The organism is Cupriavidus yeoncheonensis (assembly GCF_905397275.1).
Taxonomy (GTDB): domain Bacteria; phylum Pseudomonadota; class Gammaproteobacteria; order Burkholderiales; family Burkholderiaceae; genus Cupriavidus; species Cupriavidus yeoncheonensis.
Genome location: NZ_CAJPUY010000028.1, coordinates 1 through 55610 on the forward strand (window position 1 = coordinate 1; position 55610 = coordinate 55610).

Genomic DNA, 55610 nt, shown 5'->3' on the forward strand with positions numbered 1-55610 from the left:
GCGCTCCCAAACGAAAAACGACCCGCACGCACATGCGCACGGGTCGTTAAGTCTCGACCTTCTCGTTACACCGTTCGGTTCCTGAGAAAGGACCTTAACTGAACGGCATTAGGGCCCGCCGGGCCCTTTTTTCATGGGGTTTCGGATCGCCCGGGTTGGACGGACCTTGCATGCGGGAGACGCATTACCGCCGGCACGGGCGCATGCGGTAGGCGCTGGCGGGCGGGAACGAAGATTGCTCGCAATGATGTCGACAAGGACACCACCGATTCCCACGGAGCGCAGCCATGCCCGAATACAAGTCCAGGCTCACCGACTATCACTATGGCGGCCACAGCGCGGTGAGCGATGACCGCGGCCAGCTCGCGGCCGCGGATGTGCGCCCCGCCAGCCACGACAATCATCCGGTTCAGCAGTATGTCCCATCCGGCGCCAACGAGCCCGTGGGCGTCGAACGCTATGGCATGTATGGGGTGGCACCGGGGCCGGTGGCGACGGGCCCGGCAAACCGGGTCTTTGCCGAGCCCGTACCCCGGCTCTATGACGGGGACGGCGTGCGCACCGACGCCCGCGCAAGTGAAGCCAGGCTGCTCGAACGGTTCGAGATGGAGATTGCCGACGTGGTCGACCCCGGCATTGTCAAAGCCGAAATCGTAACGGGGATCTGCACGCTGCGCGGCACGGTGCGCGATGCCGTGGCCAGAAGGCGCATCGAAGCGATTGCCGGCCGGTGCCTTCCGGAGTGCGCGATACAAAGCGAACTGCTTACCTCGACGTCGCAAGCGCCGCAAGCGCCTGGGGAGCCGGCCATGTCCTCCGCAGGGCTACGGTTTGATTCGCCATGAAGCCACCTATCCGGAAATCCCAGGCAGTCCGCTAATCGCGTCTCCGACTTCCCGGGGCCCTGCTACGGCAGCGGCACCCGCGGCCTCCATGACCGCTCGCGGCATGGACGACGCCTCCGCATCGCGCGGGTTCCGGATCAGCGTGCGTCCGCCGAGCGCGCACGAACGCCAGGCCTGCAGCCCCGTCCAGATCGCCGCTAAGGATCACGCCGACCACGCGCGATCCGAACGCAAGCGCCGGAGCGGAACAACGGATCGATCGCGGGACGGCTGAAGTTCTCCCTGGCCGCGTGCGAAAGGCGGGACCGCGCGCGCCGGCGACGAGCCTTCAGCCCCGGATCTGGCGCGGATCATGGCCGAACGAGCTGCGGCTGCGAATCTGGCCGTCCCTGCCGTGGATGAACAGCTCGCTGCGACGCTGCCGGGCCATCTCGGTGGCAACCTCGATCGCATCTTCCTGGGTCGCGAACAGTTTCCGGCTGGCCGGGTTGCTTGCTTCCTCGACGGCCCAGCCTTCCTGCGCCGGTACGACATGCACGTCCATGGACTTCATTCCGGTACCTCCGGTTGTCCCGTTCCCCTCGATTTATTCATCGGAAGGCCCGCCACGCCAATCGGCGCGCGTCTGACAAGGACGTAGGCCGACCTCGGACAGAAGCCGCTGACAACGGAAGTCCGATGTGCGTTTCGACGCATCCGCATGGATGGCCACGGACGACATGCGCGGCCGGCTTGGGGGCTGTCGAGAGAGAGCCGGCCGCGGCTCTCGTGCGCGCTATCGTGCGCCGTACGGAAAGCCGTGCTGCGCGCTCAGACGGTCGAGCCGTGCGCGCATGCGGGCCAGGTCGGCGGCGAGCTGCCGCGCCATGAACGGGAGCGGGCCGGGCAGCGCGTTCGCTGGGGAGGCGGCCATTGACGCGGTCGGCGATGGCGCGTGCCCTGTTTCGAGCAACTCGGCCATCGACAGCAGCGCAGGCTCGATGCCGGGGTCTTCGCCCTCGCGCATGCCGGTCTCCTGTTCGATCGCCGCCATGAGTTCAAGCGCGCTGATGCAGACGCGCGCTGCGTGCTGGATCTCTTCGAACTCTGCCGCCGGCACGCCGGTCTCCTTGGCCACGGAGGGAATCAGCCCGCGCAACGGGATCAGCCGCGTGCCGAGGTCGAGCATGGCCGTGCGCTGTTCCGCGGCATCGGTGAAGCCGCTCTGCATCTTGCGGTGGACCGCGGCGCTGGCACGCAGCAACTCTGCCAGCCGGATGCGCCAGGCATAGGAGGCATAGGCCGGCAGCGCAAAAGAAAACACGAGCGCGATCGCCGTGCCGATGAAGACATCGACCGTCCGCCACAGCGCGTCATAGACATTCTGGTTGCCATGGCCGGCCGTGATCACCACGGTGATCGCCGCGAGCAGCGCGATATATCCGCCCTTGCCGATCGCGTGGTACGCACAGTAGCCGCAGATCACGGCCATCAGCGCATAGGTGAGCAGTGGCAGGCCGACATACGATTGCTGCACGATCAGCGCCAGTCCGGCCAGCGCGCCGATCAGCGTGCCGAGTCCGCGCTCGGCCGCGCGGCGCCGGATATTGCCGTGGTGCTGCAGTCCGCCGATCACCACCAGCACGGTAATGGTGGCCCACTCGCCGTGCGGGATGTCGATGCCGGTGGTCAGCGCGATCGATACCAGCAGCGCGAGCGCGACGCGAATCGCATGGAACTGCCTGGCCTGACGGAATCGACGGTTCGTGTCGAACAGCACATCGGTGGTCTTGCGCAGGAGATCGAGCATGGTCGCGTGGCGGCAGGGGGCGAATGCCCAGTGTACGTCACGCCGCGCGGCTGGAAGCGGTGCATAGGCGTTGCACTGCCAGTGACGGCGCGATGCCGCGGCGTTACCGCGGCGGCCGCGGGCTTCTTACGCTTTCACCCACGCCTGATTGCGCCACGACACGATTTCAGTGGGCGGCGCGGCACCCTCCGGCGCAACGCCCTTGTGGTAGGCGAGCGTGAACAGGACCAGCGAGGTCCGCCGCGACGAATACCGGTCGCGCAGCGGCATGCCGGACCTTGCTGGCCAGCAATGCGGCGGCAGCCGCCCTGCGCTTGCGTAGGCCAGGCCGCAGTGTCCCCATCCGGCCGAAGACAACTGCCACAGCCAGCGGAATCCCTCGTTGGGAGGGCGGAGGCGTGCGCGCATGCAATGTCCTCCCTGTTGCAGCGGGCGCGAATGTGCGGTCCGCGCAGGTCGCTTCGCGCGAGCGGCACGACCTGCCTCGGATCCGTACCTGCCAACATAGCATCTGGTGCCGGCCCAGGGAAAGTTTCCGTGCCGCGTGCGCCTCACGCAAGCGACGAATCGTCGTCGAAGAAGCCACCGTCGTCGAGTCCGCCGGATAGCCCGCCATCGTCCAGGAAGCCGTTTGCCGTGGCCGTATTGCCGTTGCCCGACAAGGCGGAGTCGTCGTTGCCGTAGTAGTTGTTGACGATGGTCGTGTCGGACGCTGCCTGGCCCGTGCCCGACTGGCCGAGGAAGCCGCTGCCGCTGTTGTGGTGGAACAGGTTCTCGATGCCCTGGAACAGGAACGCTCCGCCCGCCACGCCGGCGGCGGTGGTGGCAATGCTGCCCAGCGTGCCGCCGAGCCCGCCGCTGAGGAAGCCCGGGCGCGGTGCCTGGGCTGGCACGGCCTGCGGCATCGCTTGTGGCAGCGATTGTGGCATCGGCTGCGGCACCGGCTGTTGCATGACTTGCGGCGCGGGCGCCGTCTGCACAGGTGTGTTGCCCCATGCGTTCTGCGCGCTGATGAAGCTGCCATTGCCGGCTCCATTGCCGGCGTTGGCCTGCGCGGCGGCGAGCTGCCCTTGCAGCGACGCAACCTGCGCCTGCGCCGAGGCGAGCGCGTGGTCGAGCAGCATGGCGCGCTGGACCAGCAGGTAGGCCGCGTCAGGCTGGCGGGCCACGGCTTCGGCAATGAGCTGTTGCGCCTGCGGGTCCTTGGCGTTGGCACGGGCCTGCGTGAGCTGGGTCAGAAAGGCTTCGAGTGCCTGCAATTCCTGGGGGGCCATGGGATATCTCTCCTGTCCGGACTGTCCGGTGAGCTTCGGGTACGGAAGCAGTCTATGGGCTGAGACTTAAGCGAAACTTAAAGCTGGTCGTCCGATCATCACTCTTCAGCCGCCATTGGCCCCAGGGCGGCCGGCCCTCAGGCCGCGCCCGTGAAAACGCGCCACGGCATCAGCACGGCTGCGGCCATGCTCACCAGCGCGAACAGGCGCTGCAGCCGTGCCGGCGGCGCCGCCGCCACGAAGCGCCTGCCCGCCAGCATCGCCGCCACCGCGCCGAGCGCGAAGGGCAGGGCCATGCCCCAGTCCACGCGGCCCCGCGAGGCAGCCGCGGCGATGGCCCCCGCCGAAACCAGCGCGATCACCGCCAGCGACGTGGCCAGGATGCTGCGCGCGGGCAGGTCGGTATAGCGTCGCAGCGCCGGCACGATGACAAAGCCCCCGCCTACGCCAAGCAGCCCGCTCAGCAAGCCGGACAATGCGCCAATGGCGGCGAGCGCGCGTGCGCACGGCCGCGTCCAGAGCAGGCGGCCACGCTGCGGGTGCAGCACGCAGGGCGGAGGCTCGGCGCATGGGGCGACGGTGCCGGCCTTGCGCAAGGTGCGCCACGCATTCAGCGCGAGCACCAGCGCGAACGCCGCCATCAGCGGCGGATTTGGCAGCCAACCGGCGAGCGCCACGCCGAACGGCGCCATGGCCATGCCGAGCACGCCGATCAGCGCCGCCGCGCGATAGCGCACGATGCCGTCGCGCAGCCCCAGTCCGGCGCCCACCACGGCGGACATCCCCACCGCGATCAGTCCCATGGGGGCAGCTTGCGCGACGTCCAGGTGCAGGCCGAACACCAGCATCGGCACGGCCAGGATGCCGCCGCCGGCGCCCGTAGCGGCCAGGATGGCGCCAATGACAGCGCCAAGCGCGGCGGTCAGGATAGCGGCTTCCATCGCGGGTTACCCGATCACTTCCGGCCGCGCCAGCCACTCCCGCCCTTTGAGCATGCCCTCCCAGTACAGCGCGGGCAGGACGTTGGCCTTGAGCATCCAGGCCGCGCGCGAAGGGCGCGTGCCGTCGATGAACCAGTCGGGGAAGGTCGGCTTGACCTTGCCGCCATAAACGAACTCGGCCAGCACGATCTTGCCGCGCTCGACCGTGAGCGGGCACGAGCCATAGCCGTCGTAGTGCGCCAGGCCCCGCGCGCGGCCCAGGCTGGCCAGCACATTGTGGGCGACGATCGGGGCCTGCTTGCGCGCGGCGGCCGCGGTCTTGGCATTGCCGGTGTTGGTCACATCGCCGAGCGCCCAGATATTGTCAAAGGCCGGATGGCGCAGCGTGGCCGGGTCCACGCTGACCCAGCCGGCCGCGTCCGCGAGCGGACTGGCCCTGATGAAGCCGGGCGCGCTTTGCGGCGGCACGACGTGGATCATGTCGAAGTCTTCTTCCACGGTCTGCGTGCTGCCGTCCGCCAGGGTGCGCACGAAGCGCGCACGCCGGCGCGCACCGTCGACGGCGGTCAGCCGGTGTTGCAGGCGCAGGTCGATGCCGTAGGCCTGCACATAGGACATCAGCGCCGGCACGTAGTCGGCCACGCCGAACAGCGCCGCACCGGCGTTGAGAAAGCTGACGCGCGTGGCGCCGAGCGTGCCCCGGCGCCGCCAGGCGTCGCAGGCCAGGTACATGGCCTTCTGCGGTGCGCCGGCGCACTTGATCGGCATGGGTGGCTGGGTGAAGAGCGCCTTGCCGCCGCGCAGCGCGCTGACGAGCTGCCACGTGTAGGGCGCGAGGTCGAAGCGGTAGTTCGAGGTCACGCCGTTGCGGCCCAGCGTCTGCGTGAGCCCCTCGATGCCGTCCCAGTCAAGTTGCAGGCCCGGGCATACGACGAGCCGCTCATAGCGAACGATGCGCCCGTCGTCGAGCCGTACTTCGTTGCGCTCCGGATCGAATGCCGCCACCGCGGCGCTGATCCAGCGCGCCTGCCGCGGAATGCAGTCCGCCATCTCGCGCACGGTGGTGGCGGCCTTGAACACGCCGCCGCCCACCATGGTCCAGCCGGGCTGGTAGTAGTGGCGCTGCGCGGGGTCGATCAGTGCGATGTCCAGCCCGGGCTCGCGCGCGAGCAGGCTGGCGGCCACGGCAATGCCGGCGGCACCGGCGCCGACGACGACCACGCGGTGCGTGCTGTCGATGACCTTGCCGGCCGGGGCGTGACCGGTGTGCCCGCCGGGTACGGCGGGGCGGGGATCTTGGGGGCGAGGATCCATGTTGGGGGGCGTTCCTTGGGGGTGAGTGCTGCCCGCCGCCGGCAGGCGGCGGAATCGGTGCGGCCGGGCCGCGGGGGCTTCAGGCCGCGTCGAGCGGAATCTTCAGGTAGCGCACGCCGTTGTCCTCCGGCTCCGGCAGGTGGCCGGCGCGCATATTGACCTGGACGGACGGCAGCATCAGCGCGGGCATGCCCAGCGTGGCATCGCGCTGCGTGCGCATGGCGACGAAGTCGTCCTCGGTCACGCCGTCGTGGACATGCAGGTTGCCGCGGCGCTGGTCGCCCACGGTGGTGCGAAAGCACAGTTCGCGGCCGCCTGGCTGGTAGTCATGGCACAGGTAGAGCTCGGTCTGCGCCGGCATCGACAGGATGCATTGGATCGAGCGGTACAGCGTGCGCGCGTCGCCGCCGGGAAAATCGCAGCGGGCGGTGCCGTAGTCGGGCATGAACAGGGTGTCGCCGACAAAGGCGGCCTGCCGGCTGCCATCGCTGACCAGATAGGTCAGGCAGGCGGGCGTATGTCCCGGCGTGGACAGCACGGTGACCTCCAGTCCGCCGATCTGCAGACGGTCGCCGTCGGCCAGCAGGCGGTTGAACTGGCTGCCGTCGCGCGCAAAGGCGGTGCCGGCGTTGAACATCCGGCCGAACACGTTCTGCACCGTAGTGATGTGGGCGCCGATGGCGGTCATGCCGCCTAGTTGCGCTTGCAGGTAGGGCGCGGCGGAGAGATGGTCGGCATGGACATGGGTCTCGAGAATCCACGCGACGGTGGCGCCTAGCGACCGTACCCGCGCGATCAGGTGGTCGGCACTGGCGGTGCTGGTGCGCCCGGCGCTGGCGTCATAGTCGAGCACGCTGTCGATGACGGCACACTGGCGCGAAGCCTCGTCGAGCACGAGGTAGCTGACGGTGCTGGTGCGAGGGTCGAAGAAGCCTTCTACGGCAAGGCTGGGGGCGGATGGGGTCGGTTGTGCTGCCACGATTGTCTGCCAGTTGATGTTCTGGACAGGGGAAGATCAATTTTCGTGCCTGCTGCGCCGCTTGTTGCGCGGGAAGGGCGGGTTCCTCCAGGGAAATCAACGGGAAAGAGATCTCCAGGACCCGCCTGGAGCGCTGCCTCCACCGTGCCCCTATGGCATACTTCTCTGCCATTTGGCAGTAATTGGCAGTTCATGACAGTGGGCTGCCCACAATGATGGCGCCCCCTAAAACTCTCCCTTCCGAGACCGGCAATACCCCGGTTCAGGCCGACGCCATGCGTCCGCTGATCGCCTTCCTGGAACATGAGGCGCAGCCGATGATCGTGCTCGATCCCGACTACAACATTGTCGCGGCCAATGCCGCCTACCAGCGGCAGTTCGCGCGCAGCGGGACCCAGTACGTGGGCAGGAAGTGCTACCAGGTCTCGCACCAGTACGACGTGCCATGCGACAAGGCCGGCGAACACTGCCCGATGCAGAAGGCGCGCGAAACCCTTGGCAGCGACCGCATCCTGCATGTTCACCACACGCCGCGCGGCCCCGAGCATGTCGATGTCGAGCTTCGGCCCATCGTGGGTGCCGACGGCGGCATCGTCGCCTTTGTCGAACGGCTCAATACCGTCAGGAGCGCGTCCGCGCGCGTCAGCGAGGGCGGACTGGTCGGACGCTCGCCGGCGTTCAACGCGGTGCTCGAACAGCTGCATCGCGTGGCGCCGTCCGCGCTGCCCGTGCTGCTGCAGGGGGAGTCCGGCACCGGCAAGGAGATGTTCGCGCGCGCACTGCATGACGCCAGCGACCGCGCCTCCGGCCCCTTCGTGGTGGTGGACTGCTCGGGCCTGTCCGAGACGCTGTTCGAGAGCGAACTGTTCGGCTACGAGAAAGGCGCGTTCACCGGCGCGCAGTCGCGCAAGCCCGGGCTGGTGGAAACCGCGCAGCACGGCACGCTGTTCCTGGACGAGATCGGCGACGTGCCGCTGGCCATGCAGGTAAAGCTGCTGCGGCTGATCGAGTCGCGCACCTTTCGCCGGGTTGGCGGACTGGAAACGCATGCCACCGACTTCCGTCTGGTAGCGGCAACGCACAAGCCGCTGCAGGAGATGGTGGCGCAGGGCACGTTCCGGCAGGACCTGCTGTATCGCATCAACGCCTTTCCCATCCATCTGCCGGCCTTGCGCGAGCGGTGGCAGGACATCCCGCTGCTGGCGCAGGCGCTGCTGCGGCGCGCGCTGCCGGTGGACCGGACCCTGCGCATCGACGACGAGGCAGCGGCACGGCTGTGCGCGCACGCGTGGCCGGGCAATATCCGCGAACTTCGCAATGTGCTGGAGCGGGCCATGCTGTTCGCCTATGACGGGGTCATCCGTGCCAGGGATCTGCCGCCCGAACTGGTGCAAGGCCCGCTGACGCCGGCACGCACGGACCTGCCGGGCGATGCCGCCGCGTGGCAGGGCCACGGCCGCATGCGCTGGCCCGACGATGCGGTGCTGCGCACGCTGGCGCTGGAATTCCCGGGCACGCGCAAGGCCCTGGCGACCCATCTCGGGTGCAGCGAACGGACGCTGTACCGGCGGCTGCGGGCGCTGGGGCTGGCCTGAACGCTGCCCTGAACATCATGCAGCCATGGTAATGTCCGCGGTTATTCCGTACTGCGGCAACGAGGGCATGCATGCTAAGGTAACCCCGGTGGCGATGCCTTCCTGTGGCTGCATATGAATCGACCCGCCGCTAAAGCCTTCGGCTTGTAGCGGGGGGTTCCGGGTTCACCGACTCCTGCGCCTTGCGGCTGACCGCCTGGCGTCTTACCGATGTCTCCCCCGGCGTGGAAGCCTGTATAGGCTCCGGTTCGGAGCATCCCGCCCCTACCTTGGTTCGCATCCGCATCGTCTTCTTCCGGCCCACGGGCGAGAACTCGCCCGACAGCACCAGCGCGACACCACGATCCCGGATGACCCGGCTCGCGTTGTGGTCGGCGTTCGTTCGGAAGCCGCAGCCTTGGCAGACAAACTCGGCCTGCGTCGGCCGGTTCTCCGGATGAGTATGGCCGCACTGGCTACACTCCTGCGAACTGTAATGCGGTGGCACCGTGACGACGAGCTTGTTGCGTCGCAGTGCCTTGTATTGGGCGAACACCAGGGTCTTGCCCCAGGCGCTCGCCAGTATCTTGCTGTTAAGGCCTGCCTTGGCTCTAGCCTGATTCTTGAGCCACTGGCCCGTTTCGTTTTGCTTTGCCTTCGGCCGAGCGCTCATCGCCTTGACTCGCAGCGCCTCGAACACCAGCAGCCGAACGCCGGCGGATTCCACCAGCCGGTAACTCGTCTGGTGTGCGAAGTCGAGTCTCACGCTACGGGCGTACTGATGACAACGTGCCACCCGGTGTGCCGCCTTGCGTCGGCCCGATGACCCCTTGGGCCGTCGCGCCATGCGACGCTGCCAGCGTTTGCGGGCACGCTCCTTCTTGCGCAGGCGCTGTTGTTGCACCTCGCTGAGGCCGGCACACACCCCGGTGCTTGCGAAGACGGGGACGGTCACGCCACGGTCAATGCCCACTGCCGACGAACGCAATTCCTCTTCCGGCCAGCTTGCCAGTTCGGCGGCGATCTCCTGCGGGGTCGGCTGCGGCAGCGCGTCGTCGACACTGAAGGACACATACCAGCGCTGCGCGTCGACCGTGAGCGTGATGCTTGCGGGGATTTTGTGCGGGCGATGCGCGGTATAGGGAATGGCGCCGACCGGGAACTTGCCCTTGCCTATGCTGAGCCGATAGGAAACCTCGTCCGGCGTGGCACCACCTACGACGGCCTCGAACAAGAACAGCTCGTTGGTCAGCCAAACCGACTGTGGACCGCTCTTGCGCTGGATGGTCGGGCGACCACCAAGCTTCTGGAAGAAGCGGCTGTAGGCCGTCTTCCAGCGCACCGCGCCATTACGTAAGACCTGCGAGGGCACCTCATACAACCAAGGTGTCAGTTCTCGACTCTTGAAGCGCGCGTACTCCTGGTCGATCGGGGCATGCTCTCCGGCCAATGCCAGCGTTTGGCGCTGGAAGGCTCGGTAGTACCGATCCTCACCCACCTTGGCGTTGTAGATGAAGCGCTGACAGCCAATCCAGCGCAGCAGTATCGCCTGTTGCTCAGGTGTCGGATAACAGCGAAATCGGTAGCCTACTTGCATCCGGAAACCTTACCATCACAGCTCAGACATGGGAATCGAAAATCAGACGAGCGCGCATGCGGTCTACAACCTCAAGCTGCATATCGCCTTCGTTACGAAATACCGTCGCAAGACGCTGACGCCAGAACTGCTGGCATATCTTGAGATCGTGTTTGGGCAAGTCCTCGCAGCTTGGCGCTGCGAGCTATTGGAATTTGGTGGCGAGCCCGATCACGTGCATCTCCTGGTCAGCATCCATCCGGCCCTCGACATCTCGGTGCTCATCAATAATCTGAAGACAGCGAGTGCGCGTCGTGCCCGCCGGCAATTTGCAGAACATCTCGCTCATTATTATTGGAAGCCGCTCTTCTGGCATAGAGAGTACTTCGACTCATCGGTGGGCGGGGCATCGCTTGAGACGGTGAAGGCCTATGTCGAGCGACAGGGGAGTGAGGAGCAGGCCCGCCGTAAAGGCAAGGCAGCCTGACGGAGTGCCGCCGACTTGACCCCTCCTGAGCCTGCCGGCCCGAGGAGGGGGAATGCGTCGGCAGAGACTGTTCAACCTGTCGCACAGCGCCTGCGAACGCTGGATGAAAGCCCGGCTGGAGCTGCCGGAAGATTTCTTCGAGTCGCTGCGCCAGGGTTCGCACTCCACGCGCATCGAGCGCCAGGATCCGGCGCTGCTGGCGGTGGTCAACGACGTGATCTACAACTTGGGGTCTCGTCCAACGACATCTCCACGCTGTGGGCGTGAGCCGATCGCTGCCTGCTGGTCACGGCGCGGGCGAAGCCGCTGCGCTCGGTCGACAAGCTGCGTCCCGCGGTGCGCGGTGGCGAGTGCTTCCGTTCGCCGCTGGACATGCTGGCGCACCTGCTGCGCGACCAGGCCGACATGCTGGTGCAGATCGTGCGCGAGACCGGCATCGGCGTGGACCGCATCGAAGACCAGCTGCTCGCGCAGCGCCTGCAGGCCAACCGGGCGACCTCGGCGCCATGCGGCGCGGGCTGGTGCGGGCTGGTGCGGCTGCAGCGCCTGCTGGCGCCCGAGCCAGGCGCGATGTTCCGGCTGCTCAACCGCCCGCCGCCCTGGATCCGCGACGGCGACCTGCAGGAACTGCGCGAGGCGACCGAAGAATTTTCGCTGGTGCTCAACGATCTGGCGGCGCTGGTGGAGCGCATCAAGCTGCTGCAGGAAGAAGCTCAACGAACAGACCAACCGCACGTTGTTCACGCTGACGCTGGTCACCGTGCTGGCGCTGCCGATCAACATCGTGGCGGGCTTCTTCGGCATGAACGTCGGCGGCATTCCGCTGTCCGAGCACCCGCACGGCTTCTGGATACTGGTGGCCCTGGTGGCGACCTTCACGGTACTGGCCGGCCGTTGGGCATTCCGCAAAGAGGGGCCGTAGCGCGTCCTTCACGGGACTGCCATACTGCCGCGCTAGCATCGCCACCCGGAGGGCCTGTGCCAGGCCCAGGCTGAATTGGGACCAAGCATGTGGAGCATGTCATGACCAACCACGAAGAAGCCCTGATCCGGCGCATCCACCGCGAGGTGGCGGATCAATACGACGAAGAACTCGAACTCGAACTCGAGGATCGCGAGTTCGTGCTGTGCCCCGATGGCCAGGCCAGCCTGGCCGAGGATGGACCCGACGAACGGGCGCACCGCCAGCGCTACTTTCACGAGCTGTTCCGCCTGCAGGGCGAACTGGTCAAGCTGCAGAGCTGGGTGGTCAGCAGCGGGCACAAGATGGTGGTGCTGTTCGAAGGCCGCGACGCGGCCGGCAAGGGCGGCGTGATCAAGCGCATTTCGCAGCGCCTGAACCCGCGCGTGTGCCGCGTGGCAGCGCTGCCCGCGCCCAACGATCGCGAACGCACGCAGTGGTATTTCCAGCGCTATGTGTCGCACCTGCCCGCGGCTGGCGAGATCGTGCTGTTCGACCGCAGCTGGTACAACCGCGCCGGCGTGGAACGCGTCATGGGCTTCTGTAGCGACGACCAGTACGAGGAGTTCTTCCGCTCCGTGCCGGAATTCGAGCGCATGCTGGTGCGCTCTGGCATCCAGGTCCTCAAGTACTGGTTCTCGATCTCCGACGACGAGCAGCACCTGCGCTTCCTGAGCCGCATCCACGATCCGCTCAAGCAGTGGAAGCTCAGCCCGATGGATCTGGAGTCGCGCCGCCGCTGGGAGGACTACACACGGGCCAAGGAAATCATGCTTGAGCGCACGCATATCGCGGAAGCGCCGTGGTGGGTGGTGCAGGCCGTGGACAAGAAGAGCGCGCGGCTCAACTGCATCCATCACCTCCTGCAACAGGTGCCTTATGCGGAGGTCGATCAGGAAGCCGTGGTGCTGCCCCAGCGCGAGCGGCGTGCCGACTATGTGCGCATGCCGGTGCCGCAGGACATGATCGTGCCGGAAATCTACTGACCCGGCATGCCGGCTGCTGCCGCGACAGCCACGGTTCAGGCATTTTGAACGAGTCGGACAGTGTGCGTCGCCCCGCCGCCTGCGCTGGCGCGCTAGCATCAACAGGTTTGCTGTCCGCTGTTCGCCCCCCAAGATGACCTTTGTCGTGACGGATGCCTGCATCCAGTGCCGCCATACCGACTGCGTGGAAGTCTGCCCCATGTCGTGCTTCCACGAAGGGCCAAACTTCCTTGCCATTGATCCTGACCAGTGCATCGATTGCTCGATGTGCGTGCCGCTGTGCCCGGTAGGCGCGATCTATTCCGAGCATGACCTGCCTGAAGACCAGCGCCATTTCCTGGCCATCAACGCCGAGCTGGCGCGCCGCGCGGACTGGCCGCCGCTGCTGAAGGCGAAGGGTCCGTTGCCCGATCATGCGGACTGGGACGGCCATCCTGACAGGCTGTCGCTGCTGGTCCGGTAAGCAGTCCGGCAAGCAGTCCGGCAAGCCGCCCGAAGCTCCCGCTCAGCGCTTCTGCGCGCGGTACTCCGGAAAGGCCTCTGCCAGCGTCAGCACCGTGCCGGTCAGGCTGCCGTCATAACCCGGCAGCGCATTGACGCGCTGGCGGAAGCTCTCGCTCGTGAGCGCGCCGACGGCGCCGGCCAGGGCGGGGCTGGCGAGCTTCCTCTTTTCGATGGCGAAGAAATAGCGCTCCTTGAGCACCGGCACGAATTCCAGCCCGAAGCGCCGCGCCGCGGTTTCCACGCCAAAACCCACATCCGCCATGCCGCTGCCGATATACGCCGCGACCGCAGCGTGCGTGAATTCGCCGTTGTTGTAGCCCTCGATGCGGGCGGGGTCGATACCGCGCGCGGCCAGGATCAGGTCCAGCAGCAGCCGCGTGCCGGAGCCGATCTGGCGGTTGACGAAGCGCACTTCGCTGCGCATCAGGTCTTCCAGCGTCTGCACCCCGAGCGGGTTGCCCATGCGCGTGAACAGCCCCTGGCTGCGCACGGCCAGATGAATCAGGCAGTGGGTGTCGGGTTTCAGCCACCTGGTGAAGTGGCGGACCATGCCATCCTCGAACTCGCCCACCGGCACATGGAAGCCGGCAATATCGCAGGCGCCTTCCGCCAGCGCGGCCACGGCTTCCACGCTGCCGCAGTACTTCAGGTCATGCCGCACCTGCTGCTCGTCGAGGAAATCGCGCAGCGCCGCCACCGCAAAGCCGTGGCTCGCATGCAGGCGGACGGCCGGGTCGGTGCGGTCCATCAGCTTTTTCAGTTCGATCTCCAGTTCCGAGGCCAGGCTGTCCAGCGTCGGCGACAGCCGCGCGCCGATGCGCTTGCTGGCCCATACGAGCTGTTGCGCCAGCGGCGTGAGGGCGCTGCCGCGCCCACGGGTCTTGGCGATCAGCGGGCCGCCGAACAGGGACTCGGCATCGCGCAGGATGCCCCACGCATAGCGGTAGGACAGCGCGACCGCCTCGGCCGACTGGCTGATGCTGCCGGATGTCTCGATATGTCCCAGCAGCGCCACCAGGCGCGAAACGTCCAGCGGTTCGCCGGCCGGGCTGTCATCGTCCCGGATTTGCAGGTGAGGGGAGATCGAGATACGGATCATATGTAAAAAATAGCTTATTGAACCTGGCCAAACAACTACTTATAGTCGCTCCAACGGCCATAAAGCCGTGGTTATACCCCGGCAAATAGGTAAAAAATAGCATATAACGGTCGCCCTCCCGAGGGCGCGGCCCCCACAGGAGACGCAATGCCAGATTCCGCCACCCCCGCTACGGCGCCGGCCGACGCGGCCCGCTCAGCGGCCATCGCCGCGATCGTGGCGGCGCACCAGGACATGCCCGGTGCCCTGCTGCCGATCCTGCACGAAATCCAGGATACCCAGGGCTACATCCCCGAGACGGCCGTCCCGGTCATCGCCAGGGCGCTGAACCTGTCGCGCGCCGAGGTGCACGGCGTGATCACGTTCTACCACCATTTCCGCCAGCAGCCCGCCGGCCGCCACGTGGTGCAGGTCTGCCGTGCCGAGGCCTGCCAGTCGGTTGGCGCCGACGCGCTGGTCGAACACGCCAAGCGCGCGCTTGGCTGCGATTTCCATGAAACCACCGCCGACGGCGCGGTCACGCTGGAGCCGGTCTACTGCCTGGGCCAGTGCGCCTGCGGCCCGGCAGTGATGATGGGCGAGCAACTGCACGGCTATGTCGATGCCAGGCGCTTCGACGTGCTGGTGCGCCAGCTGCGCGAAGCCGAGCCCGCCAACGAGGAGGCCCAGGCATGAGCGCCGCCATCACCACCATCTTCGTCCCGCGCGACTCCACCGCGCTGGCCCTGGGCGCCGACGACGTGGCGCGCGCGATTGCGCGTGAGGCCGCGGCGCGCGGCGAGTCCGTGCGCATCGTGCGCAACGGTTCGCGCGGCATGTTCTGGCTCGAGCCGCTGGTCGAGGTGCAGACCGGCGCGGGCCGCGTGGCCTACGGTCCGGTCAGTGCCGCCGAGGTGCCGGGCCTGTTCGATGCCGGACTGCTGCAAGGCGGCGCGCATGCGCTGGCACACGGCCTGACCGACGAAATTCCGTTCCTCAAGCGCCAGGAGCGCCTGACCTTCGCACGCGTCGGCATCACCGATCCGCTGTCGCTCGACGACTACCGCGCGCATGAAGGCTTTGCCGGCCTCGAACGCGCGCTGTCGATGGAAGCGGCCGCGATCGTGCAGGAGGTGACCGACTCAGGCCTGCGCGGCCGCGGCGGCGCGGCGTTCCCGACCGGCATCAAGTGGAAGACCGTGCTGGGCGCGAAATCCGCCGTCAAGTACATCGTCTGCAATGCGGACGAGGGCGACTCGGGCACGTTCTCGGACCGCATGGTGATGGAAGACGATCCGTTCATGCTGATCGAGGGCATGACCATCGCCGGCCTCGCCGTGGGCGCGGAGCAGGGCTATATCTACTGCCGTTCCGAATACCCGCATGCCATCGCCGTGCTGAACGCGGCCATCGGCATTGCCACGGCCGCCGGCTGGCTTGGCGACGATATCCAAGGCAGCGGCAAGCGCTTCCGGCTTGAAGTGCGCAAGGGCGCCGGCGCCTATGTGTGCGGCGAGGAAACCGCGCTGCTCGAAAGCCTGGAAGGCAAGCGCGGCGTGGTGCGCGCCAAGCCGCCGCTGCCCGCGCTCGAAGGCCTGTTCGGCAAGCCCACCGTGATCAACAACGTGATCTCGCTGGCGACCGTGCCCGTCATCATGGCGCGCGGCGCGCAGCACTATCGCGACTTCGGCATGGGCCGTTCGCGCGGCACGCTGCCGTTCCAGCTCGCCGGCAACATCCGCCAGGGCGGTCTCGTGGAAAAGGCATTCGGCGTGACGCTGCGCGAACTGCTCCATGACTATGGCGGCGGCACGCGCAGCGGCCGCGCCGTGCGCGCGGTGCAGGTGGGCGGCCCGCTCGGTGCCTACCTGCCGGAATCGCGCTTCGACGTGCCGATGGACTACGAGGCCTATGCCGCGTTCGGCGGCGTGGTCGGCCACGGTGGCATCGTGGTGTTCGACGAGACCGTCGACATGGCGAAGCAGGCCCGCTACGCGATGGAGTTCTGCGCGGTCGAATCGTGCGGCAAGTGCACGCCGTGCCGGATCGGCTCCACGCGCGGCGTGGAAGTCATGGACCGGATCATCGCCGGCAACGAGCCCGTCAAGCACGTCAAGCTCGTGCGCGACCTGTGCGACACCATGCTCAACGGCTCGCTCTGCGCCATGGGCGGCATGACGCCGTACCCGGTGCTGTCCGCGCTCAACGAATTCCCCGAGGACTTCGGCCTCGCCCCCAACCCTGCCAAGGCGGCATAGGTCGACGCAAGCCGACTCAAGTACAGAACAACGGGAGACAACCATGGATTGCCGCGATGTGATTGACTTCGGCACACCCGCCAGTGAATCGACCGAGATGGTCACCCTCGAGGTCGACGGCGTCAGCGTCACCGTGCCGGCCGGCACGTCGGTGATGCGCGCCGCGATGGAGGCGCAGGTCAGCGTGCCCAAGCTGTGCGCGACCGACAGCCTGAAGTCCTTTGGCTCGTGCCGCCTGTGCCTGGTGGAGATCGAAGGGCGCCGCGGCTATCCGGCCTCGTGCACCACGCCGGTGGAAGCCGGCATGAAGGTGAAGACGCAGAGCGACAAGCTGTCCGACCTGCGCCGCGGCGTGATGGAGCTGTATATCTCGGACCACCCGCTGGATTGCCTGACCTGCCCGACCAATGGCAACTGCGAGCTGCAGGACATGGCGGGCGAGGTGGGCCTGCGCGAGGTGCGCTACAACGACGGCGGACCGATCGCCACGCACACCGAGATGAAGAAGGACGAGTCGAATCCTTACTTCACCTACGATCCGTCCAAGTGCATCGTCTGCAATCGCTGCGTGCGCGCGTGCGAGGAAACCCAGGGCACGTTCGCGCTGACGATCTCGGGCCGCGGTTTCGACTCGCGGGTATCGCCGGGCACCAGCCAGTCGTTCATGGAATCGGACTGCGTATCGTGCGGCGCCTGCGTGCAGGCCTGCCCGACCGCGACGCTGACCGAGACTTCCGTCATCAAGCTGGGCCAGGCACCGCGCAGCGTCGTCACCACCTGCGCCTACTGCGGCGTGGGCTGCTCGTTCAAGGCCGAGATGAAGGGCAACGAGGTCGTGCGCATGGTGCCGTACAAGGACGGCAAGGCCAATGAAGGCCACGCCTGCGTGAAGGGCCGCTTTGCCTGGGGCTACGCCACGCACCAGGACCGCATCCTCAAGCCGATGATCCGCGCGAAGATCACCGATCCGTGGCGCGAGGTGTCGTGGGAAGAGGCCATCGGCTACGCGGCTTCCGAGTTCAGGCGCATCCAGGCCAGGCACGGCAAGGATTCGATCGGCGGCATCGTGTCGTCGCGCTGCACCAACGAGGAAGGCTACCTGGTCCAGAAGCTCGTGCGCGCCGCGTTCGGAAACAACAACGTCGACACCTGCGCGCGGGTCTGCCACTCGCCGACCGGCTACGGCCTGAAGCAGACGCTCGGCGAATCGGCCGGCACGCAGACCTTCAAGTCCGTCGAGAAGTCCGACGTGATCATGGTGATCGGCGCCAACCCGACCGACGGCCACCCGGTGTTCGCGTCGCGCATGAAGAAGCGTCTGCGCGCCGGCGCCAAGCTGATCGTGGTCGATCCGCGCAGGATCGACCTGGTCGATTCGCCGCACATCCGCGCCGATTACCACCTGCAACTGCGTCCGGGCACGAACGTCGCGCTGGTGACGTCGCTGGCCCACGTGATCGTGACCGAAGGGCTGCTGGCTGACGCCTACATCGCCGAGCGTTGCGAGGACCGCGCGTTCCAGCAATGGCGCGACTTCGTCTCGCTGCCCGAGAACTCGCCGGAAGCCATGGCCGCCGTCACCGGCGTGCCGGCCGACATGCTGCGCGGCGCGGCGCGCCTCTACGCCACCGGCGGCAACGCGGCCATCTACTATGGCCTGGGCGTCACGGAACATGCGCAGGGCTCCACCACGGTGATGGGCATCGCCAACCTCGCCATGGCCACCGGCAACGTCGGCCGCGAAGGCGTGGGCGTGAATCCGCTGCGCGGCCAGAACAACGTGCAGGGTTCGTGCGACATGGGCTCGTTCCCGCACGAGCTGCCGGGCTACCGCCACGTGTCGGACTCGACCGTGCGCAGCCTGTTCGAATCGGCGTGGAATGTGCAGATCAGCCCCGAGCCGGGCCTGCGCATCCCGAACATGTTCGAAGCGGCGCTTGGCGGCAGCTTCATGGGCCTGTACTGCCAGGGCGAAGACATCGTCCAGTCCGACCCGAACACCCAGCACGTGTCCGAGGCGCTGTCGTCGATGGAATGCATCGTGGTGCAGGACATCTTCCTGAACGAGACCGCCAAGTACGCGCACGTGTTCCTGCCGGGCTCGTCGTTCCTGGAGAAGGACGGCACCTTCACCAACGCGGAGCGCCGCATCTCGCGCGTGCGCAAGGTGATGCCGCCCAAGGCCGGCTACGCCGACTGGGAAGCGACCATCCTGCTGGCCAACGCGCTCGGCTATCCGATGGACTACAAGAATCCATCGGAAATCATGGACGAGATCGCCCGCCTGACGCCGACGTTCTCCGGTGTCAGCTACCGGCGGCTGGACGAGCTGGGCAGCATCCAGTGGCCCTGCAACGAGCAGGCGCCGGAAGGCACGCCGACCATGCACATCGACCAGTTCGTGCGCGGCAAAGGCAAGTTCATCATCACCAAGTACGTGCCGACCACGGAAAAGATCACGCGCGCCTATCCGCTGATCCTGACCACGGGCCGCATCCTGTCGCAGTACAACGTGGGGGCGCAGACGCGCCGCACCGAGAACGTCCACTGGCATGACGAAGACCGGCTCGAAATCCATCCGCACGATGCCGAGGAACGCGGCGTCAAGGACGGCGACTGGGTCGGCGTGCAGAGCCGGGCAGGGGAGACGGTGCTGCGCGCGATCGTCAGCGAGCGCATGCAGCCGGGCGTGGTCTACACGACCTTCCACTTCCCGGAATCCGGTGCCAACGTGATCACCACCGACAACTCCGACTGGGCCACCAACTGCCCCGAGTACAAGGTGACCGCGGTGCAGGTGATGCCGGTGGCGCAGCCGTCGGCGTGGCAGAAGGAGTACCACGCGTTCAACGCGCAGCAATTGCAGCTGCTCGAAGCCGCCAGTGCCGACCCGGCCCAGGCCGCGGTAGGCTGACAGGAGGACCGCATCATGATGCGCTGCCTGAACGCGCCGGAACCCGAAGCGGCGCTGCAAACCGACGGTGAGCCGGCCACGCACAGCACCTTCGCCGTGAGCCGCTGGCGCAACGGCGAACACGCGCTGAGCCCGGACGAACTGGCCGAAGAGGTGCCCGTTGCGCTGGAATACAACGGCATCTCGCATGCGGTGATGCTGGCCACGCCGGCGGACCTGGAAGACTTTGCGCTCGGCTTCAGCCTGAGCGAGGGCATCGTCTCCAGTCCGCGCGATGTGTACGACATCGAGGTCGAAACGCGCGAACACGGCATTGCCGTGCGGCTGGAGATCGCATCGGAAGCCTTCATGGGGTTGAAGGAACGGCGCCGGTCGCTGGCGGGCCGCACGGGCTGCGGCCTGTGCGGCACCGAATCGCTGGAGCAGGTGATGCGCATGCCGGCTCCGGTGAAAAGCGAAGCCAGCTTCCACACCGAGGTGATCCAGGCCGCCTTCGTGCAGCTGCAGTTGCGCCAGGCGCTGCAGCGCGAAACCGGGGCGACGCATGCGGCGGCGTGGCTGCGTGCCGACGGCCATGTCGCGATGGTGCGGGAGGACGTGGGCCGCCATAACGCGCTGGATAAACTCGCCGGCGCGCTCGCGCGCGGCGGTGAAGACATCGCCACCGGCGCGGTGCTTGTGACCAGCCGCGCGAGCTATGAAATGGTGCTCAAGGCTGCGTCCATCGGCGCCGGCGTACTGGCCGCCGTATCAGCGCCGACCGCGCTGGCCGTGCGCCTGGCCGAGCAGGCCAACATCACGCTGGCCGGCTTCGTCCGCGCCAGCGGCCACGTGGTCTATACCCATTCCCAACGCCTGCAACAGGAAGCGAGCCTGGCATGAAGATCGATAACCTGATTACGATGGCCAACCAGATTGGCAGCTTTTTTGAGGCGATGCCGGATCGCGAGGAAGCTGTGGCTGATATCGCCGGACACATCAAGCGGTTCTGGGAGCCGCGGATGAGGAGGGCTTTGCTCGGGCATATGGATGCCGATGCCGGCGCCGGGTTGCTTGGGATTGTGCAGGAAGCGGTGGGGCGGCATCGGGGGGTGTTGGAGTGAGGATCTGGTTTTTTGCCTGAGGTATTGTGCCTGGCGCCGCCAGGCGCAATACCCCTCGAATAATCGGTTCATTGCCGATTTCCGAAGAAGGCCGCCCGGGTCTTCAGGAAGAAGTGATCGTGCCACGCAGGGCCATCAAGAAGCCACTTCGGGCGTGGGCGCGCCCCGCCTCGACATGGACTTCGCTTCGGTGGCCTCAAAACTTGTGCCGACCCCCCAGAACCGCACCGAGTTGATTCGCGCCCGGCTGCACGGCCTCGTTCGTTGCGCCAAGCTGACTGTTGAAGCCATTCACGCCCAGGCTCGATTTCCCCTTGTTAAGCACATAGGACGCTACTGCGTAGAGATCGGTCCGCTTCGAAAGAACATAGTCTGCCAACATGACGAACTGCCACGGATTTCCTGCCCCGGAATTCCGGAGGTTCTGGTAGTAGGCGGAGCCAGTGAGCGACAGCGCGGAAGTTACCTGATAGCCCACACCCATCCATGCCAGGTTCGACGCAGTGTTGACCACAGCCGACCCGGGGAGGCTGGCACCGTTGAACGCATGGGCATAGCGGTAACCCGCGTGAATCTTGGCAGAGCCATACGCGTAGGTGCCACCCACGCCGACTCGCTGGATCAGTCTGTTTGTCTGCAGCGCCGTAGCGGCCGATTGGTTAGCCTGATCATAGGCCGCCCCGATGGAGAACGCGCCTCCAGCGTAGTTCGCGGCGAGAGAGTATTCGCGGCCGTTCGTGAAGTTGCCCGGAACTTCCTGATTGTTGTTGTTGAAGCTGTATAAGCCCGTCACGCCCAGGCCACCAAAGGTACCCATGTACTTTACGGAGTTATCGGCGCGCGCCGAGCCCATGAATGGATCCTGCGACGCGATGGAGTAGCGACTCGAGATCGCCATCGGATCGTATGCGACCGCGAAGTCGTAGAGAGGCGTCGTGTGGCGGCCCAATGTCAGCCTGCCCCATTTGTTCTCGAGTCCGACGTAGGCGCCACGACCGAACAAGCGACCGCTTTGGGTGCTTGTGCCGTTGTCGATGGAAAATCCGCTTTCCAGAAGGAAGAGGCTTTTCAGGCCGCCACCCAGGTCCTCAACGCCACGCAACCCCCAACGCGATCCGGACTGGTTTCCCGATTGCAGGGCCACCAGGCCATGGCCCGAGGCACCGGGAGCAACCGTTCCCGTCGATGACACAGCATGATTCAGGTACTCGATCCCTGCGTCTGCAACGCCATACAGGGTAACGCCGGACTGCGCATGCGCACTGCTCGCAGACAGCATCGCCACCGCAATGGCAAGGTACTTGCATTTCATTCAGTTGTCTCCTCATGGGTCGGGACGGCTCTGTCCCAGGGAATTGCGGCGCATGTTTGCGCCGGCAGCGTGGATGGCGACTTCGCAAGGCTTTTGTTTTTCTGGTTCGACAGGCTCTGGAACGCCGTCGGCAGGATTCTGACTCTCGCGTCTCTCGCCGGACAACCCCAGCCGGGGTTGGACGCGCATAAGGAGATCTGATGCTTGCAGCTGTGTGCGACGTTGATTACCCTTGCCCGAACGTCCTCCGCCAGCTACCCATGCAACTGAACCCTCGTCAACTCGAAGCCTTCCGCAGTGTCATGGTTTCCGGCAGCATGACTGTTGCCGCCGAACTGCTGAAGATCAGTCAGCCGGCGGTGAGCGCACTCATCAGGGATCTGGAAAAGAGACTGGAAGTCCGTCTGTTCCGGCGGGAAGGCAATCGCCTCATCCCGGGCGCGGAAGCCCAGCGGCTGTTCCGGGAGGTGGACCGGTTCTATCAGGGTATGGAGCAGATCGAGCGCGTGGCGATGGACCTCAAGTCAGCGCGCGTGGGTACCTTGCGTGTTGCATCCATGCATACGTTGGGCTTGAGCTTGCTCAGCGAAGGAATCAGGGAGTTTTCACTCTCGCGCCCAGATCTGGACATCTCGCTCGACGTTCGAAACTCCCTGGGCGTGCTGGAGCTGGCCGCTGCACACCAGATCGATGTCGGCTTTGTGCAGATGTCCGGCAACGAGTACCCGGGAGTGGATGTTTCCCCGTTGCCAAGCGTCGCGGCCGTCTGCGTCCTCCCTCGGGGCCATGCTTTGGCCCGCAAGAAGTCACTAAAGATCACTGACCTGCAGGATGAGCCGCTTATCTCCCTGAGCCGCAATAGCCCGGTACGTATGCGACTGGAGATGGAACTCGAGGCCGCCGGCGTGACATGCAAACGCTCGGTGGTCACATCGCTCGGTCACGTGGCGTGCAGTCTGGTGGCAGGCGGCCTCGGCCTGACTGTGGTCGACCCCTTCACCGCTCGCAGGGTGCGCGAACCGGGCGTGGTCTGGCGTCCTTTATCGCCAGCCGTGGAGTTTCACTTTTCCATCGCTCTGCCTTCCCATCAACCGCGATCAAAGGTTGTTGACGACTTCATCAAAGTGGTCAAGGCACTCTTCAAAGCCAACGTGGCTATGCCCTAGTCCTCGGCACGCTCCACCGGACTATCCATTTCCTCAACAGCGAGGCACCGGTAGGTCTTTCGCGCCACAAACTATTGTGCGAGCAGAAGAATCTCTTATGCGCGTCCAACTCCGTCTGTAGTTGTGCGTGCCTGACCAAAAATTCATCATCTAGTCATGGAATCGGACTGGCAGGACTGACCTGCTCGACCTTCTTGAGCGCGCCTGGTGAGGCCCCTTCCGATTCGTTTTTAGCTGGGTACAGAAGCGCCGCCTCACGGCTCGCGCAAATTGCCTCACTTAATGCCATGACATCCACGACTTCCCACGAAACACTACTTGCCGAAGCCCGGCTAAGCTCGCCCCCTGCCTCCCGGCTGATGAAGCACTACGCCCTGCCGGGACTCGAGCGCGAACGCAGGCAGTTTCACGAGTTCGTCGCCGTTGATCTTGCCCATACCACCATGCTCGTGGAGGAAGGCATTGTTTCGGCGGACACCGGACGCGCGATCCTGGAGCAATTGCTGACCATTCGGCACATGGAGCCTGCGGAGTTTCCAGTGGACGCGCGCAAAGGCAGCTTCCTGTTGCAGATCGAGTCGTATCTCTTCAGCGCGATTGGCGAGGATGTCGGTGGCCAGATGCACACAGGCCGCAGCCGGATCGATCAAGGCGCTACCGTGCGCCGCCTGTACAAGCGGAACCGCATCCTGGATGTGATGGACCGGCTGAACGAGTTCCAGGGTGCAGTCGCCGAGCAGGCGCGCCGCCATGCTCACACCATCATGCCCGGCTACACGCATATGCAGCAGGCACAGCCGTGGGTCTTCGGACACTATCTCCTCAGCTTCAGTTCTCGCCTGCATGACAGCTTTGAGCGTCTGGCTCAAGCCTACAGGCGCGTCAACCGCAATCCGTTGGGCACGGTGGGTCTTTCCGGCACGTCGTGGCCGCTGAACCGCGCGCGAACCACGGAACTGCTTGGATTCGATGGCCAGGTCGAAAACTCGAAGCTTGGTCGTGAAGCCTTTGACGCGGCAGAGGCGATTGGCGCGTTGTCCTTCATCATGGCCGACCTGAACGATCTGGCTACCGATCTGCATATCTGGTCCAGCACCGAATTCGGAATGGTCGAATGCGATGACAGCTACTGTGGCACGAGCAGCATCTTCCCGCAGAAGAAGAACCCGGTAGCCCTGGAGACCATCAGGAAGGCGGCCGGCCCTGCGGTAACGTGGCTCGGCGCCGCGCTGGCGACGTTTCGGGCCGAGGGGACGGGCGACCAGGCAATGCGCACCGTCTCTCAAATCGATGAAGCGTTGTCGACGACCGAGAGCATGCTCGATTTGTTCACGGGGGTCATCGAAACGCTGATCGTGCACCAGGACCGCATGGCCGAATCGATCAAGGGCAGTTGGTGCACCGCAAGCAACCTCGCGGACGTCATCGTGTGTGAGCGAGGCCTGTCCTTCCGCCAGGTGCACCACATCGTCGCCCGTGCGGTGCGCAACTGCGTGGCGCAGGGACTGCGCCCGGATCAATTGACCAGTGCCCGTCTCGACGAGGCTGCGCTCGAAACGGCCGGTATCGCGCTGAACCTGGGCGACTCCGCCGTACGGGAAGCGCTTGATCCGCGCCGCTTTGTCGAGACCCGGATTACCGATGGAAGCATCGGGCCGCACCAGGTCGCACGATTGCTCGAAGGGGCGGCGCAAGCGCGAGCCGCAGATCAACAATGGGTCAGTATGGCGCGTAACCAATTGAATCGTTCGCAGCAGATGCTCATCGAGGCTGTTGTCAAACTGGTTGCCTAAGGCGTCCTGCCGAAGACAAGATGCTTAAGGAGACGCAGGTCATGTTGAAGTCTGTCGCAGTTTTCATGTCGGTCGCCGCGCTTTCCGTGGGTGTTCGCGCGGAGACCTATCCATCGAAGCCAATCATGCTGGTCGTGCCCTTTGCGGCTGGCGGTACGGTGAACATGATGGGCCGCCTGGTAGCCGAGCATCTGGGGGAAAGGCTCGGTCAGCCAGTTGTCGTCGACAACAAGGCCGGGGCCGGTGGTGCAATTGGTGCGGGATTCGTCGCCAAGGCTGCCCCCGATGGATATACCCTGTTGCTGGGTTCGATGGGACAAGCCGTTCAGCCTCTGCTTACCAAGCGGCTATCGTACGATCCCAGGAAGCTCATTCCTGTCGCGATGTTCTCGACAGTGTCGAATGTGCTGGCCGTATCCAGCAAGACACCCGCAAAGAACGTCTCGGAGCTGATCAGCTATTCGAAGGCGAATCCCGGCAAGCTGAACATGGCTTCAGCGGGGATGGGCTCCATCAATCACCTCATCGGCGAGCTGTTCATGTCCAGGACGGGAGCCAACTTCGTACACGTACCGTACAAGGGAGCTGGTCCTGCAGGCGTCGACTTGCTCTCCGGGCAGGTACAACTGATCTTCGCGAATCTGCCGAACGTGCTTCCCTTTGCGAAGGCAGGTAAGGTCCGCCTGCTGGCTGTCGCCAGCGAAAAGCGCGATCCTGCTATTCCCGACGTGCCTACCTTCGCCGAAGCAGGCGTAAAGGACGCGGTTGTCGAATCGTGGTACGGCCTGATGGCACCTGCCGGTACCAGGCCTGAGGTAGTGAAGAAGCTTCAGGATACTTTGCTGATCATGACCAAAGACAAGCGCTTCATTTCCCAACTGGCGGAGCAAGGCGCCCGACCATACCCCGGCGCCAGTACGGACATGACGCAGCTGATAGAAAGGGAAGGGAAACGCTGGCGTGAGGTGATCGACCACGCCAGGATCTCGCTGGACTGATCCGGCACACTGCCGAAGCCTGGACGTCTTCCGAAGCATTGAGCAGTACTGGGCCCTCCCGCGCGGAGGGCTTTTTTTGATCATTTCCGATCTTGGGGAGACTGAAGCATTCTTAACGGATATACACATGACAGACCGCGAACTGATCGTGCCACCGACGATGCAATGCATCGTGAAGCGTGCCGGCTATATACCCGCTGTAAAGATAGGCGCCTCCGTTTTCTGCGCTGGACAGGTCGGGCGTACCGTTGACCTCGAAGTCATCGCTGATCCCGAGGCGCAGTTCCTGGCGTGCTGGGAGAATCTGCGAGCGGTGCTGGAAGAGGCCGGGTGCAGTTTTGAAGATGTTGTCGATATGACGACGTACCACGTGCAGATGAACAGGCATATGCCCATCTTCCGCGAAGTGAAGAATCGAGTCTTTCCACGCGGCACATGCGCATGGACCTCGATAGGTGTGTCCGAACTGGCACATCCCGGCTTGCTGGTCGAGATCAAATGCGTGGCAGTGAAGCGAGATTCGACTGCAACGTGAGCGTATTCCCCAATTGGCCACTGGCCGAAAGCCGGCGAACACACGCCGCCAAGGGCAACACCCCTCAAATAATCCCCACCCCTTACCTCAACCTCATCGGCTCCAGCAACGCCCCATCATATTCGCCCCTCGAAATCTTCCCCAGCTCCAGCATCCGATGCAGGATATAAGCCTGCCGCTGCCGCGCCCGCCGCGGGTTGACCACCGGATTGTTGGCGGAAGGTGCCTTGGGCAGGCCGGCCAGCATTGCGCATTCGGCCAGCGTCAGTTGTTCGAGCGATTTCCCGAAATACACCCGCGCCGCGTCGGCAAATCCATACGCCCCCTGCCCGAGGTAGATCTTGTTCATATACAGCTCGAGAATCTCGTCCTTGCTCATCGCATGCTCGATCCGGTACGACAGCAGCACTTCGTAGAGCTTGCGCGTATAGGTCTTCTGGCGCGACAGGAAGAAGTTGCGCGCTACCTGCATGGTGATGGTGGACGCGCCCTGCGACAGCTCGTCGGAGAGATTGGCTACGCCGGCGCGGATCACGCCCACGTAGTCGATGCCGTCATGGAGGTAGAAGCGCTCATCCTCGATGGCGACCACCGCGGCGGCCAGGTCGCGCGGGAAGTCGCGCAGGGGAACGTAGTCGGGCGTGCTGCGGAACGCGGTCAGCGCATCGAGCGACGGTAACTGGCGGTTGGCCATCAGCACGGCAACCGTGGCGAGCAGCGCGCCGCCGACGATGGCGAGCACCAGCAGTTTGACAAAGGCGGACCAGAGACTTTTCATGCCGCGTATTGTGCCAGCCCGGCTCGGTCGCCGGTCGAGACCCCTTCATGCGGCCGCGATAGCGCGGCGGCCATCGGCAGGGTGATCGTGATTGCACTTGTCCCGTTCGACACCGCCTCGCAATTCCGGCTGCGAATTGCGGCCGCCGTGATCAAGATCAAGACTCCGGCCGATGCGGGAATCCTTGCGCACCCGTGGCGTCTCACCTGTAAAGGCGCATGCGGCAAGGGCAGAGCGGCATGGCTGGTGGTTCGGCGCAATGCGGGAAACCGGCAGGTGACGCGTGCGCGGGAGTGGTCTGAAATAATCAGGAGTCGATCATGAAAGTTTTAGTGCGAGGTCTCCGGCCCGGCGTTGACGCCGCAACGTTGCGTGCGGCGCTGAAGCCCTACGCGGATGTGCGCGCGGTGGAACTGGTGCGCGAAGGCGATCCGAAGCACCCCTGGGCATGGGTCGACATCGCGGCGGGCGCGCTGACGGTGTGGAAGCTGGTGGCGCGCCTGGATGGCCGCTACATTGCCGGCTGCCATCTGCGCTGGTACGTGCCGGCCTATCGCGGCCGCAACGCGGCGCCGGCAGCGGCCTGACGCGATCGCCCGGAGCGCGGCGCGGACAGATCGCGCCAGAGAAGACAGACAAAAGGACAACAGATGATCAGCCAATGGTTGAGCTGGGCCGGCAGCATGCGGGCATTGCATGCGCCAGGCCTGCATACGGTGGTGCCATCCGGGCCCGCCGGGATCGGTAGTGAACTGCAACTCGAGACCGTCAGCAACGCGCGAGACCTGGGCGGCCTTGTCGGCGCCGGCGGCCGCCGTGTACGACACGGCCGCCTGTACCGCAGCGGCAATCCGGCCCTCGCATGCGGTGCCGACATCGAGCGGCTGCAGGGACTGGGGCTCGACATGGTGGTGGACTTCCGCTCGCCGGGGGAGAAGTCGGCGGATGAAGCGCCCTTCGGCCAGCGCTTCAACTGGATCGCGATGCCGGTGCTCGAAGGGAGCATGGCCATGGACGTCCTGATGCCGCGCCTGCGCGAAAGCACGCCCGAGGACGTGGATGCATTCATGCTCGGCGTCTATCGCGATTTCCCGGTGCGCTACCGGCGGGTCTTCGGGGGTTTCATGCGCAATGCGCAGGCGGGCAAGACGCTGCTGTATCACTGCACCGCTGGCAAGGACCGCACGGGCTTTGCCTCGCTGCTGCTGCTCTCGGCGCTTGGCGTGGGGCAGGACGATATCCTTGCCAATTACCTCGAATCCAACCAGCGCAATGCGGGCTTCAACACGCAGGCGCTGGAACGCATCGCGCAGTTCGGCATCCGGCCGGAAGTCATGATGCCGTTGCTTGAGGTGCGGACCAGCTATCTGCAGGCGTCCATGGAAGCGATCGAGGAAGCCTACGGCGATATGGAGCGCTATCTTTCCGAGGGGCTGGCCGTGGATGTGGACGGAGTCAGGGGATATTACCTGGAAGGGTGATGGACGCGGCGCCTGCCCAGGGCGCCATCGTCACCGGTCGGCAGGGCCTCATCGCCGCCCGCATTCCCTCATGATCCGGGCCGTGCTCAATGCCACGATCCCTTCCTCGTCGGTCGGCAACACCAGCACCGGCACGCGGCTGCCATTGCTGCTGATCCGTTGCCCGTTCTCCTCATTGGCCCCGGCATCGAGACTGATGCCGAACAGCGTTTCCAGATGCGCGCAGATGCGTGACCGCACCGCGGGTGAGTTGGCGCCGATCCCCGCAGTGAACACCAGCGCATCGAGCCCCCCGAGCGTGACGGCGAGCTTGCCGATTTCCTGCGCGGCGCGCAGCGCGTAGAAGTCCACCGCCAGCCGCGCGCGCGGCTCGTCGCTGGTCAGCAGCGCGCGCATGTCGCTGCTGACGCCGGACAGCCCCTTGAGGCCCGATTCCCCGTACAGCATCGACTGGATCGCATCGGCGGTCATGCCCTGCTGCGCGAGCCACAGCACCACTCCCGGGTCGATCGAGCCGCAGCGCGTGCCCATGGGCATGCCGTCCAGCGCGGTCAGTCCCATGGTGCTGTCCACGCTGCGCCCGCCGTGCATGGCGCAAAGGCTCGCGCCATTGCCGAGGTGCGCGACGATCACGCGCCCCTCGGCCAGGTCCGGCGCCACCTGGGTCAGCCGCCGCGCGATGTACTCGTAGGACAGGCCGTGGAAGCCGTAGCGCCGGATGCCGCGTTCGTAGTACGAGTAGGGCAGCGCCATCAGTTGCGCGAGCATGTCGTGGCCGGCGTGGAAGGCCGTGTCGAAGCAGGCCACCTGCAGCAGGTCCGGTGCGGCCTTGCGTACCGCGCGGATGGCGGTGAGGTTGTGCGGCTGGTGCAGCGGCGCCAGCGGGATCAGCGCTTCGAGCCGCGCGATCACGTCATCGTCGATGCACACGGCCTGCGAGAAGTCGCTGCCGCCGTGCACCACGCGGTGGCCGACCGCCACCGGTGGGTTGTCGCGCAGGCCGATGCTCAGCACCAGCCGCACCAGGCGGAACGCGGCGTCATGGTCGGAAACCTGCGACACCGGAAAGGACTCGTCGGCGACGACGTGGCCGTCGGCCATGCTGGCGCGCAGCCGCGGCGCGACGCCGATGCCTTCGATCTGGCCGTTCGCGCTCAGCACCGGGTTGATATCGGCATTTTCGTGCGCGGCTTCAGGGACGGTGTAGACCGATACCTTGACGCTCGACGAGCCGGCATTGACGACGAGGATGACGGGATGAGGGGTACTCACGCTCGATGCACTCCGCATTAGGTTGGTGGGGCGGCTCAGACGCTCACGGCAGCCTCGGCGCTGCGGCGCGCGTGCGCCAGCAGTACCGCGATGGCGCAACTGCCGATGCGCGCGCGCACGCTGTCGGCACGGCTGGTCAGGATGATGGGCACGCGCGCGCCCAGCACAATGCCCGCGGCTTCGGCGCCGGCCAGGAAGGTGAGCTGCTTGGCCAGCATGTTGCCGGCTTCCAGGTCGGGCACGAGCAGGATGTCGGGATCGCCGGCGACTTCCGAGTCGATGCCCTTGGTGACCGCGGCTTCGCGGCTGATGGCGTTGTCGAACGCGAGCGGGCCGTCGAGCAGCGCGCCGTTGATCTGCCCGCGCCGGCTCATCGTGCACAGCGCCGCGGCATCGATGGTGGACGGGATCTTGTCGGTCACGGTTTCCACGGCGGACAGGATCGCCACCTTGGGGCGATCGATGCCGAGCACGCGCACCAGGTCGATGGCATTGCGGCAGATGTCGGCCTTGTCGTTGAGCGTGGGGAAGATGTTCACCGCGGCGTCGGTGATGAACAGCGGCTTGTGGTAGCTGGGCACGTCCATCGCGAACACATGCGACAGGCGCCGGCCCGTGCGCAATCCGCTGGCCGCGGCAGTGACCTCGTGCAGCAGTTCGTCGGTGTGCAGGCTGCCCTTCATCAGAAGCTCGGCATCGCCGTTGCGCACGGCCGCGACCGCGAGCTGGGCGGATGCATGGCTGTGCGGCGCATCGATGATGGCGGTATCGCCCAGCGCCAGCCCATGTTCGGCGGCGACCTGGCGGATGCGTGCCGCCGGGCCAACCAGGATCGGCACGATCAGGCCAAGCGCGGCAGCTTCCAGCGCGCCGCTCAGCGATGACGCGTCGCATGGGTGCGCCACCGCAGTGGGGATGGGCGGCAGGCCGGCGCAGCGCGCCAGCAGGACGGCGTACTTGTCGGTGCCGGCGTGGCCGGACGCCGGCGCACCGGCGGATTCGGAAAGCGTGGACATGGCAGGCGAAGCGGCAGTCATGGCGGATCCGTAGGCTGGGTTCGGCGCAGCATGTTGCACTGCGCAAGGCGCATCGGGCCCAGTATAGGCGACGAATCTTGCCTTTCGATGACTCGGAGAGGGCACTGCGAGGCTGCCGCTGGCTGCACGCGGCGGGCTGCATGGCGCGGTTGCCATTGACACCGCGCGCTGGTAGTCTTGTTTTTGCTGCAAAGCACAACGCGTCACTTCCGGATCATCCCCGAGGGACTGCTCCGGCATGCGTGGCGCACCCACCCGATGCCAACAGGGGAAGTGGAATGTCAGCTAGCGAAACCGGCGGCCTGTCCAACGACAAGCCTGGCCAGCCTGAAACCACCGGCGCACTGGCGCAGTTCGGCGCTTTTGCTCCATTCGCCGCGTGGCCTTTGGCTGCGCTCGAATACGGGGTCGATGCCTGGCAGCGCTCGGTCCTGTTGCTCGACATCCTGCGCCAGCGCGGCAACGAATCGTCCGAGCACGAACGCGAGGGTATGCCGGCCGTGCTCGTGTTCGACCACGAGATGCTCGCCGACGCGCGCACGCTGCCCCAGCCGGTCAACTACGCGCTGCTGCGCATCATCCCGCCGGCCAGCATGCCGACCGATCCCGCCAAGCGCCCGTTCGTCGTGATCGATCCGCGCGCCGGACACGGCCCCGGCATCGGCGGCTTCAAGGCCGACAGCGAGATCGGCATCGCGCTGCGCACCGGACATCCGTGCTACTTCATCACGTTCTTCCGCGATCCGTGCCCGGGCCAGACCATCGAGGCCGTCGCGCGCGCCGAGGCGGGCTTCCTGCAGATCATCAACGAACGCCACCCCGATGCACCGGGCAAGCCATTCGTGGTCGGCAACTGCCAGGCGGGCTGGGCGCTGATGATCCTCGCTGCCGTGGCGCCGGACGCGGTCGGCCCGCTGCTGGTGGCCGGCGCGCCGCTGGCGTACTGGTCCGGCAAGCGCGGCACCAACCCGATGCGCTACAGCGGCGGCCTGTTGGGCGGGTCGTGGCTGGCATCGCTGACGGCGGACATGGGCAATGGCCGTTTCGACGGCGCCTGGCTCGTGCAGAACTTCGAGCGGCTCAATCCTTCCAACACGCTCTGGGGCAAGCTCTACAACGTCTACGCCAAGGCCGACACCGAAGGCCCGCGCTTCCTGGAGTTCGAGCGCTGGTGGGGCGGGCACTTCCTGATGAACCGGGAAGAGATCGACTGGATCGTGCAGAACCTGTTCGTCGGCAACCGCCTGACCGCCGGCCAGGTGCGCAGCGCCGACGGCAAGACCGTGGTGGACCTGCGTAGTATTCGTTCGCCGGTGATCGTGTTCGCGTCATGGGGGGACAACATCACGCCGCCGCAGCAGGCACTGAACTGGATTCCGGACCTGTACGCCACCGACGAGGAACTGATCGCCAATGACCAGGTCATCGTCTACTGCCTGCATCCGACCGTGGGGCACCTGGGCATCTTCGTGTCGGCGGGCGTGGCCAACCGCGAGCACAGCGAACTGTTCTGCGCGCTGGACCTGATCGACGTGCTGCCGCCCGGGCTGTACGAGGCGAAGATCGAGGATATCGCGCCCGGCACGCCGCACCGCGACCTGATCGAAGGGCGCTACCTGGTGCGCTTTGAGCGCCGCAAGATCGCGGACATCCTTGCGCTCGATGACGGCCGCGAGGACGAGCGCGCGTTCGAGGTGGTGCGCCGCATCTCCGAGGTCAACCAGCACCTCTACGACACCTTCGCGTCGCCGCTGGTGCGCGCGGCATCGAGCGAACTCACCGCGGAGGCCGCGCGCGAGATCCACCCGTCGCGCCTGGAGCGCTCGGTGGCCACCGACGCCAATCCGTGGATGGCATGGATCGGCGCGCTGGCGCCGGTGGTGCGCGAGCACCGTCATGCCGTCTCGCAGGACAACCCGTTCCTGACGATGGAGCATGCGGTGTCGGCGCAGATCACCGTGGCGCTGGACCAATACCGCGATGCGCGCGATGCCTGGTACGAGCAGGTATTCGAAGCGATGTACCAGTCGCCGATGATGGCGGCGCTGGTGGGCATGACAGCGCAGGCGCCCGTCAACCTGGAATCGCCGGTGACGGTGCAGCTGCGCAAGGAGCTGGCGCAGCGGCGTCTGCAGGATGCCCAGGCTGCCATCGGGCAGGGCGGCATGCACGAAGCCTTCGTTCGCGTGCTGGCCTATGTGGCGGATGCCGGTGCGGCGATCGAGGAACGTCCGTTCAACCTGCTGCGCCAGATGGCGCGCGAGCAGCCGGAAGGGCGCGGCCGCCTGACGCTGGCCGAGTTCAAGTCGCTGGTGCGGCAGCAGACCTTCATCGTGCAGCTTGACCGCCAGCGCGCGCTGGAAGCGCTGCCGCAGATGGTGCCGGAACAGGACGAGCGCCGCAGGCTGATGGTGGCCGCGCATCGCGTGCTGACCGTGATCGCGCCGCTGGAGGGCGAGCGCCTGGCGCACTACCGCGAAGTGGCCGATGTGCTGGGCACTGACCACGCGCATGGCGGGGCACAGCCCGCCGCGGTGACCGTGGTCCCGGCCGCGAAAACCGGCAACGCCGGCAACGGGCGCGCGCGCGTGGCGCGTCCGGAGGCAAGCCATCCGGCCACCGGCGGCAAGCGCGGTGCCGGCGGCCACAGCGCGTAGCAATGCGCACACACTGACCATCAACGTTTCCGGGAGTCCGCCATGGTGCAGGTATCGAATCCGCCGCTGGCCGGCGCGCGCGTGCTGATTGTCGGCGTGGCCAATGCCGAGTCCATCGCCTGGGGGTGCGCGCGCGCCTTTCGCGAGCTGGGCGCGGACATCGCGCTGACCTATCTCAACGACAAGGCCCATCCCCACGTCGCGCCGCTGGCCGAAGCGGTGCAGGCGCCGATCCTGATGCCGCTCAATGTCGAGGACGACGCGCAGATGGACGCGCTGTTCGCGCGCATTGCCAGCGACTGGGGCCGGCTCGACGCCGTCGTGCACTCGGTGGCGTTCGCGCCGAAAGAAGACCTGCAGGGCGGCCTGATCAACTCCTCCGCGGCGGGCTTCGCGCGCGCGATGGATATCTCGTGCCACTCGTTCATCCGCATGGCGCGGCGCGCGGCGCCGCTGATGACCGAAGGCGGCACGCTGTTCGCCATGAGCTATGAAGGCGCCAACCGCGTGGTGCCCAACTACGACCTGATGGGTCCGGTCAAGGCGGCGCTGGAGGCGAGCTGCCGCTACCTCGCGCATGAACTGGGGCCGCGCGGCATCCGAGTGCATGCGATTTCGCCGGGACCGCTCAAGACGCGCGCGGCATCGGGCCTGAAGGACTTCGACCTTATGCTGGCAGAGGCTGCGGGGCGCGCGCCGCTCGGCGAGCTGGTCGACATCATGGATGTGGGCTTTGCCACGGCCTATCTGGCAACGCCTTTTGCCCGGCGGCTCTCCGGCAACACGGTGTACGTCGATGGCGGCGTGCACATCATGGCCTGAGCGCGCCCGGCGCGCACCACGGCCACCGGCACCATGCAGATACTGATTCGCGGCCTGCACCGCAACGTCACCGAAGCGATGCTGCGCGACATCCTCGCGCAGCATGCGCCGGTCAACTCCGTGGAGATCGTCCGCGACGGCGATCCCGAACGCCCGTGGGCCTGGGTGGACCTCGCGGTCGACCATTTCATGGCGTGGAGCCTGCTGCGCCAGTTGGACCGCCAGGTCTTTGCCGGCGGGCGCATGCACTGGTACATCCCCGCGCATCAGGAGCCGGAGTCGCCGGACTGACGGCGCAAAGCGATTACCTGGCTTGTCTCATAATTGTCCGGCGCCACTCGGACCCTAAATTTCTGCTTGAACGAGCCCCAGCCGCGGACTGAGGCGCATGACGGTGTATTTCAGGGTCAGGCCTGCGTGATAGGCCATCCGCTGGAACACCTTTCTCATTATGTTGAAGGCTGCATTGACGTCAGCGTGTACCCTGGCCAGGCGTCCGGTCTGATGGGCGTTGACAAACGTGTTTCGTTCGTCCTTCAGACGCCTCCCCAACGGCTCGTGGGCCGGCGAGGTCTGCTCGGGCTCGACTTTCGTCGATGCTGATTTCTCTGCTGCTGCCTTCGATTTCTTCTTTCCGCTGTGTTTGCGAAGCGGCTCGTTATTCACGAAACTCGTCTTGCTTGTGTAGGACTCCTCGGTGGTAACGACGACAATGCCCTGCTGTTCGGCCTTGTAGCGGATCAGCTCAATCAATCTGGCGTGCGGGATAGTGCGGAAGCGTCGATTCTGGGTGGTGCCCATGTCGCCGCCATTCTTCCAACCCTTGTTCTGTCCAATGACGATGACCTGCACACCGCGCGTTGCGCAGTTGCGAACGAGGTTGTTGCTCAACTTGTGCAGGAAGTCGTTGAGCCATTGGGCTCGACGGCGTTGCGCCTCCAGATATGCGGGGTCTGCATAGAGCGCCTTCATGCCTTTGCGCAACACCATCTGGTCACCGCGCGACAGCCTCTCGCCTCGCTGCTTTGCTTCATCCATCTTGGCCTGCAGCGCGCGGAGTTCAGGCGTCATCAACACCGACTTCAGACGGTCGATCCGCGCGTCCTGCCGACCCATGACGACCTCGAATCTGCCGGAACTCACGACGTGGGCATGGCTGCCGGTCGTATAAGCGACCGTCGCCATATTATTGACGCCTAAGTCGATCCCGGCTGAAGGCATATTCTCGTGCTCCGATAGGGCGCACACGAACACATCGTTGCGCTTGGCCGGCGTCAGCGCCTTGCCCTTGGCCGTGACCAGTTGCGCAGCGAGCTCTTGCTCCAGCATGGCCAGCGGCGAGTTCTGATCGAACTCCCGCGGCACGCGCACCACTGCCTCGAACTTCACGCCTTGCCCGGTGGGGACGATTCGCAGGTGTTGGGGCGTTCCGGAGCCGAACCCGCGCCGCATGAGCGCTCGCTCGATCACCTCCAGAATTGGATAGGTGTTCCACGCCGCCATCTCTTCGGCGGTGAGCGCAAGCGTTTCCGCCATATCCACCGGGATCACCTTGTCACCCAGCCCAATGAGGGTTCGCCCAATCTGGGCGAGTGGGATTTCCAGCACGTAGCGGCTATTGCCGGCCAGATACGACGGCGAGCGAGGTTTTCCCGTGAAACCGGCGCCGCCAGCAACGAACTTAGCTAGCGAGTTGAAATAGCCTGCCCACGCTGCCTTGTAGCGTCGCAATACCTGCTGGGCAGCCGCGGCTGGAAGGCGCCCATAGACCGCAGTGCCGTCCATGCCTGGCCACGCCCTTAGCACGTTGTCTAGGACGGTGATATCGAGCAGCGAGCCGAGCGGACTAAGAGAGAAAGTCTCCAGCCTTGCGACGAGTTTCAGTTCAGGTGTCTTCGCCCCCGGATAGGCCGATGCGACCTCTGACTCATGCTTGTCGCGTCGCGCCGAGTTGATCCGATCAATCGCAACATTGACGCGCTCGATCGCCACACGCTGATGCTCGTGCAAATCGTCCTTGACTCGGTATCCACCATCGACTCTGTCGTAGGCGGTGGTCACGTTGTTGACAGCGAAGTGGGCGGTGTTATAGAGGTTCTTGCACTGCAGGCCGAGCGCCAAGCAAACGGCGTTCAATGCAGCGCCAGGCTTATCGAGAACGAGCGCGCGCTGAACGTAAGCCTTCATCGGCTTATCGTCAACGTGTTGTGGGTCGCTCTCGTTCATGTGGCCTGACTCAATTCAATCATGTCCCGATTGTATCCACGCAGGAATCTCACGCAACTATTTGAGAGCATCACGGGCTGCGCGTGCCGCGCAGATCGAGGTCGTGGTTCGATGCATCGCATCTCAGGTGCGCGGACGCGGAAGACCGCCCAAGCACAGTCTTCGTATCCAGGCCATCGCGACGCTCTTGAAGTGGCGACTCAATCTAACGGTAAGAGAGATTGCAGCGCTCACGGGCTTGCCGGTTGCAACGACGGCGCGGGCGATCCCCCGCGTCGTCCGATGCTTAGCGCATGCCGGGTTCGGCCAGCCATCGGCCCAGATGCTGATCGTAGAGACCACCAGCGTTTGGATCGGTTCGTCCGATGTCAAAGCGTACTTAGGGCACAAACATCACCGGTGCGCCAAGGTTCAGGTAGTGGCTACCGCCAACGGCGCCAAGCGACAGCTATCCTGGCTCGGTGCATGACAAGCGGATCTGGGACACGGAGGCACCAAGGTTTGCACTCGGCGATGTGGTGGTCCTGGGCGATAAGGCGTACGCCGGAGGTCATGGGGAAGGCGTCACACTCTTTCGGCCGACCAAGCGCAATGAGTCCGCCTACCACTCGGACAAGCACGCCGCAAAAAGAGCGCAATCGCCAGATCTCCAGGGTACGGGTTCGCATTGAACATGTGTTCGCCCGGCTGAAATGCTGGCGGGTCATTGCCGGCATCTTCCCTACCATTTGGTCGAAGCTAGGGGTTGTCGTGAAGGCGTTGGCCGTGCTTCATAATCTCGCGCGGGAAATATGAGACTGCCTTACCATAGCCGCATTCCGACTCTGTCGCGCCGCCTTTGCCGGGCGGCGCCACTCACGCCATGCTTGAACTCCAGGGTGCCATCTGGTTCCGCTCCGGCTCGCAGGACTGGGGCGGCAAGGACCGCATCGCGCTGCTGGCCGCCATCGGTGAACACGGTTCGATCACGGCCGCGGCCCGTGCCGTGGGCATCAGCTACAAGGCCGCCTGGGACGCCATCGACGCCATGAACAACAGCGCCGGCGAACCGCTCGTGGTGCGCGCCGCGGGTGGCAAGGGCGGCGGCGGCACGCGCCTCACCGAACGCGCCGAGCAGCTGATCCGCACCTATCGGGCGCTTGAGGAAGAACACCGGCGCTTCGTCGCCCACCTTGGCCGCCTGGGCGATGCTGCGGCCGAAGACCTTAACGTGATGAGGCGTTTCATGATCCGCACCAGTGCGCGCAACAAGCTGTTCGGCAAGGTCGAGAGCGTCCGTGGCGGCGCCGTCAACGACGAGGTGGTGCTGGCCTTGCCGGGCGGGCAGACCATCGTGTCGACCATCACGCATGAAAGCGTCGAGACGCTGGAGCTGAAGCCCGGCGTGGAGGCGTTTGCGCTGATCAAGGCATCGTCGGTCCTGATCGGCCTGCCGGACCCCGGCCTGCGCCTGTCCGCCCGCAACCAGCTGCCCGGCGTGGTGTCGCGTGTTGTTCCCGGTGCGGTCAATGCCGAAGTGGTGCTCGATCTCGACGGCGGCGGCAGCGTGGCGGCCATCGTCACCAACGAAAGCGTGCAGACGCTTGGCCTGGCCGAGGGTGTGCGCGCCCTGGCGATCTTCAAGGCATCGGCCGTGATCCTGGGCGTGGTCGGATAGGCGGGGCCGCCTGCGTAACGCGCATTGGGTCGTCCATAATGTCGGGCTTCGACGCATGACCCGACATCCCTGTACATGGACGCCTCGCTGGCCGGCTTTTCCCTTGGCTTTTCCCTGATCCTTGCGATCGGTTCGCAGAATGCCTTCGTGCTGCGGCAGGGACTGTGCCGCGAGCATGTGTTCTGGGTCTGCTTCGTTTGCGCGTTGTCCGATGCGCTGTTGATCCTGGCTGGCGTCTCGGGTTTTGCGGTCATGATCCGACAGCTGCCGTGGCTTGGCGCGGCCATGCGCTATGGCGGCGCAGCGTTCCTGATCTGGTATGGCGCGCGCAGCTTCCTGGCCGCGCTGCACTCGTCGGCTGTGCTCGATCCGAGCAATGCCGAGCCTCGGCCGCTGCTGGCGACACTCGGTGTCTGCCTGGCGTTCACCTGGCTCAATCCCCACGTCTATCTCGACACGGTGATGCTGATCGGCTCGGTCTCCACGCAGTTCCACGGCCGCGAGATGCAGTTCGCCACGGGCGCGATGACGGCGTCGTTCCTGTTCTTCTTCGCGCTGGGCTATGGCGCCGCGCTGCTGCGGCAGGTGTTCGCGCGGCCGCGCGCGTGGCAGGTGCTCGAAGTGGTGATTGGCGTCACCATGTTGGCGATCGCAGCGAAGCTGCTGCTGGGCTGAACACGCAATCAAGGCAGGTACCCATGGCAAGGAATGTTGAAATCAAGGCGCGTCTCGACAGCATCGACGCAATCGAGCCGCATGTTGCGGCGCTGGCAACCGGCGGACCGGAACGGATCGAGCAGGACGACACCTTCTTCCCGTGCCCCAACGGCCGGCTGAAGCTCAGGGCGTTCAGTGCCGACCGCGGCGAGCTGATCTTCTACGCGCGGTATGACCAGGCGGGCCCCAAGGAAAGCTTTTACATTCTTTCCCCGACGGCATCGCCCGATACGCTGCGTGCCTTGCTGGTTGCAGCCCACGGCGAAGCGGGGCGCGTGCGCAAGGTGCGCACGCTGTACCTGGTGGGCCGCACGCGCGTTCACCTGGACCGCGTGGAAGGACTCGGCGAGTTCCTGGAGCTTGAGGTGGTGCTGGCCGACAACGAGAACGTAGCCGCCGGCGTGGCGGAAGCGCACGGCTTGCTGGACCAGTTGGGGGTGGGAGCAGGCGCCCTGCTGGAGGGCGCATATGTCGACCTGCTGCGCGCGGCTCAGACTACGCCGGCGCGCAGCGGGGCGTAGACGGGCGGGTGCTGGCGCGCGTTGCCGCTGCCGTAGATCTTGCCTTCGCGGATCTCCAGCACGTGTTCGCCGAGCGCTTCCACGTCGGCAGGATCATGTGAGATAACCAGCATCGGCACGTCCAGGCTGGCCTGCAAAGCGCGTAGTTCTTCGCGCATGCGCAGGCGCAGCGCGGGGTCGAGTGCCGAGAACGGTTCGTCGAGCAGCACGATATCGGGCTTGGCCACCAGCGCGCGCGCCAGCGCCACGCGCTGCTTCTGCCCGCCGGAAATCTCGGCGGGATAGTTGCCGACGATCTCGCGCAGGCCGAAAGCCTGGATCCAGCGATCCGTCTCCGGATGCGTGGCGCTGCGGCGCGGATTGCGCCAGCTCTTTGACAGGCCGAAGGCGATGTTCTGCCCCACGGTCAGGTGCGGGAACAGCGCATATTCCTGGAACAGGTAGGCCACGCGGCGCTCTTGCGGAGGCACGTTGATGCCGGCCTCGGCATCGAACAGCGTGCGGCCATTCAGCACGATGTGTCCGGAATCCGGCATCAGCAGCCCGGCGATGGCGCGCAGTGTCAGGCTCTTGCCGGCGCCGGACGGGCCGAACACGGCGATGCGGCGGCTGGCCGAATCGAAGGCGATGTCCAGCTCGAAATGACGGTCGGCCGAGACCATGCGCTTCCGGATGCTGACCTGCATGCTCATGGCTGCCTCACTGCGCCGGGCGCGTGCGCCGCAGGCGCCCGCGTTCGTAGATTTCAGCCGGGTTGCGCGCCGCGGCCGGCACCAGCCGTCCCGCCACGACCAGGATCAGTATGCAGGTGACCGAAGTGACCAGCACCAGCAGGTTGGCGGTATTGTCGTCGCCGGCCTGAACGGCCTCGTAGATGGCGACCGAAAGCGTCTGCGTGCGGCCCGGCAGGTTGCCGGCGACCATCAGCGTGGCGCCGAACTCTCCCAGCGCACGTGCGAAGGCCAGCAGCACGCCGGCAATGATACCGCGCGCGGCCAGCGGCAGCGTGACGCGGAAGAAGATGGCCGCCTCCGGCACGCCGAGCACGCGCGCGGCGTTTTCAAGCTGATGGTCCACGCCCTCAAACGCGGCGCGCGCCGATTTCAGCACCAGCGGAAAGGCGACGATGGTCGATGCCAGCACCGCCCCCTGCCAGGTGAACACCAGTTCGATGCCGAGCTTGCCGAGCCATTCGCCGAACACGCCGCGCCGGCCCACCAGCACCAGCAGGTAGTAGCCGAGCACCGTCGGCGGCAACACCAGCGGCAGCGTCAGCACGGCATCCACCACATCGCGCGCCGGGGAGCGCCAGCGCGCCAGCGCGTAGGCCGCGGCCACGCCCAGCACGGCGTTGAGCACGGTGGCCCAGCCCGCGACTTTCAGCGACAGCAGCAGCGGCACCCAGACAGCGTCCATGGTATGCGTCGATCCGGATCAGGGCTTCTGGAAGCCGTAGCGCGCCAGGATCGCCTGGCCTTCCGCCGACAGCACGTAGCTCACAAAGGCCGTGGCTTGCGTGTTCTGTTTGGTCAGGCTCGTCACGGCGATGGGGTAGGTCACCGGCGTGCGGCTGGGCACGCGCACGGCCACCTTGACCTTGTCAGGCATGACCGCCGCGTCGGAGGCGAAGACAAAGCCCGCTTCGACCTCGCCACGCGCCACATAGTCCAGGCTCTGGCGCACGTTCTGCGCGAGCACGCCCTTGGCGGAGACGGCGTCCCACAGGCCGGCGGCTTCGAGCGCGCCCTTGGTGTAGCGGCCCACCGGCACCGATGCCGGGTTGCCGAAGGCAATGCGCTTCACATCGGGCTTGGTCAGGTCCTGCAGCGCGCTGATATGGAGCTTGCTGTCGTTCGGCACGATCAGCACGACCTGGTTGGCGGCGAAATCGCGGCGCGAGGCCGTGGCCACGACCTTCTCGGCCTCGGCCTTGTTCATCGCTTCCTGGTCGGCCGAGGCAAACACGTCGGCCGGCGCGCCCTTGATGATCTGCTGCATCAGCACGTCGGACGCGCCAAAGTTGAGCACAACCTTGGTGTCCGGGTGGGCCTTTTCGAATGATTCGGCCAGCGTCTTGAACGCATTGGTCAGGCTCGCGGCTGCCGACACCACCAGGTCGGCACCGAACGCGGGCGGTGCGGCCAGCGCCAGGGCGGCCAGCGCGGCGCTGGCGAAATGAACGGCGCGGCGCCGGAAAGCCGTGCCCGGCATGCGGTCGGATCGGGAAGTCTGCATCGGAAGGTTCCTGGGAGCGCACGTGCGCGCGCATGGCTTCGGGTGTACTGTCAGGCGCAATATACGGCTGTATATAGCGAGACGTCAATCTTGCGCCATGATGGCTGGCATGGGTATTGGCGACGGCACAAGCCGGACATCACGGGCGGCGAATGCCGCACAGAACGGAAATAGTGGAAGGGGAGAAGGAAGGCGCGCCGGGATCGGCGCGCCGGTACGTTCAGGCCGGCGGTGCGCCGTCCTTGAACATGGTTTTCAGCTGCGTGCGCAGCTCAGGGGTGTCCTGATGCTGGTGCACCGCCACGGCATGCTGGACCGCGGCTTCGAGCAGTTCATCTTCGCTGTCGGCGCTGAGTGCAACCGTGCAGCCGATGTCGCTCGGATACTCGCGGCAATCGACATACTTGCGTCCCATATTACCTCCTGACGCCGGCATGGCGGCCGGCGTTTCCAAGTATAGGGCGCGGGTTGGCAGGTTTTACAGAACGGGATTGAGCACCTTGCCGGTGGCCAGGAACGCCTCCAGGTTCTCCAGCGTCAGGGCGGTCATGGCGGCGCGCGTTTCATGCGTGCCGCTGGCCATGTGCGGTGCGAGCACGACGTTGTCGAGCGCCAGCAGCGCCGGCGGGGCATTGGGCTCGTCGCGGAATACGTCAAGGCCTGCGCCGCCGAGCTTGCCGTCGGCCAGCGCCGCCACCATGGCGGCTTCGTCGATCACGCTGCCGCGCGAGACGTTGACGAGGATCCCCTTGGGTCCCAGTGCCTCGATGATCTCGCGCGAGACCAGGCCCTCGGTTTCCGGGCCGCCCACGCAGGCCACCACCAGGAAGTCGGACCATGTGGCCAGCGCTTTCAGGTCAGGTTCGAAGCGCCACGGCGCGCCGTCGCGCTGGCGGCGGTTGTGGTAGGCGATCTCCATGTCGAAGCCGCCCGCGCGGCGCGCGACGATCTCGCCGATGCGGCCCAGGCCGAGGATGCCGAGTTTCTTGCCCGATACCCGGGTGGTCAGCGGAAAGCCGCCTTGCGGCCAGCGCTGCGCGCGCACGAAGCGGTCGCCGTAAGCGATGCCGCGCGCGGCGTCGATCAGCAGGCCGAAGGCCAGGTCGGCCACGCAGTCATTGAGTACATCGGGTGTGTTGCTGACCTGGATGCCGCGGGCGAGGGCTGCGTCGAGCGCGATCGAGTCGTAGCCAACGCCGAAGCTGACAATGGCCTCCAGGCGGGGCAGCGCGGCGATCAGCGCAGCGGTGCAACCGTGCCGGGCAGAGGTCACCACGACGCGCACCGCGCCGCCATGCTCGCGCGCCCAGGCGAGAGGATCGGCCTGCTGCCACAGCGCGACGGCGCCGAAACGCTCCTGCAGGGTGAGGTTGGTTGGCGGCGCCAGCGGGCCGACCTGGAGGATCTGGAATGCGGACATGGAAGGGGAGCGGATTCGGGGGGGACGGAACGGCAATGGTAGCGCAGGGCTGCCAGCCTTGCCGGCCACGGGCGGGCTTGCTGGGCTATGCTGGCAGCCTTGATGATCAACGTTGCGCGTACGCGCCCATGCCATGAAGACCCTCTATCTGGCCGGTTTCGATGTGTTCCGTGAAGATGCTGTTGAATGGGGCGGGCAGCTCAAGGCGCTATGCACCGAGTATGGTTTTGAAGGGCTGTATCCGCTCGACAAGGCGGCACCTGCGGGGATGTCCGGGCCGGACACGGCTCGCTGGATCTACGACGCCAATATCGCGCTGATCCGGCGCGCCGATATGGTCATGGCCAACCTCGGCGATTTCCGTGGGCCCGGGGAGCCGGATTCTGGCACTGCCTTTGAAGTGGGCTTTGCCGTGGCGTTGCAGAAGCCGGTGTGGGGCTACTATGGTGAGGATGGATCGCTGCGTGAACGCGTGATCGCGAGCATTGATGATCGCGGACATGCTCGGGATAAGCAGGGATATCTGGTCGAAGATTTTGGGTTGCCGAAGAACCTGATGCTGGCCTGTCCGGCCAAGCTCGTGCGTGGTGGGCCGAAGGAGTGCCTGCAAGCTATGGTGGATGCTGAGCGCAGGCATACGGTGCGGCGGGAGAGGGATGCGGCGTTGCGCGATGCGGATGACTGATGCAGGCAGGGAGGTTTCTTTGCCTTGCTAGATTCTGTCTGACTTGAGTTCGAACGAATCGCGTGCGAAGCGCTCCGGCACGGGGGCATGATGCGACTCCCTCTTGAGCGCCAGCAGCGGCTCGACCCCTGCGTCAAGGCAAGCGATCACTTAGGCCTACTGCGACGATTGCGATGCGCCGCGCGCGGCCATTGGGTCCCGTCCCTGCGTGCGCTGGTTGAACCACTGCGTCAGTGCGCTGCCGGGCTGGCAGCGCAGCCAGGTCCAAACCATCTCGACCGGGGGCGCCCATACCCGCTGGTTGCCCCTTTGCTGATGGCCTGCTTCGCCAATCTCCTTCAGGCGCGCTAGGGCATCACTTCGCTCGCGCGCGGGGGCGCCGCGAGGCTCGCCTGCCGCGCTTTCTCGAGGGCAACGAGCTGCTGCTCCGCCAGTGCCAGCCGTTCGCATTCGCGCGGCAGCCGCTCACGCAACTCGGGCGGCAGCGCATGCGGCCACGCTCGCCGCGCAGCCATGCACGCAGGTTGATCACCAGGTTGATGGCATCGAGCCGGTCGGCCTTCGCGCGACGCCTGTGGCGCGCGACCGGAATGCTGGCCGGATCTCAGCGTAGCAGTCGATGCCGCGCGCCTGCAGCGCGCGACATATCCAGAACGCGTCCGGGCCGGCCTCGCAGCTCACGACGATCTTTACGTCCGCCGGCGGACTATGATGCGCTGGGCCAACGATCCAGACTCACCATCACACGCGGGCAGCCCAATTGGTGTAGATACCTCAAGGTGTTTTCCAAGTGATCAAAACGGTGCGGATGTTGTTGACGAGAGCGCAACCATTGGAAACCGTTGATGCGCACGTACCAGCCGTCCGGCGCGGGCAACAGCTCGACAAATTCCACCAAACCACGGGAAAGCAAGCCCATGAATTCTTGTTCGAATAGATCAGTCAAAGGATCTCTCCTTCATATCGATTAGATCAAAAAGGAAATACACATTGTTGCCTGAAGATGAGGCGCCGCTGTTATATCCTAGGGGTGAGCAGGGTCAGGCAACGCCTTAGCGGCCCAAATAAACGGCTGTAATTTCCTCGCGCTTGTGACCTAGCTCTGCTGAAACCTGCAGTCGCGCTGCACGATCCACTGCCCGCTGTTGCTCCGTGAGCTGTTTCGAAACTGGGCCACCTGCGGCAGGAGCTGGCCAGCCAGTGAGCTGGTGGTAACGTCGCTGGGCATATGCATGCCGAAGTCCGTGCAACTTTGACAAGCCAGCCTTTTCAATCGTCGATTTATAGCGACGGAGTTGGTGGATATATTTGAGCTCTGTAGGGATCATCGATCCGCTTCCACAGAATGCGGCCGCTCTCGCAAGCACAGGCCGCTGATCTTCATCGGTAATTGGCAAAACGCGCTCCCGGCCGCCCTTACACCAGGAGGCCTTAAGGTGAATCTCCTGTATTTCATCCACTGTCAGACCTGCCAGGGCATAATTTGCCTGAAATTTGAGGCATTCTTCTCGACGAAGTCCAAAAGCCTGCTGCAATTCGACGGAACAGCGCACTCGCTCATCGGTAATCTTCTCGAGATCGCCAGGAGCAAGCACCAATGCCTTTGAAATGTTGGTGACATACCGGCGCCGACCAATACCCAAATCCTTATTGGCGCGGGGGACGCAATTCTGTTTACCAACCTTCTCTGCCCACCACCGTATATGTGACATACGGTTTTTCATCGTATTCACGGCAATCCCAACGGTCTGCCAGCGCTCAACTAGTGCAGCAACATGCTTTGGCTTCAAACCAGTCGCAGGAAGAGTGCGAAAGCCCATGTCTTTCAGGTCATGCGCCACCTGGGCGAGCACTTCCTTTCGGGACGCTTGTGTTGCATAAGAGCCATCACGATTGCGCTTAACCAAGCGCATTAGGTCTACAAAAATATCGAATTTCATTGGATTCCTCACTTTGTCGGCATTAACTTTGGTCAGTGTTAACTGCGGCTGGCTAAACCAGCCCTAGCACCGCCGCCCTTGGGCGCGCGGTACGGGTACAGCGACCAGCCACGGCGCCACCAGCCGGCCTGTGCGTCCCGTCGGGCATACACAAACGTTCTGGCGATAAGTGCCGGGCCTTCGTGAGGCGGAGCCCTACGTCCACCTTTGTTGCCTCCAAGCAACCGATTGGTTCCGTTGGATGTCTGCTTTGAGAGTGCAGACGAACTCGCCGGATAATTTCCGGCAATGCTCAGACAATCCTGAGGAGATCAGACGGGGGGAGGGCTTGGGACCCCTGAGGGGCGCTGCGGCGAAATACGGCAGCGAAAGGGCAGAAATGACGTAGCACCAAGGCATGCGAAGCCCTCGGCGACGATTCGGGAAGGAATGGTAAAAGACGGGGGAAAGTGGAAAGGCCTTCGAAGACGCTACGGAGCGCCATTGAAGGCAGTGGGCCAGAGACTGGACGGACCTACACAGCCCAGCCGATCGGCCCAAAAAAGATAGACAGCATATCGCTAGAGTGCAGTTACAGCGCCAGGCGCCTCACTCCACAGTAGCCATACTACGTCCTGATGTGGCACGAATGCCAAAGTCGATGCACGAAGTGCGAGAAGTAGCGTATAGGCTACTATGTCGAATCGTTTTTGGCAAGCCAGCGCACTAGAAGGCGGGCGAGCCCGTTGCAGCAGCCTATGGTCCCAACTACCGGCGGCTTCAGCAGTTGACATCCTCCCCTCCCTCGACCTTCGGTCGCCGCCTGTCGGCGGAAAGGAAGGGGATTCCTACGGCGCTACGCGGTGAGCTGCGTAGCCACTTCGGCGGGTTCCTGCTTCGCAGAGCGGCCTGACTGCACCGGCTCTCCACAGGCTGCAACGCGGTGTCCCCGCGCCAAAACATTGATCGCGCCGACCACGTCGGCGTTTTCCTCGAAACCGCATTCGATGCAGGCGAACCGAGCTTGCGTAAGCCGGTTGGCCGCGCTCACGCTACTGCACGCCGGACATGTCCGGCTCGTGTTCTCGGGCGGCACTGCGACAAGCCAGCCGCCGTGCCACGCCAACTTGTATTCCAACTGGCGGCGGAATTCGAACCAGCCCTGATCCAAAATCGCTTTGTTCAGGCCGGACTTGGCCCGAACGTTCCTGCCCGGCTTCTCGACACTGCCCGCTGCCGACCTGGACATGTTCCTCACCTGCAAGTCCTCGATACACACCATCGCGTGGTTTTGGCTGATCGTGGTCGTGGCTTTGTGCAGGTAGTCGCGGCGGGCGTTCCCGATGCGGGCTTGAATGCGCTGGATTCTGGCTTTCGCCTTCTTCCAGTTGCAGCTGAACTTCTGTTTTCGGCTCATGGACCGCTGCGCTCGACGCAGCCTGGCTTCGTGCCGCTTGAAGCTATTGAGTGGGGCGAGGTAGCTGCCGTCGCTGAATGTCGCGAAGCGGGCCACGCCGACATCGATGCCAACGGCGCTGGTGGACTGTGGCACGGGGGCTTCGACCTCTCGTTGCGTTTGTATCGAAACGAACCACTTGCCAGCGCTCATGGATACCGTGGCGTTGCGCAGCTCGCCCATCGCGTTCCGGCTGTTGCGGTAGCGCAGCCATCCGAGCTTCGGCAGGAAAATACGACTGTGGGCCTGATCCAGCTTGATCTGCTTCGGGTCCGGGTAGCGGAAGCTGTCGCCTTGCCCCTTCTTCTTGAAGCGCGGGAACGCCGCCCGTTTGGCGAAGAAGTTCTTGTAGGCCCGCTCCAGGTCCTTCAGCGCATGCTGCAGCGGATGAACAGGTGAGTCCTTGAGCCACGGTGTCTCCCGCCCGTTGCGCCATCCCGTCAGGTGCTTGGCCATGGCCACATAGCCGATGAACTTGCCTCCCGCCTCGAAGTTTTCCTTCTGCAAGGCGAGCGCCTTGTTAAAGACGAATCGGCACGAGCCAGCGAAGCGACGCATGTCGCGCTGCTGCTCGCCGGTCGGCATCAGTTCGTACTTGAAGGCTTGGAGTCGTTGCATGAATAGATCGTATCAGCATTCCCGCGTCGTCAAGGACGCCTGCTGCGTCCGCGTATCCTTCCTCGCCCTGAAGGGTCCCTGAAGGACGAGGTTTGACGCGCATTCCGATCAAGGCCCGATACGACGAGGCGAACGTCTTCCGCATGAACCAGAACATCCGGCCGCTGCCCTAAACGCTTCCGCGCGCGCCGATTGACATAGCCCGGGCACATTCCTCGCTGCCGGGCTGCCTTTACCTACCGCTTCAATGCCCGCAATCCTGCCGCAATATCATCCGCCGCTGCAGATAGGATCTGCCGATACGCCACCACTACCCCCTCGACCGCGCCAGGCGCAGCCAGGTCGGACTGCGTGCGTCCACTCACGACCCTCCCGTCCGGCAGCCGCCGCACGGTCCAGTTGATGGTCGCCCCAGCCCGCTGGCCGATATCGGCATCCAGCCGCACCACCTCGGTGGTGATCCGATACACCGGCGACACATCGGCCAGCCCCTGCTGATAGGTATCCACCGCCCCCAGGCTGGCCTGCAGCCGCTGCGACAGCGCATCGCGCATCTCGTCGGGCAGCGGCGACGACCAACGTGACAGGTCCAGCAGCCTGAGCCCGGCTTCATTGCCGTTGTGCGTGTCGCGCACCACGAGCTGCGGCCGGTTCAGGCGTTCGGGAACGCGCACGGGCGCCACCTCGATCCATAGTGGCTCGGTGTTGGGCGCCGCCGGTGTCGCCACGCTGGCGCCAGCGGCGGCTGGCCCTTGTGCAAGCGTGTAGTAGCGGGGCTCCGGCGAGGCGCAGCCCGCCAGCACCGTGGCGGCGGTCAGCGCGATCAGCGCATAGGCGCGCGTGGCGTGGGTCCGATTCATCATTCCTTCTGCTATGAAAAACGTGCGCAAATGTGCGCGCCATTTTCTTCCCGCCCCGAGGCTCCTTGCTGGCCAACCTCGTCTCTGACGGACGTAACTTTCCCGCCTGCGATTGGCGACATGCCTCTCGCAGTGCGATTCGTTGCCGAATCACTCGCCACGGGTAGCGCAGTTTCGGTTGCGAGCCGTTCAAGGTTGATCGCTGCGTTGTGATCGCGGTCATGACTCATGCCGCAGGCCGGGCACACGACGCGACGCTCGCTAAGCGCAAGTCTGTCGAGCTTATGGCCACAGCAGGACATCAGCTTACTCGACGGAAACCAGCGATCGGCAAACACAAGGTGCGTGCCGTATCTCTTCGCCTTGTACTCCATTTGCCGGCGAAACTCACTCAGCCCCATGTCCGCTAGTGAGCGTGCAAGACGCTCATTCTTGAGCATACCGGCGATGTTGAGATCCTCCAGGCCAATCGCTTGGTTTTCGCGGCATAGCCTGGTGGTTGCCTTGTGCAGGAAATCCTGCCTGATATTAGCGACGCGGGCGTGCAGGCGCGCCAGCCGTGCGGCACTGTCGATCCGGCCGGCAGAGCGCGCCGGCTGAGGTTTCGTGTTCGGACGTAGCGGCCCAATGAAATCTCGGCTAAATGCCGCGCGCCCTAGCTTGGCCATCTCGACCTTCCGGGACAGGCGTCGAGAGCGAATCCGCAGGTGCCGTAGCGCGGCTTTCAACGGCTTGGGGCCCTCGAACGTTTCCCCCGTCGAAAGTGTAACGGCCGATTTGATCCCAAGGTCCACGCCAACCACGCCATGGCCGGTGCGCGGGACGAATGCCACGTCGTCCGCCACCTCTACCTGGACCGAGATGAACCAACGATCAGCGCGTCGGCTCACGGCGGCGCCCATGACTCGCCCGGGGAACCGCAGCGCCTCCCGCATGGCAACCCGTCCAATCAATGGCAGCACAACCGAGTGTCCGTCAAACCTTAGCTTATCGTTGGCGACGTAGAATCCGTCCTTGCATTGACCTTTCTTCTTGAACCTGGGGGCGTGCGCTTTGATCCCCGACTTCATGTCAGAGAAGAACTTCGACCAGGCCTTGGATAGATTAGCGAAGGGTTGGGCGTGCGCGTCACGATGGATGTCGGTCATCCACGGGTACTGCTGATACTTGATGGCGTTAAAGGACTTCTTCAGCGCCATGGCGCTCGGCTTACCGCCGGCTGCGCGTTGGCGGTTCCATTCCGCTAGTGCCCAGTTCCATACGAAACGCGCGCAGCCAGCCGCCCTCACGAAGTAATCGACTTCGCGCTGGCTGGTCACAAGTTCGATCGTATGGGCTAGCAGCATTGGCAGCGCCCTTTGTGTTCCATTTCGCGGCTCATATTCATGCATTGAGCGTTCACAAATTATGCGCCTATCAGCACATTCGCGCTACCTAGAGACCATCTCCGGCTTGCCGCGCAGCAGCGCTTCAGGGTGGCGTTCGAGATAGTCAGTCAGCGTGCGCAGCGAAGTCGCGGTGCGGGTCAGCTCCTGCACCATGCGGCGCGCATCCTGCTGCAGCGGTGCGTCGGAAGACAGCGTGCCGTTGGCGGTCGACAGCGTCTTGCGCGCGTCCTGCAGTGCGGCCAGCACCTGCGGCGCGACATCGCCGTTGAGCTGCTTGACCAGTTCGTCGGCGCTCGCGAGCGTGGCGTTGAGCGCGGCCACCGACTTGCGCAGGTCCTCGCCGATCTGGTCGAACGGCACCTTGTCGATGCGGTTGACGATGTCGCCGACCTGCGCCTGCAGCTGGTCGAACGTGCCCGGCGTGGTGGCGAATTCGGGAATCGCCGCGTTCAGGTCGACGTTGGCCGGCGGTGCCTTCGGGAAGAAGTCCAGTGCCACATAGAGCTGGCCGGTCAGCAGGTTGCCGGTGCGCAGCTGCGCGCGCATGCCGCGCTTGAGCAGCCCCGCGATGATCTCGTGGCGGCGGGTCGGGTCCTGCACGTCGCGTTCGCGGAAGCCCATGCGCGACGGGTACAGCTCAACCACCACCGGCATGCGGAACGCCTTCTTGTCGCGCTGGTACTCGATGCCGATGGAGCGCACCTGGCCCACGATCACGCCGCGGAAGTCCACCGGCGCGCCCGGCGCGAGCCCACGCACGGACTGGTCAAAGTTGAGCACCGCCAGCGTGGGTGCCAGTTCCTCGGGCTCCTTCATGGCCTCGGCCTGGTCGGCGGCCAGCAGGAACTGCGTGTTCTCCGCGGCCGCATCCGTCGCGCTGGTGCCGTCGGGCGCCTGGAAGGCCACGCCGCCGAGCAGCACGGTGACCAGCGATTGCGTCGACAGCTTCAGGCCCGACGCGTCCAGCTTGAGGTCGACACCGCTGGCGTGCCAGAAGCGCGTGTCGGCGTTCACCAGCTTGTCATAGGGCTTGTTGACGAATACGCGCAGGGTGATGTCGCGCCCGTTCGGATCGAGCTGGAAGGCCACCACCTGGCCTACCTGCACGCGGCGGTAATAGACCGGCGAGCCGATGTCGAGGGACCCCAGGTCCGACGCGCGCAGCACGAATTGCTTGCCCGAGGAGTCGGATGTCACGACGGGCGGCGCCTCCAGACCCTTGAACTCGCGCTTGCCCTCGTTGGACTTGCCCGCGTCCACGCCGATGTAGGCACCTGAGAGCAGCGTTTCCAGGCCCGATATGCCGCTGACTGCAAAGCGCGGCCGCACCACCCAGAAACGCGTGTCGGCCACGGCGAAGTTCTCCGCGTCCTTGGTCAGGTCGATCATGGCCAGCACGTGCGAGCGGTCGGGCGCGAGCCGCACCGACTTCACCAGGCCGATATCCACGTCCTTGTAGCGCACCGCGGTCTTGCCTGGCGTCAGGCCTTCGGCCGAGCGGAAGGTCACGGTGATCTCGGGTCCGCGCGAGGACAGCGTGTGGATCAGCAGCGAGATGCCGACCACGGCCGCGACGATCGGGATCAGCCAGACCAGCGATGGCAGCCAGCGTGCCCGGCGTCGGCGTTCGGGTTGCGGCAGCCCCGATGGCGCGGGCGGAAGGTTGTCAGTGTCGGGCATCTTGTTGTTCCAGCGAGTCCCACAGCAGGCGGGGGTCGAAGCTTAGTGACGCGAGCATGGTCAGCACCACGACCGAGGCAAAGGCCAGCGCGCCGCCGCCGGGAATGATAGTGGCCAGCGCCCCGGCCCGCACCAGCGAGGCCAGCAGCGCCACCACGAATATGTCGAGCATGGACCATCGGCCGATCACCTCGACCAGGCCATAGAGCCGGGTCCGCTGCCGCAGGCGCCAGGTGGAGCGCATGTGCACGGAGACCAGCAGCAGCGTCAGGATCAGCATCTTCAGCAGCGGCACGATGATGCTGGCGATCAGCACGATCCCCGCAAGCAGGCGCGAGCCCGACAGCCACAGGTAGATCACGCCGGACAGGATGGTGTCCTGTTGCGTGCCGAGAATGGACTGCGTCACCATCACCGGCAGCAGGTTGGCGGGAATATAGAGCATATAGGCCGACAGCAGGAACGCCCAGGTACGGGCCACGCTGTCTGGCTTGCGGTGGTGCAGCGTGGCGCCGCAGCGCGGGCAGGGCTGGCCTTCGAGCGAACGCGGGCTGACCAGGTCGCAGGCGTGGCACGACAGCAGGCCCAGCCGGGTGGCCGTGGGTACCTGCGGCAGCGGCGTGCGCTCGTCGTCGTCGGTGATTTCCCGGACCACGCTGCTGGCGAACTTGCGCGAGCGCTGGAGCTGCTCCCGCGCGCCGCTCAGGCGCGGCAACTTGCGGCGCGGTGGCTGCGTGTCGCTCATCGGCTGGCTCCGTCCGTGGCCTCGGCCTCTTGCGGTGACTCCAGGTAATGCCACAGGTCGCGCGGATCGAACGACAGCATGGCCGCCAGCACCACGACCAGCGCGCCGAACGACCACAGCGCGATGCCGGGCAGCACCTGGGCCATGCTCGACAGCTTCACCAGCGTGACCAGCACGCCGATCATGAACACTTCGATCATGCCCCACGGCCGGGTCTGGCGGATGCCGCGCACGATGCGGTCAAAGCCCGCGGGCATGCGGTGGACCGACATGGGCACCAGCAGGTAGACCATCATCAGCATTTCCGAAAGCGGGAACAGGATAGTGGTGATGAACACCAGCGCGGCCACCAGCGCCATGTGGTCGGCATACAGCGCCTGCACGGCGCCCAGCAGCGTGGTCTGCGTGCGCACGCCTTTCAGGTCCATCTCGACAATGGGAAACGCGTTGGAGATCAGGAACAGGATCAGAGCGGTGATGACCAGCGGCAGCAGGTGCCGGTAGGTGCGCGTGCTTTCGCGGTACAACTGGCCGCCGCAGCGCAGGCACACCGCGCGTTCGCCCCGGGCCAGTTCCGCGCGCTGGTACACGGCGTCGCAGTATTCGCAGGCGACCAGTCCGTGCAGCGCGTCCGTCGGGGCGCCGGTGTCATCATGTGCCATGCGTGCCGCTCAGCCGGGACGCTTGCCCGGCGCAACAGCCGGCGCGACAGCCGGTGCGTCGGGGTTGTCGACGAGGGCGGGCGGAGGGCTGCCCGCCGGCGCTGGCGCCGTGGCTTGCGCGCGCTGCGCGGCGCGTGTGGCCTCGGCCTGCGAGCCGATGGTCCAGTCGCGCAGCAGCGCGTAGGCCACTGCCAGCAGGGTCGGGCCGATGAATACGCCGAGGAAACCGAACGCAAGCGCGCCGCCGAGCACGCCCATCATGATCCAGATGAGCGGCATGCCCGTGCCCTTGCTGATCAGCAGCGGCTTGACGACGTTATCGGCCATGCCGACCACGCCCACGCCCCACACCACCAGGAAGATGGCCCAGCCCGTGTCGCCGGCGTGGTAAAGCCACAGCGCGGCCGGCAGCCAGATCAGCGGCGGCCCGACCGGGATCACCGACAGGAAGAACGTGACGAAGCCCAGGATGGCAGCCGCCGGCACACCGGCGATCCACAGGCCGATGCCTTGCAGCAACGCCTGGATGAACGCCGTGCCGAGCACGCCGTAGACCACGCCCTTGACCGTGCTGCCGGCCAGCGCGAGCAGGTGGTCGGCGCGCTCGCCGGCAATGCGGCGCATGCCGGCGCGCAGCCAGTCGACCGCGAACTCGCCGCCCGTATAGAAGAAGAACGCGAGGATGATCGACAGTGCGAGCTGCCCCAGTCCGGCGCCGATCGACAGTCCGGCGCCCAGCAAAGCATGGCCGACCGGTGCGATCAGCTTGCGCAGGTTGGCCGCCATATCGGAGTCGGCGTGGATCACCGACTCCCAGGACTTCTGCAGGTAGCTGCCCACGTAGGGCAGGCCGCTGAGCCAGTCGGGAAGCTGTGGAATGCCCTGGTCCATGTAGCGGTCGACCAGGCTGGTGAGTTCATCGATATGTGCGGAAAAGCTCGCGCCGGCGTAGACGAAGGGGCCGAGCACGATCACCGTGGCGAGCACCACGCAGATCAGCGCCGCCAGGCTGCGCCGGTTGCCGAGCCAGCGCGCCAGCACGGTATAGGGATACCACGAGCTGAAGGCCAGGATGGCGCCCCACAGCAGCGCCGTGGTGAACGGTGCCAGAACCAGCAGCGAGCCGCCGATCAGCACGACCAGCGCGAACACGGCGGCGATCTTTTCAATCAGTTGGCCGGAACTCATGACTTCTCCCCAATTCCGCCGGAGTGACGGAAACGGCGTAAATATAGCTTACGTCAGTCCCGACGACGGCGAGAGGGGCATTTCAGGTGCCTGTGCGGGCACTCGCGCGGGTGTGGCCGGGCAATAATCACAGTGCCACAGGTATGTGACATGCGCCAGCACCGCATGGAAAGTGCAAGCGGGCGCCGTAGCGCCCGCTTGCGAGTTCAGGGGGGAAGGCGAAGGTCAGGCCGTAGCGCTCATCACGCCGTCCTTGAGCAGCGCGGCGACCAGGTCCGACTGCGTCACCATGCCGACCAGACGGTGGTGATCGTCGATCACCGGCGCATGGTGCAGGCCGCCGTCGCTGAATGCCTGTGCCAGTTCCACCATGGGCTGATCGGCGCGCGCGGTGACCACGGCGCGCGTCATCAGGTCGCGCACGGTGCCGGCCAGGCGGCGCGCACCGGTGTCGCGCTGCGCGGCGAAGAAATCGCTCTGGGTAATGATGCCCAGGAGCTTGCGGTGATCATCGACCACCGGAAGCGCCTTGATGCGGTGCCGCGTAAGCAGGTGCGAGGCTTCGGTGGCCGGTTGCTGCGGGCGTACCGTCACCACGTCGCGCGACATGATGTCCGAGCACAGCACGTTACCAAAGCGGCGCCGGTAGGCGCGCAGTTGCGCGGCCACCAGGATCGCTTCCAGGTCGTCTTCTTCGATGTCGAGGAACTCGCCGCGCGCCTGCAGGGCGTCGTGCAGGTCGGCGCGCGTGAAGCCCACGCGCTGTCCGGGCGGAACGTCGCTGGTGTGGTGCTGCACCGGCGGTTCGGGCGGACGGTGCGGATAGCGCCGCCGCGACAGGTTGTTGAAGGCCAGCGCCATCAGCAACAGCAGCATCGAATTGAACAGCACCGGCACCACCACGAAGCCGAAGCCCAGCGCGCTGACGGGCGGCCCGCCGAAGACCGCGGTGATCGCCACCGCGCCGCTGGGCGGGTGCACGCAGCGGAACTGGAACATGATGGCAATGGCGATCGCCACGGCGGTCGCCGCGGCAAGCCCGGGATCGGGAATCCAGCGCGCGCAGGCAACGCCGACCAGCGCGGCAAACAGGTTGCCGCCGATGATCGACCACGGCTGCGCGAGTGGACTTGAAGGCACCGCGAACAGCAGCACGGCCGAAGCGCCCATCGGCGCGACAAACCACGGGTTGAAGCCGC

At 65.4% G+C, this 55610-nt stretch carries 54 protein-coding genes and 2 pseudogenes (1 of these 56 running past the window's edge); 26 read left to right on the forward strand and 30 right to left on the reverse strand.

Annotated features, from left to right (window positions below):
* Window positions 1–287 precede the first annotated feature (287 nt).
* On the forward strand, window positions 288–845 hold the full coding sequence (locus tag KHO22_RS28045) for a hypothetical protein (RefSeq protein WP_211950447.1): 558 nt from the start codon (window positions 288–290) through the stop codon (window positions 843–845).
* 328 nt (window positions 846–1173) lie between these two features.
* On the opposite strand, the gene KHO22_RS28050 is transcribed toward KHO22_RS28045, so the two are convergent.
* The 7 genes from KHO22_RS28050 to KHO22_RS28080 form a co-directional block, all read right to left on the reverse strand.
* The gene (locus KHO22_RS28050) at window positions 1174–1398 is read right to left on the reverse strand and encodes a DUF2188 domain-containing protein (RefSeq protein WP_211950448.1); all 225 of its coding nucleotides are present in this window, start codon (window positions 1396–1398) and stop codon (window positions 1174–1176) included.
* 222 nt (window positions 1399–1620) lie between these two features.
* Window positions 1621–2634 carry an FUSC family protein gene (locus KHO22_RS28055; RefSeq protein ID WP_211950449.1) on the reverse strand — a complete coding sequence of 338 codons (1014 nt, stop codon included), beginning with the start codon at window positions 2632–2634 and terminating at the stop codon, window positions 1621–1623.
* 126 nt (window positions 2635–2760) lie between these two features.
* On the reverse strand, window positions 2761–3042 hold the full coding sequence (locus tag KHO22_RS28060; protein ID WP_211950450.1) for a hypothetical protein: 282 nt from the start codon (window positions 3040–3042) through the stop codon (window positions 2761–2763).
* 143 nt (window positions 3043–3185) lie between these two features.
* Window positions 3186–3908 (reverse strand): DUF2076 domain-containing protein, encoded by a 723-nt coding sequence (locus KHO22_RS28065; RefSeq protein ID WP_211950451.1) that lies wholly within the window; start codon window positions 3906–3908, stop codon window positions 3186–3188.
* A gap of 137 nt (window positions 3909–4045) precedes the next feature.
* Window positions 4046–4849 (reverse strand): sulfite exporter TauE/SafE family protein, encoded by an 804-nt coding sequence (locus KHO22_RS28070; RefSeq protein ID WP_211950452.1) that lies wholly within the window; start codon window positions 4847–4849, stop codon window positions 4046–4048.
* Window positions 4850–4855: 6 nt separating this feature from the next.
* Window positions 4856–6163 (reverse strand): NAD(P)/FAD-dependent oxidoreductase, encoded by a 1308-nt coding sequence (locus tag KHO22_RS28075; RefSeq protein ID WP_211950453.1) that lies wholly within the window; start codon window positions 6161–6163, stop codon window positions 4856–4858.
* A gap of 79 nt (window positions 6164–6242) precedes the next feature.
* Entirely contained in the window at window positions 6243–7142 is a 900-nt protein-coding gene (locus KHO22_RS28080; RefSeq protein WP_211950454.1) for an MBL fold metallo-hydrolase, read from the reverse strand.
* A gap of 215 nt (window positions 7143–7357) precedes the next feature.
* On the opposite strand from KHO22_RS28080, the gene KHO22_RS28085 reads away from it, so the two are divergent.
* The gene (locus KHO22_RS28085; RefSeq protein ID WP_211950509.1) at window positions 7358–8737 is read left to right on the forward strand and encodes a sigma-54 interaction domain-containing protein; all 1380 of its coding nucleotides are present in this window, start codon (window positions 7358–7360) and stop codon (window positions 8735–8737) included.
* Between the two features lie 130 nt (window positions 8738–8867).
* On the opposite strand, the gene KHO22_RS28090 is transcribed toward KHO22_RS28085, so the two are convergent.
* Window positions 8868–10313: an RNA-guided endonuclease InsQ/TnpB family protein gene (locus KHO22_RS28090; RefSeq protein WP_211950455.1), complete on the reverse strand. Its 1446-nt coding sequence runs from the start codon at window positions 10311–10313 to the stop codon at window positions 8868–8870.
* A 28-nt stretch (window positions 10314–10341) separates the two neighbouring features.
* Between KHO22_RS28090 and tnpA the strand changes: the two genes are divergently transcribed.
* From tnpA to fdxA, 4 genes and pseudogenes are all read left to right on the forward strand, one after another.
* Window positions 10342–10779, forward strand: a complete 438-nt coding sequence (tnpA, locus tag KHO22_RS28095) for an IS200/IS605 family transposase (RefSeq protein ID WP_211950456.1) — start codon at window positions 10342–10344, stop codon at window positions 10777–10779.
* A gap of 70 nt (window positions 10780–10849) precedes the next feature.
* Window positions 10850–11701: pseudogene (locus KHO22_RS28100) on the forward strand (transporter); the annotation flags it as partial.
* A 101-nt stretch (window positions 11702–11802) separates the two neighbouring features.
* Window positions 11803–12726: a polyphosphate kinase 2 gene (gene ppk2 / locus KHO22_RS28105; RefSeq protein WP_211950457.1), complete on the forward strand. Its 924-nt coding sequence runs from the start codon at window positions 11803–11805 to the stop codon at window positions 12724–12726.
* 133 nt (window positions 12727–12859) lie between these two features.
* On the forward strand, window positions 12860–13189 hold the full coding sequence (fdxA, locus tag KHO22_RS28110) for a ferredoxin FdxA (protein WP_211950458.1): 330 nt from the start codon (window positions 12860–12862) through the stop codon (window positions 13187–13189).
* Between the two features lie 42 nt (window positions 13190–13231).
* Here fdxA and KHO22_RS28115 read toward each other — a convergent pair whose 3' ends face one another.
* Window positions 13232–14329, reverse strand: coding sequence for a substrate-binding domain-containing protein (locus KHO22_RS28115; RefSeq protein WP_211950459.1), 1098 nt, complete (start codon window positions 14327–14329; stop codon window positions 13232–13234).
* 147 nt (window positions 14330–14476) lie between these two features.
* On the opposite strand from KHO22_RS28115, the gene KHO22_RS28120 reads away from it, so the two are divergent.
* Genes KHO22_RS28120 through KHO22_RS28140 form a run of 5 tightly spaced genes read left to right on the forward strand, consistent with a single transcriptional unit; the run spans window position 14477 to window position 20583 of the window.
* On the forward strand, window positions 14477–15004 hold the full coding sequence (locus KHO22_RS28120) for a formate dehydrogenase subunit gamma (protein ID WP_211950460.1): 528 nt from the start codon (window positions 14477–14479) through the stop codon (window positions 15002–15004).
* On the forward strand, window positions 15001–16566 hold the full coding sequence (locus tag KHO22_RS28125) for a formate dehydrogenase beta subunit (protein WP_211950461.1): 1566 nt from the start codon (window positions 15001–15003) through the stop codon (window positions 16564–16566). Before KHO22_RS28120 ends, KHO22_RS28125 begins: the two co-directional genes overlap by 4 nt.
* A gap of 43 nt (window positions 16567–16609) precedes the next feature.
* Window positions 16610–19480: a formate dehydrogenase subunit alpha gene (gene fdhF, locus KHO22_RS28130; protein ID WP_211950462.1), complete on the forward strand. Its 2871-nt coding sequence runs from the start codon at window positions 16610–16612 to the stop codon at window positions 19478–19480.
* Window positions 19481–19495: 15 nt separating this feature from the next.
* Window positions 19496–20362 carry a formate dehydrogenase accessory sulfurtransferase FdhD gene (fdhD, locus tag KHO22_RS28135; protein ID WP_211950463.1) on the forward strand — a complete coding sequence of 289 codons (867 nt, stop codon included), beginning with the start codon at window positions 19496–19498 and terminating at the stop codon, window positions 20360–20362.
* Entirely contained in the window at window positions 20359–20583 is a 225-nt protein-coding gene (locus KHO22_RS28140; RefSeq protein ID WP_211950464.1) for a formate dehydrogenase subunit delta, read from the forward strand. Before fdhD ends, KHO22_RS28140 begins: the two co-directional genes overlap by 4 nt.
* Before the next feature lie 196 nt (window positions 20584–20779).
* Here the strand turns inward: KHO22_RS28140 and KHO22_RS28145 are convergent, their stop codons facing one another.
* Entirely contained in the window at window positions 20780–21895 is a 1116-nt protein-coding gene (locus tag KHO22_RS28145) for a porin (RefSeq protein ID WP_211950465.1), read from the reverse strand.
* Between the two features lie 200 nt (window positions 21896–22095).
* On the opposite strand from KHO22_RS28145, the gene KHO22_RS28150 reads away from it, so the two are divergent.
* The 4 genes from KHO22_RS28150 to KHO22_RS28165 all read left to right on the forward strand — a co-directional run bounded on the left by KHO22_RS28150 (window position 22096) and on the right by KHO22_RS28165 (window position 26387).
* On the forward strand, window positions 22096–23061 hold the full coding sequence (locus KHO22_RS28150; RefSeq protein WP_230427068.1) for a LysR substrate-binding domain-containing protein: 966 nt from the start codon (window positions 22096–22098) through the stop codon (window positions 23059–23061).
* A gap of 359 nt (window positions 23062–23420) precedes the next feature.
* Window positions 23421–24854: an argininosuccinate lyase gene (argH, locus tag KHO22_RS28155; protein ID WP_230427069.1), complete on the forward strand. Its 1434-nt coding sequence runs from the start codon at window positions 23421–23423 to the stop codon at window positions 24852–24854.
* A gap of 41 nt (window positions 24855–24895) precedes the next feature.
* Entirely contained in the window at window positions 24896–25852 is a 957-nt protein-coding gene (locus tag KHO22_RS28160; RefSeq protein WP_211950467.1) for a Bug family tripartite tricarboxylate transporter substrate binding protein, read from the forward strand.
* Between the two features lie 127 nt (window positions 25853–25979).
* Window positions 25980–26387 carry a RidA family protein gene (locus KHO22_RS28165; protein ID WP_211950468.1) on the forward strand — a complete coding sequence of 136 codons (408 nt, stop codon included), beginning with the start codon at window positions 25980–25982 and terminating at the stop codon, window positions 26385–26387.
* Between the two features lie 82 nt (window positions 26388–26469).
* Here KHO22_RS28165 and KHO22_RS28170 read toward each other — a convergent pair whose 3' ends face one another.
* Complete coding sequence (locus tag KHO22_RS28170) at window positions 26470–27165, reverse strand: transglycosylase domain-containing protein (protein WP_211950469.1); 696 nt, start codon at window positions 27163–27165, stop codon at window positions 26470–26472.
* A gap of 320 nt (window positions 27166–27485) precedes the next feature.
* Here KHO22_RS28170 and KHO22_RS28175 point away from each other — a divergent pair, with 320 nt between their 5' ends.
* Window positions 27486–27752 carry an RNA-binding protein gene (locus KHO22_RS28175; RefSeq protein WP_211950470.1) on the forward strand — a complete coding sequence of 89 codons (267 nt, stop codon included), beginning with the start codon at window positions 27486–27488 and terminating at the stop codon, window positions 27750–27752.
* Between the two features lie 63 nt (window positions 27753–27815).
* A complete protein-coding gene (locus tag KHO22_RS28180; RefSeq protein ID WP_211950471.1) occupies window positions 27816–28646 on the forward strand; it encodes a tyrosine-protein phosphatase in 831 nt (276 codons plus the stop codon).
* 48 nt (window positions 28647–28694) lie between these two features.
* Here the strand turns inward: KHO22_RS28180 and KHO22_RS28185 are convergent, their stop codons facing one another.
* Both KHO22_RS28185 and KHO22_RS28190 read right to left on the reverse strand, forming a co-directional pair.
* The gene (locus KHO22_RS28185; protein ID WP_211950472.1) at window positions 28695–29918 is read right to left on the reverse strand and encodes an acetate/propionate family kinase; all 1224 of its coding nucleotides are present in this window, start codon (window positions 29916–29918) and stop codon (window positions 28695–28697) included.
* 35 nt (window positions 29919–29953) lie between these two features.
* Window positions 29954–30934, reverse strand: a complete 981-nt coding sequence (locus KHO22_RS28190) for a phosphate acetyltransferase (RefSeq protein ID WP_230427071.1) — start codon at window positions 30932–30934, stop codon at window positions 29954–29956.
* A gap of 299 nt (window positions 30935–31233) precedes the next feature.
* Here KHO22_RS28190 and KHO22_RS28195 point away from each other — a divergent pair, with 299 nt between their 5' ends.
* Genes KHO22_RS28195 through KHO22_RS28205 form a run of 3 tightly spaced genes read left to right on the forward strand, consistent with a single transcriptional unit; the run spans window position 31234 to window position 34725 of the window.
* Entirely contained in the window at window positions 31234–33612 is a 2379-nt protein-coding gene (locus KHO22_RS28195) for a DUF3141 domain-containing protein (protein ID WP_211950474.1), read from the forward strand.
* 42 nt (window positions 33613–33654) lie between these two features.
* A complete protein-coding gene (gene fabI, locus KHO22_RS28200) occupies window positions 33655–34434 on the forward strand; it encodes an enoyl-ACP reductase FabI (RefSeq protein ID WP_211950475.1) in 780 nt (259 codons plus the stop codon).
* 33 nt (window positions 34435–34467) lie between these two features.
* On the forward strand, window positions 34468–34725 hold the full coding sequence (locus KHO22_RS28205; RefSeq protein ID WP_211950476.1) for an RNA recognition motif domain-containing protein: 258 nt from the start codon (window positions 34468–34470) through the stop codon (window positions 34723–34725).
* A 54-nt stretch (window positions 34726–34779) separates the two neighbouring features.
* Here KHO22_RS28205 and KHO22_RS28210 read toward each other — a convergent pair whose 3' ends face one another.
* Window positions 34780–36660: an IS200/IS605 family accessory protein TnpB-related protein gene (locus KHO22_RS28210; protein WP_211950477.1), complete on the reverse strand. Its 1881-nt coding sequence runs from the start codon at window positions 36658–36660 to the stop codon at window positions 34780–34782.
* Between the two features lie 591 nt (window positions 36661–37251).
* On the opposite strand from KHO22_RS28210, the gene KHO22_RS32750 reads away from it, so the two are divergent.
* The 4 genes from KHO22_RS32750 (at window position 37252) to KHO22_RS28230 (ending at window position 39555) form a co-directional block, all read left to right on the forward strand.
* A complete protein-coding gene (locus tag KHO22_RS32750; RefSeq protein ID WP_211950478.1) occupies window positions 37252–37455 on the forward strand; it encodes a transposase family protein in 204 nt (67 codons plus the stop codon).
* 67 nt (window positions 37456–37522) lie between these two features.
* A complete protein-coding gene (locus tag KHO22_RS28220) occupies window positions 37523–38317 on the forward strand; it encodes a TOBE domain-containing protein (protein ID WP_211950479.1) in 795 nt (264 codons plus the stop codon).
* Window positions 38318–38392: 75 nt separating this feature from the next.
* A complete protein-coding gene (locus KHO22_RS28225) occupies window positions 38393–38992 on the forward strand; it encodes a LysE/ArgO family amino acid transporter (protein WP_211950480.1) in 600 nt (199 codons plus the stop codon).
* 23 nt (window positions 38993–39015) lie between these two features.
* A complete protein-coding gene (locus KHO22_RS28230; protein ID WP_211950481.1) occupies window positions 39016–39555 on the forward strand; it encodes a class IV adenylate cyclase in 540 nt (179 codons plus the stop codon).
* Here the strand turns inward: KHO22_RS28230 and KHO22_RS28235 are convergent.
* The 5 genes from KHO22_RS28235 to KHO22_RS28255 all read right to left on the reverse strand — a co-directional run bounded on the left by KHO22_RS28235 (window position 39525) and on the right by KHO22_RS28255 (window position 43210).
* Window positions 39525–40247, reverse strand: a complete 723-nt coding sequence (locus tag KHO22_RS28235) for an ATP-binding cassette domain-containing protein (RefSeq protein ID WP_211950482.1) — start codon at window positions 40245–40247, stop codon at window positions 39525–39527. The genes KHO22_RS28230 and KHO22_RS28235 overlap by 31 nt on opposite strands.
* Window positions 40248–40254: 7 nt before the next feature.
* Window positions 40255–40971 (reverse strand): molybdate ABC transporter permease subunit, encoded by a 717-nt coding sequence (gene modB / locus KHO22_RS28240; protein WP_211950483.1) that lies wholly within the window; start codon window positions 40969–40971, stop codon window positions 40255–40257.
* Window positions 40972–40989: 18 nt separating this feature from the next.
* Window positions 40990–41766: a molybdate ABC transporter substrate-binding protein gene (gene modA, locus KHO22_RS28245; protein ID WP_230427072.1), complete on the reverse strand. Its 777-nt coding sequence runs from the start codon at window positions 41764–41766 to the stop codon at window positions 40990–40992.
* A gap of 244 nt (window positions 41767–42010) precedes the next feature.
* On the reverse strand, window positions 42011–42205 hold the full coding sequence (locus KHO22_RS28250) for a DUF1059 domain-containing protein (protein ID WP_211950485.1): 195 nt from the start codon (window positions 42203–42205) through the stop codon (window positions 42011–42013).
* 63 nt (window positions 42206–42268) lie between these two features.
* A complete protein-coding gene (locus KHO22_RS28255) occupies window positions 42269–43210 on the reverse strand; it encodes a 2-hydroxyacid dehydrogenase (protein ID WP_211950486.1) in 942 nt (313 codons plus the stop codon).
* A gap of 133 nt (window positions 43211–43343) precedes the next feature.
* On the opposite strand from KHO22_RS28255, the gene KHO22_RS28260 reads away from it, so the two are divergent.
* Window positions 43344–43895, forward strand: a complete 552-nt coding sequence (locus KHO22_RS28260) for a nucleoside 2-deoxyribosyltransferase (protein ID WP_211950487.1) — start codon at window positions 43344–43346, stop codon at window positions 43893–43895.
* A gap of 157 nt (window positions 43896–44052) precedes the next feature.
* On the opposite strand, the pseudogene KHO22_RS32940 reads toward KHO22_RS28260, so the two are convergent.
* The 4 genes and pseudogenes from KHO22_RS32940 to KHO22_RS28280 form a co-directional block, all read right to left on the reverse strand.
* Window positions 44053–44603, reverse strand: a pseudogene (locus KHO22_RS32940) (transposase); the annotation flags it as partial.
* Window positions 44602–44841, reverse strand: a complete 240-nt coding sequence (locus KHO22_RS28270; protein ID WP_211950488.1) for a hypothetical protein — start codon at window positions 44839–44841, stop codon at window positions 44602–44604. The gene KHO22_RS28270 and the pseudogene KHO22_RS32940, both read right to left, overlap by 2 nt.
* Before the next feature lie 106 nt (window positions 44842–44947).
* Complete coding sequence (locus KHO22_RS28275) at window positions 44948–45835, reverse strand: phage integrase N-terminal domain-containing protein (protein WP_211950489.1); 888 nt, start codon at window positions 45833–45835, stop codon at window positions 44948–44950.
* 835 nt (window positions 45836–46670) lie between these two features.
* Window positions 46671–47888: an RNA-guided endonuclease InsQ/TnpB family protein gene (locus KHO22_RS28280; protein WP_211950490.1), complete on the reverse strand. Its 1218-nt coding sequence runs from the start codon at window positions 47886–47888 to the stop codon at window positions 46671–46673.
* A gap of 92 nt (window positions 47889–47980) precedes the next feature.
* Between KHO22_RS28280 and KHO22_RS32915 the strand changes: the two genes are divergently transcribed.
* Window positions 47981–48061, forward strand: a complete 81-nt coding sequence (locus KHO22_RS32915; RefSeq protein WP_211950511.1) for a BBE domain-containing protein — start codon at window positions 47981–47983, stop codon at window positions 48059–48061.
* Window positions 48062–48124: 63 nt separating this feature from the next.
* Here KHO22_RS32915 and KHO22_RS28290 read toward each other — a convergent pair whose 3' ends face one another.
* The 7 genes from KHO22_RS28290 to KHO22_RS28320 all read right to left on the reverse strand — a co-directional run.
* Window positions 48125–48751: a PqiC family protein gene (locus KHO22_RS28290; RefSeq protein WP_211950491.1), complete on the reverse strand. Its 627-nt coding sequence runs from the start codon at window positions 48749–48751 to the stop codon at window positions 48125–48127.
* A gap of 8 nt (window positions 48752–48759) precedes the next feature.
* Window positions 48760–50094: an RNA-guided endonuclease InsQ/TnpB family protein gene (locus KHO22_RS28295; RefSeq protein ID WP_211950492.1), complete on the reverse strand. Its 1335-nt coding sequence runs from the start codon at window positions 50092–50094 to the stop codon at window positions 48760–48762.
* Window positions 50095–50178: 84 nt separating this feature from the next.
* Window positions 50179–51816, reverse strand: coding sequence for a PqiB family protein (locus tag KHO22_RS28300; protein ID WP_211950493.1), 1638 nt, complete (start codon window positions 51814–51816; stop codon window positions 50179–50181).
* On the reverse strand, window positions 51803–52561 hold the full coding sequence (locus tag KHO22_RS28305) for a paraquat-inducible protein A (RefSeq protein WP_211950494.1): 759 nt from the start codon (window positions 52559–52561) through the stop codon (window positions 51803–51805). The genes KHO22_RS28300 and KHO22_RS28305 overlap by 14 nt, the downstream gene beginning before the upstream one ends.
* Window positions 52558–53223, reverse strand: coding sequence for a paraquat-inducible protein A (locus KHO22_RS28310; RefSeq protein WP_211950495.1), 666 nt, complete (start codon window positions 53221–53223; stop codon window positions 52558–52560). Before KHO22_RS28310 ends, KHO22_RS28305 begins: the two co-directional genes overlap by 4 nt.
* A 9-nt stretch (window positions 53224–53232) precedes the next feature.
* A complete protein-coding gene (locus tag KHO22_RS28315; RefSeq protein WP_211950496.1) occupies window positions 53233–54411 on the reverse strand; it encodes an AI-2E family transporter in 1179 nt (392 codons plus the stop codon).
* 225 nt (window positions 54412–54636) lie between these two features.
* Window positions 54637–55610: the 3' portion of an HPP family protein gene (locus KHO22_RS28320; RefSeq protein WP_211950497.1), read on the reverse strand. It continues 166 nt past the right edge of the window; the window shows 974 of its 1140 coding nt (coding positions 167–1140); its start codon lies beyond the right edge, outside the window — the gene reads right to left on this strand; the stop codon is at window positions 54637–54639.

What these genes read in the sequence shown, in the direction of transcription:
- tnpA (WP_211950456.1), top strand. Translation starts at nt 10,342, where the DNA reads ATGGGAATCGAAAATCAGACGAGCGCGCATGCGGTCTACAACCTCAAG.
- KHO22_RS28125 (WP_211950461.1), top strand. Translation starts at nt 15,001, where the DNA reads ATGAGCGCCGCCATCACCACCATCTTCGTCCCGCGCGACTCCACCGCG.
- modB (WP_211950483.1), bottom strand. Translation starts at nt 40,971, where the DNA reads ATGGACGCTGTCTGGGTGCCGCTGCTGCTGTCGCTGAAAGTCGCGGGC.
- ppk2 (WP_211950457.1), top strand. Translation starts at nt 11,803, where the DNA reads ATGACCAACCACGAAGAAGCCCTGATCCGGCGCATCCACCGCGAGGTG.
- KHO22_RS28160 (WP_211950467.1), top strand. Translation starts at nt 24,896, where the DNA reads ATGTTGAAGTCTGTCGCAGTTTTCATGTCGGTCGCCGCGCTTTCCGTG.
- KHO22_RS28280 (WP_211950490.1), bottom strand. Translation starts at nt 47,888, where the DNA reads ATGCAACGACTCCAAGCCTTCAAGTACGAACTGATGCCGACCGGCGAG.
- KHO22_RS28260 (WP_211950487.1), top strand. Translation starts at nt 43,344, where the DNA reads ATGAAGACCCTCTATCTGGCCGGTTTCGATGTGTTCCGTGAAGATGCT.
- KHO22_RS28230 (WP_211950481.1), top strand. Translation starts at nt 39,016, where the DNA reads ATGGCAAGGAATGTTGAAATCAAGGCGCGTCTCGACAGCATCGACGCA.
- KHO22_RS28295 (WP_211950492.1), bottom strand. Translation starts at nt 50,094, where the DNA reads ATGCTGCTAGCCCATACGATCGAACTTGTGACCAGCCAGCGCGAAGTC.
- KHO22_RS28205 (WP_211950476.1), top strand. Translation starts at nt 34,468, where the DNA reads ATGCAGATACTGATTCGCGGCCTGCACCGCAACGTCACCGAAGCGATG.
- fdhD (WP_211950463.1), top strand. Translation starts at nt 19,496, where the DNA reads ATGATGCGCTGCCTGAACGCGCCGGAACCCGAAGCGGCGCTGCAAACC.
- KHO22_RS28305 (WP_211950494.1), bottom strand. Translation starts at nt 52,561, where the DNA reads ATGAGCGACACGCAGCCACCGCGCCGCAAGTTGCCGCGCCTGAGCGGC.
- KHO22_RS28300 (WP_211950493.1), bottom strand. Translation starts at nt 51,816, where the DNA reads ATGCCCGACACTGACAACCTTCCGCCCGCGCCATCGGGGCTGCCGCAA.
- KHO22_RS28055 (WP_211950449.1), bottom strand. Translation starts at nt 2,634, where the DNA reads ATGCTCGATCTCCTGCGCAAGACCACCGATGTGCTGTTCGACACGAAC.
- fabI (WP_211950475.1), top strand. Translation starts at nt 33,655, where the DNA reads ATGGTGCAGGTATCGAATCCGCCGCTGGCCGGCGCGCGCGTGCTGATT.
- KHO22_RS28290 (WP_211950491.1), bottom strand. Translation starts at nt 48,751, where the DNA reads ATGATGAATCGGACCCACGCCACGCGCGCCTATGCGCTGATCGCGCTG.
- KHO22_RS28050 (WP_211950448.1), bottom strand. Translation starts at nt 1,398, where the DNA reads ATGAAGTCCATGGACGTGCATGTCGTACCGGCGCAGGAAGGCTGGGCC.
- KHO22_RS28140 (WP_211950464.1), top strand. Translation starts at nt 20,359, where the DNA reads ATGAAGATCGATAACCTGATTACGATGGCCAACCAGATTGGCAGCTTT.
- KHO22_RS28165 (WP_211950468.1), top strand. Translation starts at nt 25,980, where the DNA reads ATGACAGACCGCGAACTGATCGTGCCACCGACGATGCAATGCATCGTG.
- KHO22_RS28150 (WP_230427068.1), top strand. Translation starts at nt 22,096, where the DNA reads ATGCTTGCAGCTGTGTGCGACGTTGATTACCCTTGCCCGAACGTCCTC.
- KHO22_RS28225 (WP_211950480.1), top strand. Translation starts at nt 38,393, where the DNA reads ATGGACGCCTCGCTGGCCGGCTTTTCCCTTGGCTTTTCCCTGATCCTT.
- KHO22_RS28255 (WP_211950486.1), bottom strand. Translation starts at nt 43,210, where the DNA reads ATGTCCGCATTCCAGATCCTCCAGGTCGGCCCGCTGGCGCCGCCAACC.
- KHO22_RS28045 (WP_211950447.1), top strand. Translation starts at nt 288, where the DNA reads ATGCCCGAATACAAGTCCAGGCTCACCGACTATCACTATGGCGGCCAC.
- KHO22_RS28065 (WP_211950451.1), bottom strand. Translation starts at nt 3,908, where the DNA reads ATGGCCCCCCAGGAATTGCAGGCACTCGAAGCCTTTCTGACCCAGCTC.
- KHO22_RS28180 (WP_211950471.1), top strand. Translation starts at nt 27,816, where the DNA reads ATGATCAGCCAATGGTTGAGCTGGGCCGGCAGCATGCGGGCATTGCAT.
- fdhF (WP_211950462.1), top strand. Translation starts at nt 16,610, where the DNA reads ATGGATTGCCGCGATGTGATTGACTTCGGCACACCCGCCAGTGAATCG.
- modA (WP_230427072.1), bottom strand. Translation starts at nt 41,766, where the DNA reads ATGCCGGGCACGGCTTTCCGGCGCCGCGCCGTTCATTTCGCCAGCGCC.
- KHO22_RS28310 (WP_211950495.1), bottom strand. Translation starts at nt 53,223, where the DNA reads ATGGCACATGATGACACCGGCGCCCCGACGGACGCGCTGCACGGACTG.
- fdxA (WP_211950458.1), top strand. Translation starts at nt 12,860, where the DNA reads ATGACCTTTGTCGTGACGGATGCCTGCATCCAGTGCCGCCATACCGAC.
- KHO22_RS28190 (WP_230427071.1), bottom strand. Translation starts at nt 30,934, where the DNA reads ATGTCCACGCTTTCCGAATCCGCCGGTGCGCCGGCGTCCGGCCACGCC.
- KHO22_RS28075 (WP_211950453.1), bottom strand. Translation starts at nt 6,163, where the DNA reads ATGGATCCTCGCCCCCAAGATCCCCGCCCCGCCGTACCCGGCGGGCAC.
- KHO22_RS28145 (WP_211950465.1), bottom strand. Translation starts at nt 21,895, where the DNA reads ATGAAATGCAAGTACCTTGCCATTGCGGTGGCGATGCTGTCTGCGAGC.
- KHO22_RS28070 (WP_211950452.1), bottom strand. Translation starts at nt 4,849, where the DNA reads ATGGAAGCCGCTATCCTGACCGCCGCGCTTGGCGCTGTCATTGGCGCC.
- KHO22_RS28315 (WP_211950496.1), bottom strand. Translation starts at nt 54,411, where the DNA reads ATGAGTTCCGGCCAACTGATTGAAAAGATCGCCGCCGTGTTCGCGCTG.
- KHO22_RS28115 (WP_211950459.1), bottom strand. Translation starts at nt 14,329, where the DNA reads ATGATCCGTATCTCGATCTCCCCTCACCTGCAAATCCGGGACGATGAC.
- KHO22_RS28120 (WP_211950460.1), top strand. Translation starts at nt 14,477, where the DNA reads ATGCCAGATTCCGCCACCCCCGCTACGGCGCCGGCCGACGCGGCCCGC.
- KHO22_RS28235 (WP_211950482.1), bottom strand. Translation starts at nt 40,247, where the DNA reads ATGAGCATGCAGGTCAGCATCCGGAAGCGCATGGTCTCGGCCGACCGT.
- KHO22_RS28085 (WP_211950509.1), top strand. Translation starts at nt 7,358, where the DNA reads ATGGCGCCCCCTAAAACTCTCCCTTCCGAGACCGGCAATACCCCGGTT.
- KHO22_RS28250 (WP_211950485.1), bottom strand. Translation starts at nt 42,205, where the DNA reads ATGGGACGCAAGTATGTCGATTGCCGCGAGTATCCGAGCGACATCGGC.
- KHO22_RS32750 (WP_211950478.1), top strand. Translation starts at nt 37,252, where the DNA reads ATGAGTCCGCCTACCACTCGGACAAGCACGCCGCAAAAAGAGCGCAAT.
- KHO22_RS28060 (WP_211950450.1), bottom strand. Translation starts at nt 3,042, where the DNA reads ATGCGCGCACGCCTCCGCCCTCCCAACGAGGGATTCCGCTGGCTGTGG.
- KHO22_RS28175 (WP_211950470.1), top strand. Translation starts at nt 27,486, where the DNA reads ATGAAAGTTTTAGTGCGAGGTCTCCGGCCCGGCGTTGACGCCGCAACG.
- KHO22_RS28170 (WP_211950469.1), bottom strand. Translation starts at nt 27,165, where the DNA reads ATGAAAAGTCTCTGGTCCGCCTTTGTCAAACTGCTGGTGCTCGCCATC.
- argH (WP_230427069.1), top strand. Translation starts at nt 23,421, where the DNA reads ATGAAGCACTACGCCCTGCCGGGACTCGAGCGCGAACGCAGGCAGTTT.
- KHO22_RS28090 (WP_211950455.1), bottom strand. Translation starts at nt 10,313, where the DNA reads ATGCAAGTAGGCTACCGATTTCGCTGTTATCCGACACCTGAGCAACAG.
- KHO22_RS28210 (WP_211950477.1), bottom strand. Translation starts at nt 36,660, where the DNA reads ATGAACGAGAGCGACCCACAACACGTTGACGATAAGCCGATGAAGGCT.
- KHO22_RS28220 (WP_211950479.1), top strand. Translation starts at nt 37,523, where the DNA reads ATGCTTGAACTCCAGGGTGCCATCTGGTTCCGCTCCGGCTCGCAGGAC.
- KHO22_RS28275 (WP_211950489.1), bottom strand. Translation starts at nt 45,835, where the DNA reads ATGAAATTCGATATTTTTGTAGACCTAATGCGCTTGGTTAAGCGCAAT.
- KHO22_RS28195 (WP_211950474.1), top strand. Translation starts at nt 31,234, where the DNA reads ATGTCAGCTAGCGAAACCGGCGGCCTGTCCAACGACAAGCCTGGCCAG.